Origin of the sequence: Virgisporangium ochraceum (genome assembly GCF_016863655.1) — a bacterium.
Taxonomy (GTDB): Bacteria; Actinomycetota; Actinomycetes; order Mycobacteriales; family Micromonosporaceae; genus Virgisporangium; species Virgisporangium ochraceum.
The window spans coordinates 1-54,957 of record NZ_BOPH01000005.1; the positions used below are offsets into that span (position 1 = coordinate 1).

Below are 54,957 nucleotides of genomic sequence, written 5' to 3' on the forward strand. Positions count from 1 at the left end.
AACGATCAACACACAGCCGAACCCCCGCCCGGTCACTGTGGGTCTTGGGAGAGGCAGTCGCTCGCGCCACGGCAGTCGAGGCTCGGGCGGTCTGCGATGTGCGGGCTCCCGGTCACGGCACCCTCACCCGGCGCCCTACTGGCCGTGTTCTTCCGCGGTCTCGACCTGCTCGACCCCGGTGTGGTCGCCGTGACGGGCTGGCGGCCCGACGGAAACGACACCAGTTCGGTGCCGGAGTACGCCGGGGTGGCGCGTAGGGCCTGAGTTACCGTCTTTACAGGTCGTCCGCAGCGAAGCCGGTCGTGAATCCGGCGCTGTCCCGCAACTGTGATGCCCCTGAACGAACCCGTTCGAAGGGGACGAGCCAGGTCGCCTGCGGCGGTCGCGAACCAGCGTCCTCGAGGAAGGGCGCCTCGCGGGCGGATCTCCGTCGGCGATGCATCCTCCTCAGCCGACAGGAGGTCCCGATGAGGCTCGTCGCCGCGGCGGCTCTGGCCGTCACCCTCGTACTCACCGGATGCGCGTCCACCGACGACGACAAGGCTGCCCCGGCGCCGGCGGAGACCTACTCGGCGGCCGGGATCACGCTCGACGAGCGGCCCGTGAAGATCGTGTCGTTGTCGCCGACGGGCACCGAGATGCTGTTCGCGATCGGCGCGGGCAAGCAGGTCACCGCTGTCGACGACCAGTCGACGTACCCGGCCGACGCGCCGAAGAGCGACCTGTCGGGCTTCCAGCCGAACGCCGAGGCGATCGCCGCCAAGCAGCCCGACCTGGTGATCATCTCCAACGACATCAACAAGATCAAGGACCAGCTGACCGCGCTGAAGATCCCGGTGTACCTGGGCGCCGCCGCGGCCACGCTCGACGACACGTACAAGCAGCTCGAGGAGCTGGGAGCGCTCACCGGCCACAGGAACGAGGCCGGCGACCTGGTCAAGCGCATGAAGGGCGACATCACCAAGCTGGTCGCCGACGCGCCCAAGCGCGCCGACAAGCCGACCTACTACTACGAGCTCGACCCGACCTTCTACACGGTGACCAGCAAGACCTACGCCGGGTCGCTGTTCGGGATGTTCGGGCTGGTCAACATCGCCGACGCGGCCGACGCCGACGGGGCGAAGGGCGGCTACCCGCAGCTCGCCGTCGAGGCGATCATCGCGGCGAACCCCGACTTCGTCTTCCTGGCCGACACGAAGTGCTGCCAGCAGTCGCTCGACACGGTCAAGGCGCGTCCGGGCTGGGCGAACGTCACCGCGGTGAAGGCCGGCACGGTGGTCGCGCTCGACGACGACATCGCGTCGCGGTGGGGGCCGCGGGTCGTCGACCTGGTGCGGGTCATCGCCGGCGCGGTGGCCAAAGCACCGGCGTGACGGCGGGCACGACCACGACGAAGCGCGCCTCCTTCCCGCTCAAGGCGGCGATCGGCGGGCTCGTCGCCGTGGCGGTGGCGCTGGTCGTGGGCGTGGCGTTCGGCGCGGCGACGCTGCCGCCCGGCTCGGTGGCGATCGAGCTGCTGAACCTGCTGCCCGGCGTGAACCTCGACAGCGGCCTCTCCGAACGGGAGGTCGCGATCATCACCGAGCTGCGGCTGCCCCGGGTGGTGCTGGCGATGCTGGTCGGCGGCATGCTCGGGATCGCCGGCGGCGCCTACCAGGGTGTGTTCCGCAACCCGCTGGCCGACCCGCACCTGCTCGGGGTCGCGGCCGGGGCGGGGCTCGCGGTCACGGCCCTGGTCGCGCTGCGCGACACCGGTACCGGGCTGAGCGGGTTGCCGGCGGGCACGCCGGTGGCCGCGTTCGTCGGCGCGGTCGGCGCGGTCGCGCTCACGTACCTGCTCGGCGGTGCCGGCGGCCGCGACCGGTCGCCGGCGACGCTGATCCTCGCCGGGGTCGCGGTGTCGGCGTTCCTCTCCGCCGCGCAGACGTACATCCTGCAACGCAACATCGACAACGTGCGGGAGGTGTACTCCTGGCTGCTCGGCCGGCTGGCCACCGCCGGCTGGCACGACGTGCTGATGCTGCTGCCGTACGCGGTCATCAGCGCCGCGGTGATCCTGCTGCACCGGCGCGAGCTCGACGTGCTCGCGGTCGGCGACGAGGAGGCCGCCGCCCTGGGTCTGCATCCGCAGCGGTCGCGGTACATCCTGCTGGGTGCTGCGTCGCTGGGTACGGCGGCGGCGGTGGCGGTGTCAGGGCTGATCGGGTTCGTCGGTGTGATCGTCCCGCACACCGTGCGGCTGCTCGTCGGCTACAGCTACCGGGCGATCCTGCCGCTGTCGATGCTGTACGGGGCGGCGTTCCTGGTGCTCACCGACCTGCTCGGCCGCACGCTCGGCAATCCGGCCGAGATCCCGATCGGGGTCATCACGGCGTTCTTCGGCGCGCCGTTCTTCGCGCTCGTGCTGCGCTCGACGAGCAGGATCTCAACATGATCCGCGTCGAGGGCCTCGGCGTCACGCTCGGCGGCAGCGAGATCCTCACCGGCGTCGACCTCACGGTCTCCGCCGGAGAGTGGGTCACGGTGATCGGTCCCAATGGCGCCGGCAAGTCCACCCTGTTGCGCGCCGTCGGCGGCCGCCTGGCCCATCGCGGCTCGATCTCTCTCAATGGGACGCACGTGAGCGCGCTCTCCCGCCGGGAGCTGGCCCGGACGGTCGCGGTCGTCGCGCAGACCCCGGTGGTGCCGCCGGGGATGACGGTGATCGACTACGTGCTGCTCGGGCGTACCCCGCACATCTCGCCGCTGGGCCGCGAGTCGGCGCGCGACCTGGCCGTCGTCGACGGCGTGCTCGACCGGCTCGACCTCGCGCCGTTCGTGGGGCGGCTGCTGGCCACCCTGTCGGGCGGCGAGCGGCAGCGGGTGTTCCTGGCCCGCGCGCTGGCCCAGGAGGCGCCGGTGCTGCTGCTCGACGAGCCGACCAGCGCCCTGGACATCGGTCACCAGCAGGACGTCCTCGACCTGGTCGACGACCTGCGCCGCGACCGCGACCTCACGGTGCTGGCGACGATGCACGACCTGTCGGTGGCCGGCGAGTACGCCGACCGCCTGGTGCTCGTGGCCGGCGGCCGGGTGGTCGCCACCGGTCCACCGGCCGAGGTGCTCACCGAGGAGCTGCTGACCACCCAGTACCGGGCGCGGGTGAAGGTGTTGAAGGGCGCGCACGGCCCGATCGTGGTGCCGGTCAGGTCATGACGTCCGGACGTCGTGCAGGTGGTGGATCGGGTCGTGGACGAAGTAGCGGGCGAACGTCTCGACCGTGAAGTGGGCGCCGTCGCTGCGGTTGCCGGTGCGCTGCCACGCGTCGTCGGGTACCGCCTCGAACGCGTCGGCCAGCGCCTCGCCGGCCGCGACCAGCTCCGCCGACACGGTTCCCGGCTCCTGCTCGCCGTACCGTTCGGCGACGGCGGTCTCGTCCTGGTCCCAGTTCGGGAACAGCGGGTCGTCCTCGGTGAGGATCAGGCCGAGGCGATAGGTGTAGATCCGGAACACGTCGCGCACGTGGCAGGCGTACTCCAGCGGCGACCAGGCGTCGGGGCGGCGCCGGTCGCGCACGGCCGGGTCGGCGAGCACGGCCGGCCACTCGGCCACGTTGAACCGGAGCAGCGCCGGCACGTCGCGCCCGGTGATGGTGCGGCTGTCGAATCCGCACTCCGGGCACGGCTGGTTGAGCACCCAGGTCCAGTCCTTGGTGTCTGGAGTGATCGTCATCCCGTCAGCGTATTCCGGCCAGCACCGCCGCCAGTGCCCCGAGGCCGAGCAGCGTGATCGACGTCGCGGCGAAGAACGGGAGCCGTCCACCCGGCGGCCGCTGCCGGTCGTCGTGCAGGGCGGCGTGCGCCTGCCGGTACCGGCGGCTCGTCAGCCGGAGGATCGTCACGCTCAGCGCGAGAGCCGGCGCGAGCGCCACCACCGTCGCGACGGGCCACTGCCGGAAGCCAAGCCGGGCGGCGACGAGGATCACACCGAAGAGGGCCAGCGCGGTGCGCTGCCAGGCCAACGCGGTCCGCTCGTTCTGCACACCGGCGTCCCATTGGTCGGTCACCCCAACGCTCCCCACAGCACCACGACGCACAGCACGATCCCGACGGCCGCGAGCGCGTAGGCGAGCGTGAGCGCGAGCCCGCTGCCCGGCAGCGGCTGGCGGTCGCGCAGGGCGCGTTCGTTGCGCGCCCAGCGCACGAACGCACCCACCGAGCACACGACGCCGAGCGCGAGCAGCAGCACGGCGACGGCCTTGCGCACCCATCCGGTGAGCGGGTCGAGGAACACCTCGACGCTCACGCCGGCCGCGATCAGCGCGAGCGCCGTGCGCAGCCAGGCCAGCGTGGTGCGCTCGTTGGCGAAGCTGAACCGGGGGTCGGGCTCGGCGCCCACCCCGTAGACCGAACGTGGCCAGCGCTGATCCTTATCCGGGTCCACCGTGCGAGCCTATGCTCACCGGGTGGACCTGAGGCGCGCCGCGGAGATCGATTTCGGACCGCTCGTCGACCGGGAGTTCCATCCCTCGCCGGCGGCGTGGGAGGACGAGGTCCTCTACTTCCTGATGCTCGACCGGTTCTCCGACGGTGACGAGGGGACACCACCGTTGCGGCGGGAGGACCACGGGAACGCCGTGACCACCGAGGAGGACGCGGCCCGCTGGCGGGAGGCCGGCGCCCGCTGGTGCGGCGGCACGCTGAAGGGGCTGCGCTCGAGGCTCGGGTACCTCCACCGGCTCGGCGTCACCGCCGTCTGGGTCAGCCCGGTCCTGAAGCAGACGCCGTTCGAGGAGACCTACCACGGCTACGCCACGCAGAACTTCCTCGACGTCGACCCGCACTTCGGCACGAAGGAGGACCTGCGCGACCTGGTCGCGGCGGCGCACGCCCTCGGGATCCGCGTGATCCTCGACGTGGTGCTCAACCACGCCGGTGACGTGTTCGCCTACCGCGACGACGTCACCGACGCCACCTGGTTCGGCCACCCGTACCCGGTGGCGGGATTCCGCGACGCGTCCGGTGAGCCGAGCCTGCCCTTCGGGCCGGTGTCCGATGTGGACGGTGCTGCTCTGGATGGGGCCGTCTGGCCGGCCGAGCTCCAGGAGCCCGGCGTGTTCACGTGCGGCGGCCGCATCGTCGACTGGGACCGGTACCCCGAGTACGTCGAAGGCGACTTCTACGGGCTGAAGGACCTCCACCTGGGAACCGGGGAAACCGACCGCTACACGCCGTCCCGCGCTCTGCAGACCCTCGCCCGGGTCTACCGCTACTGGATCGCCTACGCCGACCTCGACGGACTCCGCGTCGACACCGTGAAGCACATGGACCGCGGCGCCGCCCGCTACTTCGCCTCGGTGATCCACGAGTTCGCCCAGTCGATCGGCAAGGAGAACTTCTACCTGATCGCCGAGATCACCGGCGACCGCCGCTTCGCGTTCGAGACCCTCGAACAGGTCGGCATGGACGCCGCGCTGGGCCTCGCCGAGATCCAGGACGAGCTGGAGTGGCTGGTGAAGGGACGCCGCGACCCGCGCGGCTACTTCGACCTGTTCCGCGACTCGTTCGCCCTCGGCAAGGACTCGCACACCTGGCTGCGCAACCGGGTCGTCACCGGCTACGACGACCACGACCAGGTACGCAAGGGTGACTGGAAGGCGCGCTTCGCCGTCGACGACCTCGGCCACCGGATGGCGCTGGCCGCCATCGCGCTGAACGTGTGCACGCTCGGGATCCCCTGCCTGTACTACGGGTCGGAGCAGCGCCTCGACGGCTCCGGCGGCAACGACCGCTACATCCGCGAAGCGATGTTCGGCGGCGCGTTCGGCCCGTTCCGCAGCCGCGGCGGCCACGTCTTCGACGAGGCCGACCCGGTCTACCGGGAGGTGGCGCGCATCCTCGCCGTGCGCCGGGCCGTTCCGGCGCTGCGGCGCGGTCGCCAGTACCTGCGCCAGATCTCGGGTGACGGCGTGGGCTTCGGCTACCCGGGTACGCGGTCGATCGTCCCCTGGTCGCGGATCTTCGTGGACGACGAGGTGCTGGCCGCGATCAACACCGACCCGCTGCTGCCGCACACCGCGTGGGTGACCGTCGACGCGGCGTTGCACGAGGTCGGCGACAAGCTGGTGTGCCGGTACTCGACCGACCCGTCGCAGGGTGGCCGCGAGGTGACGGTCGAGGCCCGCAACGGCCGGGCGGTGCTGCTCACGGTGCCGGCGGCCGGGTTCGTCATCTACGTGCGTAGGTGAGCACGACGACGCCGCTCTCCAGCGGTGTCGCCGACACCAGCGCGAAGCGGGTGGGGTTGAAGTTGCTCCGTACCAACGGGATCCCCTCGCCGGCGATCACCGGGCTGAGCTTGATGACCAGCTCGTCGACCTCCGCGAGCAGCTGACCGGCGAGATCGCCGCCGCCGCAGAGCCAGATGTCGAGGCCGTCCTCCTGTTTCAGCTTCCGGACGAACTCGACCGGGTCGCCGCTCTGCGCGCCCTCCAGGGTGCGGCTGAACACGTACTCCCGCAGGTGGGCGTACGGGTTCCTGATGCCCAGGCTCAGCGCCGGGTCGAGCGTGCCCCGGCCCATCACCAGCGTGTCGAACGCGCGGTTCGGCGTGTCCGTGGGGATGCCGAGTGGTTCACGGACGTGGGTCGGCAGCGTCTCCGGGTACCGGGTGCGGATGAACTCCTGCAGGTCGGGCTCGAACGGGTAGAAGTCGATCGAGCCGTCGGGCCCGGCGATGAAGCCGTCGATCGTCGATGCCACGTAGTAGACGAGCTTTCGCATGCTCGCACCTCCCTAACCACTATGTCTGTCGTGGTTAAAGTACAACAGCTGTCGTGGTTGGTGCTAGTCTCCATTTCGTGGTCAGCAACCCCCAGCGCCGTGACCTGCTCGCCGACGCGGGCCTGCGGGTCCTCGCCCAGGCCGGCGCCCGCGGCCTCACCCACCGCGCGGTCGACCGGGAGGCGGGCGTGCCGGCCGGCACGGCGTCGAACTACTTCCGCTCCCGCGACGCGCTGCTGAGCGGACTGGCGGAGCGGATCTTCGCGCGCATCGCGCCCGACGATCCCCCGACGGACGCCAGCATGGCGGACTACCTGCACGACATCGTGCGCCGCACCACCGGCGAACCCGACCTGATGCGCGCGCTGTTCGAACTACGCCTCGAAGGCGCCCGCCGCCCGGAACTGGGTCGCCGGCTCGGGGCCACGCTGCACCGCGGCTACGAAGGCGACGTCGCCTTCCACGCCACCACCGGGCTGCCCGGCGGCGCGTTCGAGATCGCGCTGCTCCACTACGCCCTCGACGGGCTGCTGCTCGACCTGCTGAGCACGTCGATCGGCGCCGGCACCCGGACGGAGGACGTCGTGGAGGCTTTCGCGCAACGGTTGTGCCCCGAGGAGCTCAGCGCGCCACCCGCGCCGAACCACCCTTCATGAGTTTCTCGACCTCCGCCAGTGACGCCATCGACGTGTCACCCGGTGTCGTCATCGCCAGGGCTCCGTGCGCCGCGCCGTACTCCACCGCCGCCCGCAGGTCGCGGCCCGTCAGCAGGCCGTAGATCAGACCGGACGCGAAGGAGTCGCCGCCGCCCACGCGGTCGAGGATCTCCAGGCCCTCGCGGTGGGTGGCCTCGGCGAAGCCCTCGGCGCGCGACCACGCGACGGCGCCCCAGTCGTTCACCGTGGCGCTGCGCACCGTGCGCAGCGTCGTGGCGACCACCTGGAAGGTGTCGTACTCCTTGACGACCTCGGTGATCATGCGCCGGAAGTTGCCGGCGTCCAACGTGGACAGTGACTCGTCGGTGTCGGGAACCTCGAAGCCGAGCGCGGCGGTGAAGTCCTCCTCGTTGCCGATCATCACGTCGACGTGGCGGGCGAGCGCCCGGTTCACCTCGCGGGCACGCTCGGGGCCGCCGACCGCTTTCCACAGGCTCGGCCGGTAGTTCAGGTCGTACGACACGATCGTCCCGTGCCGGCGCGCCGCGGCCATCGCGGCCTCCGCCGTGCGCGCGCTGGTCTCGCTCAGCGCGGCGTAGATGCCACCGGTGTGGAGCCAGCGGACCCCGTGCGCGCCGAACAGCTCGTCCCAGTCGACATCGTCGGGACCGAGTTGGCTGGCGGCCGTGTGCCCCCGGTCGGACGTGCCGACCGCGCCCCGCACGCCGAACCCGCGTTCGGTGAAGTTGATGCCGTTGCGCACCGCGCGGCCGATGCCGTCGTACGGCACCCACGTCACGTAGGTGGTGTCGACACCGCCCTGCAGCACCAGGTCCTCGAGCAGCCTGCCGACCTCGTTGTCCGCGAACGCGGTCACCACGGCGGTCTTCAGGCCGAAGCACCGGCGCAGCCCGCGCGCGACGTTGTACTCGCCGCCGCCCTCCCAGGCGCGGAACGTGCGCGCGGTGCGCACGCGGCCCTCGCCCGGGTCGAGCCGCAGCATGATCTCGCCCAGCGACACCAGGTCGTAGCGGCAGTTCTCGCGCAGCTTCATCGGCCCGCCCTTTCCACGGCTGCTGTCGTGCGCCGGGTGACCTCGGCCCAGTCGCGGTTCTTCAACAGGTCGGCGGCGACCATCCAGGTGCCGCCGACCGCGAGCACGCTCGGCAGGGCGAGGTACCGATCGAGGTTGTCGGTGGTGACCCCGCCGGTCGGGATGAACGTCACCTGCCGGAACGGGGCGGCGAGCGCCTTCACCATTGCCGCACCGCCCAACTGCTCGGCCGGGAAGAACTTCACGGTGGTCAGGCCCGCGTCGAGGGCCATCTGGATCTCGGTGGCGGTGGCGGCGCCCGGGTACACCGGAACGCCGAGCTCCCGGCTCCGCGCGACGACGGCCGCGCTGAAGCCGGGGCTGACGATGAACTTCGCGCCGGCGTCGACGGCCCGGTCGACCTGCTCGGGGGTGAGCACGGTGCCGGCGCCCACCACGAGGTCGCCGCGGGCGGCCATCGCCGTGATGGCGTCGGCCGCGGCGGCGGTGCGGAACGTGATCTCCGCGCAGGGCAGGCCGCCGGCGACCAGGGCCTCGGCGAGCGGGTCGGCGGTGGCAGCGTCGTCGATGACGACGACCGGTAGGAGGCGGTTCTTGGCAATTGTCTGTTCAGTATCGTGAACGACGGTCACGTACGTGTACGCTACCGGACATGGACGACGGCTTCCAGCCCGTGAAGTCAGCGGATCGCACGCTCGACGTGCTGGAGGCGCTCGCCGGCACCCCCGGCGACCGGTCACTCGGGGAGCTGACGCGCGCGCTCGGCATCCCGAAGAGCAGCCTGCACGGCATCCTGCGCACGATGGTGCGGCGCGGATGGGTCGAGGCCGACGAGGCCGGCACCCGCTTCCGGCTCGGGCTGCGCGCCGTGCAGATCGGCGCGTCCTATGTGGACGGTGACGACGCGGTGGCCCGGTACGCCCGCCTGCTCGACGGTCTGGCGGCGGCGTTCGGAGAGACCGTCCACCTGGGACGGTTGTCGGGCCCCGACGTGACGTACCTGGCCAAGCGGGAGTCGGTCCACCCGTTGCGCCTCTACAGCGCGATCGGCCGCATGCTGCCGGCGCACGCCACGGCGCTCGGCAAGGCGCTGCTCGCCCAGCGCGGCGACGCGACCGTCGAGGACCTCCTCCACTGGCCACTGGCGTCGCTCACCCCGAACACGATCACCGACCGCGGGAAGCTGTTCGGCGAACTCGCCACCATCCGCGCGCTGCGCTGGGCGGCCGACCGGGAGGAGAACACGGTGGGGATCTCCTGCTTCGCGGTCGCCCTGGGGCCGCACGACGCGATCAGCGTGTCGATACCGACCGCCCGGCTCGACACGGGCATGGAGGCCCGGTTGATCTCCGCACTTCTGGACGTATCCGGCGCTGCTTGAACGGACCTCGGCCCGATCGCCGAACGTTGTACGGATCTTGGTGGCCGTGGCCGTACCCTGTGCGTGAATGGCTCCATGGAGCATGAAGAGGTGCGGATGGTCCGGGGGCCGCGCAGCGGCCTGCCGGTGATCGTCGCGGTGCACTCGACAACCCTCGGCCAGGCCGTCGGCGGGCTGCGCATGTGGCACTACCCCGACTGGCGCGACGCGCAGGCCGACGCCTTGCGGCTGGCCCGCGGCATGACGTACAAGACCGCGGCGGCGGGCGTCCCCAAGGGCGGCGGGAAGACGGTGGTGGCGCTTCCGTCCACCGTCGCGGCGTCTCGCCGGCGCGACGCTCTGCTCGACGCCGGCGACGTGATCGAGTCGTTCGGCGGCCGGTACGCCACCGGTCCCGACGTCGGCACGAGCGAAGCCGACATGGACGTAATCGCGTCGCGTACCCGGCACGTGTTCTGCCGGCCGCTGCCGTCGGGCGGCAGCGGCGACTCGTCGCCGGCCACGGCCGCCGGGGTGGTGGCCGCGCTGCGCGCGCTGGGTCCGCTGGCGGGGCGGCGGTTCGCGGTCGTGGGGCTCGGCCGGGTGGGCGGCGCGGTCGCGTCAACGCTGGCCGCTTCCGGCGCCACGCTGGTGGTGAGCGACGTCGACCCGGCCAGGCGGGGGCTGGCCGATTCCCTCGGCGCCGCGTGGGTTTCGCCGGAAGAGGCGTTGACCGCCGAGGTCGACGTGGTGGTGCCGGCCGCGCTGGGCGGGGTCCTCACGGCGGAGGTGGTGCCACGGCTGCGGTGCGGCGCGATCGCGGGTCCGGCCAACAACCAGCTCCAGGACGAGTCGGTGGCCGACCTGCTGCACGCCCGCGGCATCGTGTGGGTGCCGGACTACGTGGTGAGCATGGGTGGCGTCATCAACGCGATGGCCGTCGAGATCGACGGTGTCTCCGCGGCGGAGGCGGCGCGGCGGGTCGACGGCATCGGCACCACGGTCGGCGACCTGCTGGAGGTGGCCGACCGCGACGGCGTCACGCCGGCCCGCGCGGCGATGGACCGCGCCCGGACCCGGTTGGAGAACGGGTTGGTCCACAGTGGACGCGACTGACCGCGCGATCGTCGACCAGCTCCAACGCGACGCGCGCCAGTCCAACCGCGACCTGGCGGCGAAGCTGAACATCGCGCCGTCGACGTGTCTGGAGCGGGTGCGGGCCCTGCGCGCCCGCGGCGTCATCACCGGCTACCACGCGGCGGTGGACCTGCGTGCCCTGAACCGGAACCTGCAGGCGCTGATCGCGGTGCAGGTGCGGCCCCTGAGCCGCGACGTCATCACCGACTTCAAGCGGTACATGAGCGAGCAGCCGGAGGTGCTGTCGGTGTTCGTCCTCGCCGGCGGCGACGACTTCATCGTCCACGTGGCGGTCGCCGACATCCAACGCCTGCACGACTTCCTGATGGACCGCTTCACGATCCGCCGCGAGATCGTCGGCTTCCGCACCTCGATCGTCTACCAGCACGTCGACTCGACGGTGGTGACGCCGCTAGTCCCATGAGGCGGCGGGCACGCCACCGACGCAGCGGACCCGGACCCGGGACTCGCCGTTGCCCTTGCCGCTGCTGCTGCCCCGGTCGAACCGGACCTCGGCGTACTCTCCCGGCCCGACCCGGTACTCCTCGACGCTGTAGCCCTGCGCCGGCGACCAGGTGACCAGCACCGCACCACCGGGAAGGCAGCCGGCCCGCACGGTGCCGCCAGGTCCCCCGAACACCTGCACATTGACCGGCCCCCCGGCGGTCGGGGGTGGGGTGGACGGGTCGGACGCCGGCGTGGACGGGGATGGCACGGACGCCGGCGGCGCCGACGCGGTTGGCACCGGTTCCGCCGCCGCGAGCTCGCGGGCCGCCTGCTCGGCGGTGAGGATGTCGCCACCGGTACCGCCGGTGATGCCGTTGCCGATCACCTGCACGCCGGCGAGGCCGATGAGGGTCGCGGCCCCGGCGGCCGCGACCCATCCGGCGACGGCGAACAGAAGGCGCATGCCCCGATGATGCCCGCCCGGATGGTTAACGCGGGCACCGTCGGACCCTAACGAACCGTTAACCCACCTGTTCCGGCCCGCCGGGCGGCTACCGTGCGTCGTGTGGCGCGGCTGCTTCTCATCGAGGACGATCCGCAGATCCGGCTGCCCCTGATCAGGGCGCTCCGCGAGCGGGGACACGCCGTCGCGTTCTCGGCGACCGCGATGGCCGGGCTGCAGGCGGTGCTCGACGACCGTCCCGACCTGGTGATCCTCGACCTCGGCCTGCCCGACGTCGACGGTCTGGAGCTGCTCAAGATGATCCGGGCGGTCACGCCGACGCCGGTGATCGTCGCGACCGCGCGCGACAGCGAGGCCGAGATGGTGCGCGGGCTCGACGTCGGCGCCGACGACTACATCGTCAAGCCGTTCACGGCGAACCAGCTCGACGCCCGGGTACGGGCCGTGCTGCGCCGCGCGGCCGGCGGCCCCGTCAGCGCGGAGACCGTCGTGGGCGGGCTCCGGTTGGACGCCAGGGCCCGCGAGGCGACACTGGACGCCGTGCGCCTGGACCTCACACCGCGCGAGTTCGACCTGCTGCTGTACCTCGCCGGGAAGGCCGGCGAAGTGGTGTCGAAGCGGGAGCTGCTCACGGAAGTGTGGCAGGTGCCGTACGGCGGCGCCGACAAGACCGTCGACGTGCACCTGTCGTGGTTGCGGCGCAAGCTCGGCGAGACCGCGCAGGAGCCGCGGTACCTCCACACGGTCCGCGGGGTCGGCGTGCGGCTGAGCCCGCCCGGTGCGCCGCCGTGAGGCGCCGGCTGACGCTGCTGGTCACCGCCACGATGTGCCTGGTGCTGGTGGCGTTCCTGGTGCCGCTGGCGGTCCTGGTACGCACCGTCGCCGCCGACCGGGCGACGGCCTCGGCGGCCACCAACATCCAGGGGCTGGTCGCGGCCGCGGGCACGGCCCCGCCGAGCGCGCTGGGCCCGGCCGCGGAGCAGGTCGCCGCGACCTCGCGGCTGCCCGTGACCGTGTTCCTCGCCAGCGGCGAGGTGCTCGGGACGCCGGTCGGGCGCAGCACGGCGGTCGAGCTGGCCGCCCGCCGCAGCAGCAGCCTCACCGTGTCCACCGACGCCGGTCGGGAGATCGTCGTCGCCGTGCAGGGACGGGCCGAGGGGACGGCCGTGGTACGCACGTTCGTCCCGACGGCGGAGCTCACCCGCGGGGTGGCCCGGTCGTGGCTGGTGCTCGCCGGCCTCGGGGTGGCGTTGCTGCTGCTCGGTCTCCTGGTGGCCGACCGGCTGGCCCGCACGCTGGTCCGCCCGATCTCCGAGCTGTCGGCCGTGTCGCACCGGCTGGCCCGGGCCGAACTGACCGCGCGGGCGACGCCCGACGGTCCGCCCGAGCTGCGCGAGGTGGCCGGCGCCCTGAACCAGCTGGCCGGGCGCATCCAGGAGCTGTTGACGGAGGAGCGGGAGCACGTGGCCGACCTGTCGCACCGGCTCCGCACCCCCCTGACGTCGCTGCGGCTGGAGGCCGAGGCGCTCGCCGACCCGGCCGAGGCGGCCCGCATCGGTGCCGGTGTCGACAGCCTGGAACGCGCGGTGACCGGCCTGATCCTGCAGGCCCGCCGCCAGACCGAGGGCTCCGGACCGGGTGGGTGCGACGCGGCGCCGGTGGTCCGCGAGCGGGTCGAGTTCTGGACGGTGCTCGCCGAGGACACCGGCCGCACAGTGACCCTGGACCTCGCCGACGGTCCGCTGCCGGTGCGGGTGGCCGCCGACGACCTGGCCGCCGCGCTCGACGCCCTGCTGGGCAACGTGTTCGCGCACACCCCCGACGGCACCCCGTTCGCGGTGACGCTTGTACCCGGTCGACCGGGTGCGGTGCTCACGATCTCCGACAGGGGGCCGGGTCTCCCGGCGGAGCACGTCGAACGGGGCGCCAGCGGTGGCGGGTCCACCGGTCTGGGTCTCGACATCGCCCGCCGCGCCGCGCGAGCGAGCGGCGGCGACCTCACCCTGCGGCGCGGCGACACCGGCGGCACCGTCGTGACGCTGTACCTCGGTTAGGCGGCGCGCAGCGGCTGCAGCGCGGTGCTCCAGGCGATCACCTGGTCGAGCACGAGGCCGAGGTCGTCTTCGAGCTGCTGGTCGGGGCGGAACTCGGTCCAGTTCTCGAAGTACTGCTGGATCGGGATCGTCACCTGGGCGCGGACGTCGGCCACCATCAGCTCACCGAGGATCAGGCGCAGGTGTTCGGCGGCCCGGGCGCCGCCGGCGCGGCTGCCGTAGCTGACGATGCCGGCCGCCTTGTTGTTCCACTCCTGGAACAGGTAGTCGATGGCGTTCTTCAGGGCGCCGGACGTGGAGTGGTTGTACTCCGGCGTCACGAAGACGTAGCCGTCGTAGCCGGAGATCAGCGCCGACCACTCCTTGGTGTGCTGGTTGGCGTACTGGGCGAGCATCGGCGGCTGCGCCTCGTCGAGGTGGGGCAGGGGGTGGTCGGCCAGGTCGATCAGGTCGAACTCGGCACCGCCGCGCTTCTGGGCGAGCTCGTGGACCCACTCCGCCACCTGCTGGCCGCGCCGGCCGGGACGGGTGCTGCCCAGTACTACCGCGATCCGGGTCATCTCGGTTGCCTCTCAGCGAGTTGAATGTTCAACCCAAAGCTAGTGCCGATGAGTTGAGCGGTCAAGTCATCGGAGATTCGTCACAGGAGCGTTAAAATCTTGGCGTGACGGGCGAGAACGACTGCTGCGAACCCGCCTGGCTCGACGACCTGGAGATCGACGCCTGGCGGCGGCTCGCCGCCGTGCTCACCGTGCTGCCGAGCGAGCTCGACGCCCAGATGCAGCGGCGCGCCGACCTGAACCAGTTCGAGTACCACGTGCTGTCCTACCTGTCCGAGGCGCCCGCCCACACGCTGCGCATCAGCGACCTGGCGCTGCTCGTGCGCGGCTCGCTGTCGCGGATGTCGCACCTCATCAAGCGGCTCGAACAGCGCGGCTGGCTGCGGCGCGAGCCCGCACCCGACGACGGCCGCTACACCAACGCGATCCTCACCGAGGCCGGCTACCGCAAGGTGGTCGACACCGCGCCCATCCAGCTCGACGTGGTGCGGCAACTGGTGCTCGGCCAGCTCACCCGCACACAGCTCAAGCAGTTGCGCGACATCGGCGACCGGCTGCTGGGCGGCGTCGACTCGTTCAGGTGTTGAGGGTGGCCACGAAGTAGCCGACCCCGAACGGCGCAGCGCGGTAGAGCAGGTCCGTCGACGCGCGCGTCACGGCGGCGGCGAGCAGGCGCAGCGCCGGAAGGCCCGGCACCATCAGGTCTTCGGCGAGGGCCGGGTCGAGGTCGAGCAGCGGTGCCAGGTCACCGTCCACGATGGACTTCTCCACCAGGGCGTCGAACCGCTCCGCCCGTAGCGCCAGATCCGTCGACGTCTTCAGGTTACGGTGCGCGGAGCCCTCGGCCAGCACCAGCAGGGCGACGCCGTCGAGGGCGGGTGGCCGCATGCGGCCGACCGTCCACATGAGACGGTCGCCGGAAAAGCCCGCCGCGTCGAGCAACCGGGCACCGAGGCCGAGCCCCAGCGGCACCCGCGGCACACCGTCGGCCAGCCGCGGCCCCCCGTACGGCGCGAGGTCGGCGCGGCCCGTCACCGGCCATTCGCGCGTCTGCGGACCGGCGGTGACGACCGCGATCACCCCGACCCCCGACCGCGCCAGCCGGGCCGTCGCCTCCGCCGCGGCCGCGCGCACGGCGGCGGCCTCCGGGTCGTCGCCGGTGAGCTCCGCCGCCATCAGCGGCGCCGCCGGACACAGCGCCGCCGCGATCACGCGAGCGCCCGCACCGCGCGGCGCGGCGGCCGGTCGCCGGCGATCGCGGAGACCATGTCGAGCACCTGCCGGGTCTGCCGGGTCTGGTGGACGCGGTACACGCGCGCGCCCAGCCAGGCGCAGATCGACGTGGCGGCGAGCGTGCCGGCCACCCGGTCGTCGACCGGTGCCGCCAACGTCTCGCCGACGAAGTCCTTGTTGGACAACGACACCAGCACCGGCCAGCCGGTCGCGACCAGCTCGCCGAGGCGGCGGGTCACCTCCAGCGAGTGCCACGTGTTCTTCCCGAAGTCGTGTGCCGGGTCGATGACGACGCGGGCCGGGTCCACCCCCGCCGCCACCGCCCTCTCGGCCAGCCCGACCGTGTGCTTCAGGACGTCGAGAACCACGTCGTCGTAGGCGACCCGGTACGGCCGCGTCCGCGGCGCCATCGGACCGGCGTGCGCGCACACGATCCCGACGTCGAACTCGGCGGCGACCTCCGGAAGGCGCTCGTCGACGCCGCCCCACGGATCGTTGATGAGATCGGCGCCGGCGGCGCACACCGCGCGGGCCACCTCGTGCCGGTACGTGTCGACGCTGATCACGAGGTCCGGGTACGCCGACCGTACGGCGGCGACGAACGAGGCGGTGCGCTCGATCTCGGCGGCCACGTCGACCTCGGCGCCCGGGCCGGCCGGCACCCCGCCGATGTCGACGATGTCGGCGCCCTCGGCCACCACCTCGTGCACCCGGCGCATCGCGGACTCCTCGGCGAACGTCGCACCGCGGTCGTAGAACGAGTCGGGCGTGCGGTTGACGATCGCCATCACCACGCGGTCGGTCACACCGAAGGTCCGCGACCCCAGCCGAAGTGGTGAGCTCACGGGCGGTACCGCAGCCCGTCCATGATGAGGTCGAGCAGCCGGCCGGCCTGCGCCGGTTCGAGCGTGGCGAGCGACACCGCGCCGATCGCGCGGAGCACGTCCTCCGGGTCGGCGTCGGGGCGGACCGCCTCCGCGTCGACGGCCACGCGCACCAGCGTGGTCGTCGCGGCCAGCATGCGCTCCCAGCTCCGGGCGAACGGGTCGCCGCCGGCCGCGATCAGCGCCCGGAGCGCCTCGCCCATGCCGCGCTTGGTGGTCATGTACTCCACGAACCGGTCCATCCAGGCGCGCAGCGCCTTGTCGGGCGACAGCTCGGTCAGCAGCGCGGCGGCGGCGTCGCAGAGCCGGGCCAGCTCGTTCTGGTAGGCGGCGTCGACCAGCGCTTCCCGGGTGGGGAAGTGCCGGTACAGCGTCCCGATCCCGACGCCGGCCTCTTTCGCGATCGCGTCGAGCGTGACCGCGTCGCCGTCGCGGGTGAACGCCTGTGCGGCGGCGTCGAGGATCCGGTCGCGGTTGCGCTGGGCGTCGGCGCGCACGTGACCCCTCTCACTTGTAACCGGAGGCTCCTCCGGTTAGCGTCTGGGGCAGGAAACGGAGGACCCTCCGGATCATACCCTCACACGGGAGGAAGACATGATCGTCACCCCGTTCACCGCCGAGTCCACCGCTGAGCAGGTCGTCGAGGGCATCGACCTCACCGGGCGGCGGGCCGTCGTCACCGGCGGCGCGTCCGGCATCGGTGTCGAGACCGCCCGCGCGCTGGCCGCCGCCGGCGCCGACGTCACGCTCGCGGTCCGCGACCGCGCGGCGGGTGAGAGGACCGCCGAGGACATCGTCGCCACCACCGGGAACAAGCAGGTCTGGGTCGCCGTGCTCGAGCTGACCGACCGGGCGTCGGTCGCGGCGTTCACCGCGAGCTGGGACGGACCGCTGCACCTCCTGGTCAACAACGCCGGCGTGATGGCGGCGCCGCTCACCCGCACCCCCGAGGGCTGGGAGCTGCAGTTCGCCACCAACCACCTCGGCCACTTCGGGCTCACCGCCGGCCTGCACCGGGCGCTTGCGCAGGGTGCCGCCGAGACCGGCCGGGGCTCGCGCGTGGTGTCGGTCAGCTCGGCCGGGCACCTGCGCTCGCCCGTGGACTTCGACGACCCGCACTTCGAGCGGCGCGGGTACGAGCCGTGGACCGCCTACGGGCAGAGCAAGACCGCGAACATCCTGTTCGCCGTCGAGCTGACCCGGCGCTGGCAGGCCGACGGCGTCACCGCGAACGCGCTGCACCCCGGCGGCATCCGCACCAACCTGCAGCGGCACGTCTCCGAGGCCGACCTCGACGCGATCCGCCGTTCCGTGGGCGCGGCGAGCTTCTCGTGGAAGTCGGTGGAGCAGGGCGCGGCCACGTCGGTGCTGCTCGCCACGTCGCCGTTGCTGGAGGGGGTCGGCGGCCGGTACTTCGAGGACTGCAACGAGGCCGGCCCGAACCGGCCGGGCGAGCGGACCGGCGTCGCCGCGTACGCGCTCGACCCGGAGGCCGCGCGGCGGCTGTGGACGGTCAGCGAAGAGAGCCTCGCGAGCTGACCCGGCCGCGCGGCGCCCGCTACGGCCCCGCGGGCCTCGGCGGGCGGCGCGGCCATCCGCCGCAGCCGGCCTGTGACACAGTTGGTCCGTGCGGATCGGGATCCTCGGGCCGTTGCGGGTCACCGGTGACGACGGGGTGGACATCGAGGTCAGTGGCGCCCGGCTGCGGGCGCTGCTGACCCGGCTCGCGCTCGACCCCGGTCGCCAGGTCACCACCGGCGCCCTCACCGACGCCCTGTGGAACGGCGACGTCCAGCCGGGCGACCCGGCCAACGCCGTCCAGTCGCTGGTCTCGCGGCTGCGGCGGGCGGTGCCGGGGGTGCCGGTCACCTCGGGACCCGGCGGCTACCGGCTCGAGCTCCCTGCCGACGCGGTCGACGCGCACCTGTTCGAGGTGCTCGCCACCACCGGCCGCCAGGCGCTGGCCGGCAACGACCCGCAGGCGGCGGTCCGGCACCTGCGGGCCGCCCTCGACCTGTGGCGCGGGCCGGCGCTCGCCGACCTGGCCGACGCCCACCCGGCCGCCGCCGCCCGCCTCGACGAGCTGCGGATCGCCGCCGTCGAGGACCGCATCGACGCCGAGCTGCGCACCGGGACCCCCGACAGCGCGCTGGTCGCCGAGCTGGCCGAGCTGGCCGCCGCGCATCCGCTGCGGGAGCGGCTGGCCGCGCTGCACATCAGGGCACTGGCCGCCACGGGCCGGCCGGCCGCCGCGTTGACCGCGTACGAGGAGGTCCGCCACCGGCTCGCCGACGAGCTCGGGGCCGACCCGTCGCCCGAGCTGCGCGACGCGCACGTGTCGGTGCTCCGGGGCGACGAGAAGCCGCGTGACCGGGGCAACCTGCGGGCCGCGCTCACCAGCTTCGTCGGCCGCGACGAGGAGATCGAGCAGGTCATCAAGCGGCTCGGGGAGAACCGGCTGGTCACGCTCGTCGGGCCGGGCGGCGCGGGCAAGACCCGGCTCGCGAGCGTGTCGGCGGCCCAGTTCGCCGCGGCGTCGCCTCTCTCCGGTGGTGTGTGGCTGGTGGAGCTGGCGCCGGTCACCGATCCCGCCGACGTGCCGCGGGCGGTGCTCGACGCGGTCGGCCGCGACGCCCGGCCCGAGACGCACAAGCCGGGCCAGGCCCGCGACACGGTGGCCCGGCTGGTCGAGCTGATCGCGCCGGCCGACACGCTGCTCGTCCTCGACAACTGCGAGCACGTGATCGAGGCGGCCGCCCGGCTCGCCGACGACCTGCTGGCCGCCTGCCCGCGGCTGCGCGTGCTCGCCACGTCCCGTGAGCCGCTCGCGATCGTGGGTGAGGTGCTCACGCCGGTCCCACCGCTGCGCCTGCCCCCGGCGGACGCCGCGCCGCCGGAGGCGCTGGCGTTCGCGTCGGTGCAGCTGCTCGCCGACCGGGCGGCCGCCGTGCGCCCGGGCTTCGCGGTGACCGACGACAACGTGCGTGCCGTGGTCGAGATCTGCCGGCGGCTCGACGGGCTGCCGCTGGCGATCGAGCTGGCGGCGGCGCGCCTGCGTGCGTTGTCGCCGACCCAGGTCGCCGACCGGCTCGACGACCGGTTCCGGCTGCTCACGGGCGGCAGCCGTACCGCCCTGCCCCGGCACCGCACGCTGCGGGCGGTGGTGGCGTGGAGCTGGGACCTGCTCACTGACGACGAGCGGCGGCTGGCGGAACGGCTGGCCGTGTTCCCGTCGACGATCACCCCGGAGAGCGCGGGCGCCTCCGACGCGCTCGACGCCCTGGTCGACAAGTCGCTCCTGCAGGTGGTGGGCGACGGGCGGTTCCGGATGCTGGAGACGATCCGGGAGTACGCGCTGGAGCGGCTCGCCGAGGCGGGTGGCGTCGCCGAGGCGCAGCGCGCCCACACCGCGTACTTCCTGCGGCTGCTCGAAGAGGCCGACCCGCACCTGCGCACCGCCCGCCAGCTGCCCTGGCTGCACCTGCTCGACGCCGAGCGGGAGAACATCTACGGCGCGATGACATTCGCCTGCGACGCCGGCGACGCCGACACGGCCGTGCGGATGGGCGCGCTGCTGATGTTTCCGCTCGCGGTGCGTGACGACTTCCAGCAGACCGCGTCGCTGCTGGCCCGTGCGATGTCGCTGACCGGTCCGGCGCCGGCCGGCGCCCGCGCGGTGGTGCGGGCGATGACGATGATCAGCCAGGTGTTCACCGGCGGTGGCGCGCCCGAGCCGGCCGAGGTCGCGACGCTCGTCGAGGAGGTGCGCGGCGCCGATCCGACCGAGTATCCGTTCGCGTTGCTGATCGAGCCGATGGTCACCCTGTTCACCGACGACACCGCCGCCGGTCTCGCCGCCGTGCAGCGCGGCCTCGACGCCGCCTCCGACACGTGGATGCGCGCGATGCTGCACATGCTGCGCGGCCAGATCGAGGAGAACGACGGCGACGCCGACGGCATGCTGCGCGACCAGACCCTGGCCCGCGACCTGTTCCGCGAGACCGGCGACCGCTGGGGCCTGTCGATGTGCCTGGCCCAGCTCGCCGACCACCTCACCAAGCGCGGTGAGTACGACGCCGCCGACGAGGCGTTGAGCGAGTCGCTGGCGCTGGCCCGGCAGGTGAACGCGCAGGCCGACGCCTGGTACCAGCAGATGTGGCTGGCCGCGCTGCGGGCCCGCCGCGGCGACGTCGCCGGCGCCCGCGCCGACCTGACCCGCCTGATCGGCGAGGTCGACGACGAGCGCGACTCCCGGTCGGGCGCCTGGGCCCTGCTGATGCTCGGCGACCTGTCGCGGCAGTCCGGCGACCTCGACGAGGCGGAGGCGTACTACGCCGCGGCGTGGGTCCGCAACGAGGCGGCGCGGATGTCGCCGCCGCAGTTCCGCGCGCTCCTCAAGGCCGCGAACGGGTATCTGGCGCTGGCCCGTCACGATCTCGCGCGGGGCCGCGACCTGATCGTCGAGGCGTACGGATATGGCCTCGACGGCCGCGACATGCCGGTGGTCGCGCAGGTCGGTGTGGCGACGGCCGCGTACCGGGAGGCGGCCGGCGAGCCGGAGCGCGCGGCCGAGGTGCTCGGCGCCGCCGACAACGTGCGCGGCCACCCCGACCGCTCCAACCTCGACGCGGAACGCCTGGCCGCCGCGCTGCGTGCGGCCGTCGGCGACGAGACCTTCGAGGCCGCATACGCGAGGGGACGCGCGTCCAGCCGTGCCGAGGCGCTGACGCGCCTCGACCCGGCTGGCTGATTCTGGTACGGGCAGCTTCGCGGTGCTCCGCCGTTGCCCTGGTTCGTGCCGGGTGCCGCTCACGCGGTCCCGTCGCCCTTTCTGTGAGGCGCGGCCTGTTACGCGCGGCGGCGGTACGCGCGGACCGCGAGCGGCGCGAACACCGCGACGATCCCCGCCGACCACGCCAGCGACGTCAGCACCGGCGAGGCCACCGGCCCGCCGACCAGCAGGCCACGCACGGCCTCCATCACGTCGGTCACCGGGTTGATCTTCACCCAGGCCTGGAGCCAGCCGGGCAGGGTGTCGGTCGGCACGAGCATGTTGGTGCCGAACGTCAGCGGGAACAGCACCAGGAACGCGGTGCCCTGCACGGCACCCGGTTCCCGCATCAGCATGCCGACCAGCACGAAGATCCACGTCACCGCGAACGCGAACGCGATCGCCACCCCGAACGCGGCGAGCATCGCGAGCGGGTTGGTGCCGATCCGGAAGCCGAGCGCGTAGCCGAAGCCCATCAGCACCGTGATCGACACCACGAACCGGATCATGTCGCCGAGCACAGAGCCGACCAGTGGTGCCGAGCGGGCGATCGGCAGGCTGCGGAACCGGTCGAAGACGCCCTTCTTGATGTCGGTGTTGAGGCTGACGCCGGTGGCGATGCTGGCGAACAGCACCGTCTGCACCATGATCGCCGGCAGCAGGAACTGCAGGTACTCGTGCTGCGACCCGGCGACCGCGCCGCCGAGCAGGTACACGAACATCACGACGAAGATCACCGGTTGCAGGGTGACGTCGAGCAGCTGCTCCGGCGTGCGGAGCGTCTTGATGAGGCTGCGCCGGGCGAGGGCCAGGCTGTGCCGGACCAGCCGGAACGGGTTCCGGCCGGGGGGATCCGCTCGCGCCTCGGGCATCGTCGTGGGTGTGGTTCGGGGGGTCGTGATGGTGCTCATGCTGCGAGTACCTCCTCCTTGCGTCCGGTGAGCGTGAAGAACACCTCGTCGAGGCTGGGCAGCCGCAACGCCAGTTCGACGACGCCGATGCCGGCTTCGTCGAGTCGCCGCACGATGGCGGTGAACGCCGCGTCGTCGGTGACGGGCACGGTCAGCACGCCGGGCATCGGCGACTCCGGTTCGGCTCCCGCCACCGCCTGGAGGACGGTCATGGTGTCGCCGAGCCGCGCCGGGTCGGTGGGGCGTACGACCACGGTCTGCGCGCCGGCGAGCCGCTTCAGCTGTCCCGGCGTCCCGTGGGCGATGACCCGCCCGTGGTCGATGACCGAGATCTCATCGGCAAGCGCGTCGGCCTCCTCCAGGTACTGGGTCGTGAGCAGCACCGTCGACCCTTCGCCGACGAGCGAGCGCACGACACCCCACATGTCCTCCCGCTTGGCCGGGTCGAGGCCGGTGGTCGGCTCGTCGAGGAAGATCACGTCGGGACGCCCGACGAGGCTGGCGGCCAGGTCGAGCCGTCGCCGCATGCCTCCGGAGTACGTCTTTGCCGGCCGTGACGCGGCCTCGGTGAGGTCGAACCACGCGAGCAGTTCCATCGCCCGCTGCCGGGCATCGCGGCGGGACATGTCGAGCAGCTCGCCGATCAGTACCAGGTTCTGGATCCCGGTGAGGTCCTCGTCGACCGAGGCGTACTGCCCGGTCAACCCGATGACCCGGCGCACCTTGCCCGGGTCTTTCTGCACGTCGTAGCCGGCGACGGTCGCCGTGCCGGCGTCGGGGCGGAGCAGCGTCGCGAGGATGCGCACCGCGGTGGTCTTGCCGGCCCCGTTGGGCCCGAGTACGCCGAGCACCGTGCCCGGCTTGGCGGCGAGGTCGATCCCGGCGAGTGCGGTGGTGGACCCGAACCGCTTGACCAGGCCCTCAGCCGTGAAGGCGTGTTCCGTTGAACTCATGGATACGAGGTTGGCAAGCGGCGCTGGCATGCCGCGCACACGCCGCTGTTACGGGGATGTCAGCTCCCGAGTCCCGCTGCAGAGTCTGACTCCTCGATAACCTCGACTTTTGCGCCTTTTACCGCTGTATCCGATGTTTCATCCGTTTCGGCGCAGCGTTGGCGGGCCGAGCAACCGACGGCGTCCCAGTAGAGCGTGGCCGTGGGCGGCACCGACGACCGCAGCTCGGCGAATTTCTCGGCCGGCAGCTCACCGAGGTGCGCGAGCAGCGCATCGGTGACCGCCCGGTAGAACGTGTCGGCGACGTCGCGTCCGGCCGGGGTCAGGGCCACCCGCAACGCCCGCCGGTCTCCCGGGTCGGGGGTGCGGTGGACCAGCCCCCGCTTCTCGGCCCGGTCGACCAACCCGGTGAGCGTCGACTTCTCGATGTGCAGCCGATCGCTCAGCTCGGCCATGCCCACCGGCCGATCGAGCAGCGACGACATGAGCACCGACTGCTGTGGCGTCAACTCGTGCTGACGGCTGAGATCCTGCAGCACGTACTGGACGGCGAGCGAGAGCCGGATCAGCGCGCCGGCGAACTCCACGTCCTCGTTCATTGCACAAGTATGAACGTATGTTCGGCTAGGCCGTGTTTTCATCAGCGGGGTCGAGCCGAGGCGGAGTCCAGGCGGCGATCCGGCGGCGATCCGGCAAGGCGCGGATTTGTCCCGATACCGGTGTTGTATCGGGGCGAATCCGCAACGCCGCCGGTCGTCGTCTGGGCCCGCCGCACGCCGGCCGCCACTTATGAAGCACGGCCTAATAAGGTGCCCGCGTGCGCATCGAGCCGATCGACCCGCCGTCCCTTCCCGAGACCTCCGCCCAGTACACCCACGGCGTGTCGGTGACCGGCGCGGAGCGCCTCGTATTCGTCAGCGGCCAACCCCCATGGGGCGGCCCTCTCCCCACCGACTTCGACTCCCAGTGCCGCATCGCGTGGGGCAATGTCCTGACCGTCCTCGGCGAAGCCGGTCTGGGCGTCGAGAACCTCGTGAAGGTGACCGTGTTCCTGGGCAGCCGCGACCACCGCGCCGCCAACAGCCGCATCCGTGCCGAGATCCTGGGCGACCACCGGCCGGCCCTGACGGTCATCATCTGCGACATTTACGCGGAGGAGTGGCTCCTCGAGATCGAAGCGGTGGCTGCCGCCTGAGGCGAGGCGGGTCTTCTCGCTCTTCTCCTTTTTCCGCTTCTCCCCGCGCCTCTTTCCTTCTCCTTCTATCTCCTTCTGTCTCCTTCTGTCTCCTTCTGTCTCCTTCTGTCTCCTTCTGTGGCCCTGGCGCCGGGCTCGACGCCGGGCTCACAGCAGCCCAGCGAGCTTGTACAACACCAGGGATCCGGCCACCGCCACGTTCAATGAATGCCCGGACCCGATCATCGGAATCTCCACCACGGTGTCGAGCAGCTCCAACGCATCGGCAGGAATGCCCTCGCTCTCGTTGCCGAGCACCATCACCGTCCGCTTACGCGCGGCGGGCAGGTCACCGAGCCGAACCGCCTCGTCGGCCAACTCGACCCCGACCACCGCCGACCCACCGGCCCGCTGCGCGCCCAACCAGTCGATCGGCCGACTCGTCCAGTGCACGCAGGACCGGTGCCGCAACGTGTTGCCCCGAGCGAGCGCCTCGCCGATCCACGGCCGGCGGGGTACGGCGAGGCAGGCCCCCACCGCGTCACAGGTACGCAGCAGAGTGCCGAGGTTGACGTCGTACTTGGGCCACAACGGTGCGGCCAACAGATGATTCCAACACCCATGCGGACGACGCCGACGCTGCGCCCGCAACTCTCCCGGTGTCCGAACCCACGCGCCGCTCACGCGACCACGGGGCGGCGGACCCCCTTCCCGGAAACATTCCTCATCCGATCAGCGTACCGATCAGGGTCGATTCGCGGCTCGGCCACTGCGCCCGTCCTGTTGTCCTCCGATGGGGCCGGCCGCCTTTGCCTTTCTCGTCCAACGTTTCCAGCCAGCCCCTCTTGCACGGCCGCCCGGCCGCGGGCAGACCCTTCACGATGGCCGGCCGTCTCATGCGTGACCGACCATCACCACGGCTGCCACAGTCGGCCAAGCGACGTTGGCCGACCGGGCAACCAGCATCAGCCGTGCTCCAGCATCAGCCGTGCTCCAGCGCCACCTGCGGAAGGCGGCGACCGAGCCAGCCAGGCAACCACCACGCCGACCGGCCGAGCAGGTGCATCACGCCCGGCAGAATCAGACACCTGATCACCAGCGCGTCCACGAGGACCGCCACGGCCAGCCCGAGCCCGAACTGCTGGAGCATCCGCTCCGGGCTGAACAGGAACGCCCCGAAGACCACGATCATGATGGCAGCGGCCGCCGTGACCACCTTGCCCGTCGTCGCCAGGCCCTCCCGCACGGCCGCGGACGCGTCGCCGCGCCTCATCCACTCCTCGTGCATGCGGGCGAGCAGGAACACCTCGTAGTCCATCGACAGGCCGAACACGATCGCAAAGATCATCACTGGTACGTACGCCTCGATGGGACCGGGTGCGACGCCGAACATTCCCTCCTGGAAGACCAGCGTCATCACGCCCATCGCCGCCGCGACACTGAGCAGGTTCAGCACAGCGGCCTTGATCGGGACAAGCACCGACCGGAACACCAGCAGGAGCAGCAGCATCGACAGCCCGACGACCACAAGGACGAACAGGGGCAACCGGCTGGCTACGGCATCGGAGTAGTCGACCACCGCCGCGGTGCTACCGCCCACGAGCAGCGTGGCGCCTGTCTGTGCCTCGACGGGCGGAAGCACGTCGGCACGCAGGCGGTTCACCAGGTCGCCCGTCGCCTCGTCCTGCGGCTTCGAGTCCGGTAGGACGATCAGCGTGGTCGGACCGGAGCCCGCGCCGTCCTGCGGCACGACCGCCGCCACCCCCTTAGCGTCGCCGAGTGCTTCCTGCGCCGCTCGCGCCGCCGTGGCGTCGCCACCCTCCACCACGACGATCAGCGGGCCGTTGTATCCCGGTCCGAAGCCGTCGGCGAGCAGGTCGTACGCCTGTCGACTCGTGGATCCGGGCGCGTCGTTCCCTGCGTCGGCGAACCCCAACTGGAGGTTCACCGCCGGCGCGGCGAGCGCCAGCATGGCCACCGTCGGAACCACGACCGCCAGCCACCGCCAGCGCTCGACCGCGTTGGACAGGCGTCGCCACCCCTCGCCGTCCGGACGCCGTCCGCGGGCCTCCCGCTTCTCCGCCCTCCGGCGGACCGACCGCTCGATACGGCCGCCGAACAGCGCGAGCAGCGCCGGCAGGAGCGTGAGCGCGGCGAGCATCGTCATCAGCACGGTGAGCGCCATCGCGACGGCCACCCCCTGCAGGGATCCCAGTCCGAGCAGCACCAGCCCGAGCAGGGCCACGATCACCGTGCATCCGGCGAAGAACACGGTGCGACCGGCCGTGTCGAGCGCCCTGGTCACGGCCTCGTCGCGTGGCGTGCCGTCGACCAGTTCCGACCGGTAGCGCGAGAAGACCAGCAGCGCATAGTCGATACCGACGCCGAGCCCGACGAGCAGCATCAGCGGCGCGGTGAAGTCCGCGACCGTCGCCACGTGTGACGCCAGCACGGTGAGCCCGAGCGCGGTACCGACCGCGAACACCGCGATCACGATGGGCAGGCTCGCGGCAAGCAGCGAGCCGAACAGCAGCACCAGGATGACCAGTGCCGCCAGGAGGCCGATTCCCTCGGCCGCGCCGCCTTCGCTCTCCTCGGCGTTGCGTACCGGGTCGCCGCTCAGCTCGATGCGTAACCCGTCGCCCTCCGCCGCCTGGGCGGTGCTGATCAGATCGCGAACCGCCGGTGCGGGCACCTGTTCGGCGACTCCGTCGAGGGTAACGGTGGCGTAGCCGACGGTGCCGTCGGGCGAGACCGCGACATACGGACCCGCGACCCCCGTGACGTGCGGCAACCCGCGTACGTCGGCGAGCATCCGCTCGACGCGGGCCCGGGTTCCCTCCTGGGCCAGACCGCCGTCGCTCTCCATCACGATCTGCACGGTTGCTCCGGCCTGCGCGGGCGACTCGCGCTTCAGTACGTCGAGCGCGCGCTGGGACTCGGTTCCCGGGAGCGAGAAGTCGTTGCGGTAGTCGTCTCCGAGCACCTGTGATCCGGCCGTGACGCCGGCCAGCGCCACCACCCACAGCGCCAGTGCCAACCAGCGCCGCCGGTAGGCCCACCCGGCCAGACGTTGGAAGACGCTGAGCCGTGCGGTCGCCCGTTCGTCGAGTGTTGCGGTCATGCGGCGACGCTAGAAATCGGTGACGCTCGGCCACAACGCCCCGTGGAGGGGTCTGTCCGTACCCCCGTGGGGGGACGACGGATGCCTCCGCGGGGCGATCCGGCCCACCGGTCCGGACGCCTACCCTGGACCGCATGAGATGGCGTGGCCCGATGGTCGACGCGACGGCAGCCACCGTCGCGACCGTCGTCACGCTTGCGATCCTGTCCGAGGGCGGCCTCGGGAGTCCCGACCCCACGAGCCGCGTCCTCGACGAGGCCGGCCTTCTCATGGCCCTCGCCACCGGGCTGCCGCTCGCCTTCTCCCGCAGGTCACCGGTCCTGGTGTTCGCGGTGTCGGCGCTGGCATCGATCTTCCTCATGTACTTCGGCTACCCGCTCGACGTGCCCCTGGGTCCGGTCTACGCCGGGTACGTGCTCGTGCTCGCGTGGGGTGGCGCCGGGTCGGTACGCCGGGGGGTGGCAGCGGCGTGCGTGGTCGGATACGTACCCGTCGTCGCCGTCACGTTGGGACTGGCCGGCGTGGACGTCTGGGCGGTCACCACGGAACTGAGCACGTGGGGCATGGCGATGGTCGGGGTGTGGTTGGCGGCCGAGCGCACCCGTTTGCGGCAGGGCGAGCTCGCCGCGGCCGAGGAACGCGCCCGCCGCACCGAACGCGAGGCCGAGCGGGAGACCCGCCTGGCCGCGGCCGAGGAGCGCACCCGCATCGCGCGGGAGCTTCACGACTCGGCCGGCCACGCGATCAACGTGATCCTGGTACAGGCTGGTGCGGCGCGCCTGCTCCACGAGCGCGATCCGTCCGCGTCCCTGCGTGCGATCAGCACCGTCGAAGACGTCGCCCGGGCCACGATCGTCGACATCGACCGGATGGTGCACGCGCTGCGGTCGGCACACGGTGAGCCGGTGCCCGCGGATCCCGCCGCGCTCGAAGAGTTGCTCGATCACCACCGGCGTTCCGGGCTGCGGCTGGCAACGAGGTTCGACGGGGAGCGGCGCCCGCTGCCGAGGAGCGTCGCCTGGGCCGCGTACCGGATCCTTCAGGAGGCGCTCACCAATGCGGCCCGCCATGGTGCTGGGAGCGCTGACGTGGTGGTCGGTTACGGGACGCACGCGATGGAGATCGGGGTGGCGAACCGCATCGCGGGAGCCATTACGTCCGTGGCGGCAACGGCTGCCTCCACCGCCACGCCCAACAGCACGGCCAGCGACACGGCAGCCAGCGCCGCGGTCGGCGCCGCGGCCGGCCACGCGGTCAGCGCCGCGGCCGGTACATCAGTCAACGGCGCAGTCGGTACGCCCGTAGACGCCTCGGACCGTATGGCCTCCACGATCGCGGCTCAACCGGTCCGCGCCAACGGCAGGAGCGCCCCGGTTGCCGCCGATGCGGGCAACGGCAACGGCAGCAGCGTCGCGGATGGGAGTGCCGCCGGCCAGGGTCCGGATGTCATCCCCGCCGTCGGCGGTCATCCCGCCGCGGGCGGATACCGTGCGGGCGCTGGTGGAGTCTCGGTGATCCGACCCAACGGAGGCCACGGACTCATCGGGATGCGGGAGCGCGCCATCCTCCTCGGTGGGACCTTCAGCGCCGGTGCCGAGGCAGACGTGTTCCACGTCCGCGTGCACCTGCCGTACGACGCCGAGCACCATAAGGCCGAGCGGCACAACGTCGAACGCCACAACATCGAGCGGCACAGCGCCGGGCCGCACCACGTCGGGCAGCACAACACCGAACGCCACGACGACGAGCGGGTGGCGTGATGACGCCGCTGCCCGTGCTGATCGTCGACGACGACGATCTGATGCGTGCCGGGCTGCGGGCGGTGCTGTCCAGTGACGATCGGCTGCGGGTGGTGGGTGAAGCGGCCGACGGGCGGGAGGCGATCGCGACGGCCCGCCGGTTGGCGCCGCGGGTGGTGTTGATGGACGTGCGGATGCCCGACATGGACGGAATCGCCGCTACGCGGGAGATCGCCGGGGTGGCGCCGGAGGCTCGGGTGCTGATGCTCACCACGTTCTCCGACGACGACTATGTGCTCGGGGCGATCAGGGCGGGAGCGTCCGGGTTTCTGCTCAAGCGCGCGCAGCCGGAGGAACTGATTGCCGCGATCCATACCATTGCGGCCGGGGAGTCGCTGCTGTCGCCGTCGGTGACCAACACGGTGATCCACCGGTTGGCTCGGGAACCGGAGCCCGATCCGACGGCCGGTCGGCGGCTGCGGCAGTTGACGCCGCGGGAGCGCGATGTCCTTCTGCTCATCGCGCGTGGGCTCACGAACTCGGAGATCGCCGCCTCGCTCCAGGTGGAGGAGTCGACGGTCAAGACGCACGTCAAGCGGATCCTGTCGAAGCTGAACCTGCGCGATCGGGTGCAGGCGGTCATTTTCGTGTACGAGTCCGGCATGGTGCGGGCCGGAGAGGTCAAGCCGCAGACGCGGTAGTGGCGGGAGAGGTTACCGGTCAGCCGGCGGCGGCTATCTTCACCGCGGCGGCCAGGAGCGATTGGGCGCGGGCGCCGATGACGGCGAGCAGGGCCTGCGCATGGGGTGCGGCCGACCGGGCGACGGTCTTCAGCGTGACCAGGTCGGCGGCGATGCGATCGAGGAGTTGGGAGACGTCGGCGGGGTCGCGGCTCAAGGCGTGACCGATCTCGTCGAGGCTGACGCCGTGGCTTTCCAGTTGACGGATCTCGCCGATGACCGTCACCGCCGTGGGGTGGTAGAGCCGGTAGCCCGCGTCGGTGCGGGTGGCTGGCTCCAGCAGTCCCAGGCCCGTGTAGTAGTCGACGGTTCGCGTGCTCACACCCGCAGCGCGGGCCAGCTCGCCGATCCGGAGCAGTCCGTCCATGTACCACCTCCGACTACAAGTTCCGGGCACCATCGTTCCCAGCAAACTCACAGGAGCCAAACATGCAGGTCACAACGCTTAGCACCATCAACCGTACAGCCGTACGTGTTAGTGTGCGATGGTGTCCGAAGGTTGTAGTACCGGGCCGCTGAAGCGGCGGCCACACACACGCACATGTTGATCCTCGTCGGTCTCGTCCTGATCATCGTCCTGACGGCCGCCACCGGTTACTTCGTCGCGCAGGAGTTCGCGTACGTCGCTGTCGACCGGGGCAAGCTGCGAGCCGCGGCCGAGAAGGGCGACAAGGCCTCAGAACGGGCGCTCACCGTCACCGGCAGGTTGTCGTTCATGCTGTCCGGTGCGCAGCTCGGTATCACAGTCACCGCGCTGATCGTCGGCTACGCGGCGGAGCCCTACCTGGGGCGCGGCCTCGCCGATCTGGTCGGGCTCACAGGCCTGAACGAAGCGACCTCCGTGTCCCTGTCCGTCGTCATCGCGCTGCTGTTCGCCACCACCGTGCAAATGGTGCTCGGCGAACTGGCTCCGAAGAACCTCGCGATCGCCCGGCCGGAAGGGCTCGCCCGGGCGCTGTCCCGGTCGACGCTGATCTACCTGGCCATGGCGGGTCCGCTGATCCGGCTGTTCGACGCGACGTCGAACCGGCTCCTGCGCCGGGTGGGCATCGAGCCGGTCGAGGAGCTTCCGCAGGGTGCCACCCCGGAAGACCTCGACCGCATCATCGCCACCTCGCACGCCGAGGGTCTCCTCGACCCCGACACGTCCCGGCTGCTCGACCACGGGCTCGACTTCCGCACCCGCACCGCCGGGGAGGTGATGGTGCCGCGGGTCGACGTGATCACGGTCCGGTCGACCGAGCCGGCTGTGAAGGTTGTGGAGCTGCTCGACACCGGTCACACCCGGTTCCCGGTCACCGGTGAGGCGGTCGACGACGTGCTCGGCATCGTCGGGGTGGCCGACGTGGTCGAGCTGGAACCCGCCCGACGCCGGTCGGTCGCCGTCGCGGAGCTGGCCGCACCCGCGGTACTGGTCCCCGAGACGTTGCCCCTGCCCGCGGTGCTGGAGGCGCTCCGCGCGGAGCACCGCCAGCTCGCCTGCGTCATCGACGAGTTCGGTGGCTTCGCCGGCGTGATCAGCCTCGAGGACATCGCCGAGGAGCTGGTCGGCGAGATCCGCGACGAGGACGACCCGGCCGAGCCGACCGCCGAACGGATCGCCGACGGCGAATGGCTGCTGCCGGCACGCTGGCGGCTCGACGAGGTCGAGGACGCGACCGGGGTGACCCTGCCCGACAGCCACCTGTACGAGACGCTGTCCGGCCTGGTGCTGCAGCGCCTCGGGCGCACGGCCGAACCGGGTGACGAGCTCAGCGTCGACCTGCCGGACGAGCTCGACGACGATGGCGATCAGGTGCCCGGGGGTTCGGTGACACTGCGGGTCGAGTCGGTCCGCCGGCACGTCCCGGACAAGGTGCGGCTCACCGAACCAGGGCTGACCAAGCAAGGGCCCACCGAACAAGGGCTCGCAAAACAGAACCCCACCGAACAGAAGCGACAGGAAGCACGGGAAGCAGAGGACAGGCGATGAGCACCGGCTGGTCGTTGACCGTCTCGCTGATCCTGTTGATTCTCAACGCGTTCTTCGTCGCTGCCGAGTTTGCGCTCGTCGCGTCGAAACGGCACCGGCTGGAGCAGGCCGCCGCCGGTGGTAGCCGGGCGGCGCGGTCGGCGCTGGCCGGGGTGCGTGAGCTGTCGATGATGCTCGCCGGCGCGCAGTTGGGCATCACGCTGTGCACGCTCGGACTGGGCGCGCTGGCGAAGCCGACCGTGGCGCATCTCCTGGAGCCGGCCTTCGAGGCGACGGGCCTCCCGGAGAGTGCCGCGTACGTCGTGTCGTTCATTCTCGCGGTCGCGGTGGTGGGCTTCCTGCACGTGGTGCTCGGCGAGATGGCGCCGAAGTCGTGGGCGATCAGCCATCCGGAGACGTCGGCGCTGCTGCTCGCCGTGCCGTTCCGGGCCTTCACCTGGCTCACCCGCCCGGCGCTGGTCGCGCTGAACGGGTTGGCGAACGCCTGTCTGCGGCTGGTGAAGGTCGAGCCGCAGGACGAGTTGGCGCAGGCACACGGTCCCGAGGAGCTGCGGATGCTCATCGAGGCGTCGCAGGAGCACGGCACGCTCGGCAGGATGGAGCACGACCTGCTGACCGCGATGCTCGGACTGCAGAACACCACCGTGCGCCAGGTGATGACGCCGGCCGCCGACATCGTCACCGTCGCTGCCGACGCCGCGGCCCGCGATGTCGAACAGGTCAGTCACCGGGCCGGGCGCTCGCGCATCGCCGTGGTCGATCCGGTCGGCGAGGGCAGGGTCGTCGGGATCGTGCACATCCGGGACGCGGTACGCGCCACCACGTTCGACCGCGCCGAGACGGCCGCCGACCTGATGGCGGCGCCGCTGCGGATCTCGGCCGACCTGCCGGTCGCGAGGGCGGTACGCGCGATGCGGGAGCACCGGGTGCAGATCGCGGTCGCCATCGGTGCCGATGACGACGACGTCGTCGGAATCGTCGCGCTGGAAGACCTCCTGGAGGAGATCATCGGCGAGTTCGACGACGAGACCGATCCGGTGCCCGCCGCGGCATCGGCCCGGGGCGGCGCGTGACGTAGCAGCGTCGGTAAGGGCCAGCGGAAGCTGCGGCGTCCGTACACGAAGGCCCGCGGAAACAGCGGCGCCCGTACAAAGAGGCCAGCGAACAGCGGCGTCCGTACAAGAGAGGCCATCGGAAAGAGCAGGGTTACGGGCGGCGGGGTGGCACGGGGACCCGCATGAGGTCCTCGGCCACCACCACCGTCCCGTCGAAGGTGGCAGCGGCCTCCTCGTGAAAGAGCGACATGTCGGTGTAGCGCTGCGAAAAGTGGGTCAGCACAAGGGTTCGCACCCCCGACTCCGCCGCTACCCGGGCGGCCTGCTTCGCGGTCAGGTGGCCGTAGGCCGTGGCCAGTTCGGCGTCCGCGTCCAGGAAGGTGGACTCGATCACCAGCATGTCGACGCCCTCGGCCAGGGCGTAGACCGCGTCGCACAGCCGGGTGTCCATGACGAACGCGAACCGCTGGCCCCGGCGGACCTCGCTCACGTCGGACAATAGGACCCCGCCGAGGGCGCCGTCGCGTTGGAGGCGGCCGATGTCCGGACCGGCGATGCCGTGCTCGGCCAGCAGTTCCGGACGCATGCGCCGCCCGTCCGGTTCGACCAGGCGGTAGCCGTACGCCTCGGTCAGGTGGTCCAGCCGCATGGCCGACAGCGTGCCGAAGGCGCCCGCGGCGACGACCCCGTCGGCGACGACGGGGTGCTCGTCGAGGCTGAGGACCTCGTGGAAGACCGTCGCGTAGCGCATCCGCTCGAAGTACTGCGCGCCGGTGGTGGACTCGCCGGTCAACGCGGGATAGTACGCGGTGACGGTGTGCGGCACCTGCTCGCCGTTCATGCGCAACAGCACCCCCGGCACACCCAGACAGTGGTCGCCGTGAAAGTGGGTGAGACAGATACGGGTGATGTCCTTCGCGGAGGAGCCGGCGTACGTCATCTGCCGCTGGGTGCCCTCGCCCGGATCGAAGAGGAAACCCTCGTCGTCCCAGCGGAGCAGGTAGCCGTTGTGGTTGCGCAACCGCGTCGGAGACTGGCTCGCGGTGCCGAAGACGACAAGTTCCCGAGGAGACACGCAGGTGACCATAGGGGACGGCGAAGCGACCAATGTGAGGACGCAGCCGCCCGACGCGGATCAGTAGCATGCACGGCATGCCGTCCCCAGGTCAGCGCGCAGATGACGAGGCGCAGCAAGCCAATCACGGTGCGTCGCCAGCGCAGTCCGATGCCCTGGTCATCGACGACCCCGCACGCACCGCCGAGATTCCGCGCCAGCGCGACAACCGCGCCGAGCCCGACCCGGCCACCACAGACGGCGAACAACCAGACGAGACCGGAGCCGAGAAAGGAGAAGGACAGGCACCACCGCGCAGGCGCAAGCGGCGCGGGCGACGGATCCTCCTCATCTCGCTTCTCGTCCTCGTGCTCCTCGTCGGCGGTGGCGTCACCGCCGGCGCCCTCTACCTGCGCTCGGTCGAGAACGACGTCGAGCGGGTCGACGCGTTCGAGCAGGTGCCCGACGAGTCGCGCCCGGCCAAGGAGGAGGTCGCCAAGGAGGCGATGAACTTCCTCATTCTCGGCAGCGACACCCGCGATCCGGCGAACACGGGCGGGTCCCGCACCGACACCATCATCGTGGCGCATCTCACGCACGACCGGTCCAGCGCGCAGCTCATCTCGATTCCGCGCGACACCTGGGTGCACGTCCCCAAGTCGTCCGACGGGCGCAACGGCAACGCCCACGCGAAGATCAACGCGGCGTTCGCCTGGGGCGGCATCCCGTTGATGGTGCAGACCGTCGAGTCCTACACCGGCGTGCGCATCGACCACGTGGTCGTCATCGACTTCGCCGGGTTCAAGGAGATCATCGACGCGTTGGGCGGCGTCGAGATCAACGTCGAGGAGGGGTTCACCTCGACGCACTCGGTCAGCACCCCCGACGGCCGCCGGCAGTTCAACCAGGGCGTCCAGACGATGGACGGCGCGACCGCGCTCGACTACGCCCGCGAACGGTACGCGTTCTCCGACGGCGACTTCACCCGCATCAAGCACCAGCAGCAGGTCATCAAGGCGGTCCTCGACAAGGCCTCCTCGGGCGGGCTGCTCGCGAGCCCCGGCCGGCTGAACTCGTTCCTACGCGCCACGGCCGACGCGGTCGCCATCGACCAGACGCTGAGCATCGTCAACATGGCCACCGAACTGAGGCACCTGCGCAGCGGCAACCTCGCGTTCGGCACCAGCCCGTCGAAGGGCACCGACATGATCGGCGACGAGAGCGTCGTGGTGCCCGACACGGTCAAGGCCAAGGCGCTGTTCGACGCCGTCCGGCGCGACGCGGTTCCGGAGATCGTGGCGTCGATCTAGCCACCCCTTTCGAGTGGATAGACACAAGGCGTGATCCTGTCATCACGAAGCGTGCACAGACTGGCCTGGTGACACGGGGGAAGAAACTATTCGAGGGCGTCGGTCAGCATCTCGAGGACGGCGAGACGATCCAGCACGTCGTCGACGGGACCTACGACGTGGACACCATGGGACGCGACGCCGCGCGGCACGGCCTGGTCGTCGCCACCGACCGGCGGCTGCTGCTGTTCGCGCTGACGGCGTACGGCAAACACGAGGTCGAGTCGTTCCGCTACCCGTCGATCACGTCGTTCGAGGAGTCGCGCGGCATGATGGGCGGCTCGGTGTCGTTCGCCACGGCCGACGCCCGGGCGACCATCCGGTTGATCCCGCCCGGGTCGGCGTTCGTGCGGTTCTGCCGGTGGATGCGGAGCCAGGTCGAACCGGCGGCGAGCGGGGTGCGGTAAGTCGCTGGACCGTGGCCCCGGGGCGTTCGGTACCCTGCTCGTACGGCCTCGTAGCTCAGGGGATAGAGCACCGCTCTCCTAAAGCGGGTGTCGGGCGTTCGAATCGCCCCGGGGCCACACAAGAGAGGCGCAGAAGAAAGGCGCCAGAAGAGAAGCGCAGAAGAGAGGCGCAGAAGAGGGGGCCGGGCCGCCGACAGCGGATCAGGCCGCCTCGACCAGCAGCCGGGCGAGCTCGTCCGGCTTCGTCAGCATCGGCCAGTGTCCGGAGTCGATGTCGACGTACTCGACGTGCTTCGCCTTCGCCAGTTCCGGCACGTCGCCGGCGGCGATCCAGGCCTGCGCGTCGGCCGGGCCGAACTCGGGGCACACGAGCACCACCGGCACCTCGTACCGCCGCTCGTCGGTCAGGTGCACCACGCCCCTCGCCACCCCTTCGGGTACGGGGATCGCGCCGGCCGCAAGGGCCCGCCTGGCCTCCTCGTCGAGGTCGGCGGAGTCGGCCCCCTCGAAGGCTTCCCAGCCGGGAAAGGGCATGCTCCCCCCGGTCACCTCGAAGAAGTCCGCGTAGAGCGAGCCGTCGGCGGTCGGGAAACCACCGATGACCGCGACCTTGGCGACCTTCGACGGACGCCGGTCGGCCGCGATCCACGCGAGCGTGGACGCGGCCGAATGCCCGACCACGAGAGGGTTCCCGTCGGCCGCGTCGACGGCCGCGAGCACGGCCGCCACCTGGTCTTCGAGCGTCGTGGAGCGGTCGGCCGGCACCGTGACCGGCACCGCACGGTGCCCGGCCGCCTCGATGCCCGGCACCACGTCGCGCCAGACTGACCCGTCGAGCCACAGGCCACCGATGAGCAGAATGTCCATGATCAGTTCTCCTTCTCGGGAAGAGACAGGTCGCGCTCGGCGAACAGCCGGTGCTCCCAGTGCTCGTTCACACGATCCGCAGGCACTCCGCCAGCGGAACCTTCTCGGCCTGCGGAAAGCCGTACCCGGTGCGGGTCACCTCGGAGCCGAGTTGGTCGTCGGTCAGTGCGGCGAGGACGCGCCGCAGCCCCTCCCACCCGGGCGCCGGTGAAGTCGATCCGGTAGAACGGGGCGTCCTTGAACGAGGTGCGTTCGCGGTGACGGGCCATGGCATCACGCTAGGCCCGGTTCCGGACGGTCTGCTTCCGGAACCCGACTAGAATCGCTCACGTGTCCAGCCCTACCGCCCGGGCGCTGCGCGCCATGGAGATCCTCCAGAACCGCCCCGGCGCGACGGCCGACGAACTGGCCGCCGCACTCGGCGTCACCGAACGGGCGGCTCGCCGCTACATCGGGATCCTGCGCGAGGCGGGGATCCCGGTCGACTCGGCCCGCGGCCCGTACGGCGGGTACCGGCTCGGCCGCGGAACGCGGTTGCCGCCGGTCGTGTTCACCGAGCCGGAGGCGCTCGGCCTCGTGATGGCGGTGCTCGACGGGCAGCCGACCGCCGCCAACCTCCTCGGTGCCGCGCTCGACAAGGTGATCCGGGCGCTACCCGAGAGCGTCGGCCGCCAGGCCGCGGCGCTGCGCGACCACGCGTCGGCCGCGCCCGACCGGCGCACCACGCGCCCAGACCCGCTCACCACCAGCGCGCTCGTGGCCGCGATCGCGGCCCGGCGGCGGGTGCGGGCGACGTACCGGAGCGAGTCGGGCAAGGAGTGGGACGCCGAGGTGGACCCGTGGGCGGTCGTCGTCCGGTACGGACGCTGGTACCTGCTCTGCCACTCGCACCGCGCCGACGCGATCCGCACGTACCGGATCGACCGGATGCACGACATCCAGCAGACCACCGACACGTTCGAGCCACCCGACGGCCTCGACCCGGTGTCCACAGTGGAGCAGAACCTGGGTACGGGATGGGAGTTCCCGACCCGGGTGGTGTTCGACGCTCCACTGGAGACGGTCGCGCCGTGGATCCGCCCGCCGATGGGTCGGCTGGAGCCGCTCGGAACGGGCTGCGTACTCATCGGAAGCACCAGCAACCCCACGATGTACGCCGAGGAGTGGCTTCCGACGATCCCGTTGCCGTTCCGCGTGGAGGCGGGTCCGGAGCTACGGGCAAAGGTGGCAGCGCTCGCGGAACGGCTCACTGACGCCGTTCGAGAGTGAACACCTCGTGCGGACCGTTCCTGCACGTGTCCTGCATGATCTGGACGCCGCTCTGCTGCTTGCCTTCCAGCACCCCGATGCAGAACCGGCTGCCCGCGACCGACCGCAGCCGGTACCCCGCCACCGGGGCGGTCACCGGCTCGAACGTGAACCGCTGGTCGGTCTTGTCGTTGCACGCCTGTGGCGCCAGCAACAGGCCCTCGGTGGTTCCGGCGTAGTCGACGTCGGCGCAGCCGGTGCCGTCGGAGTCGGTCACCTTGATGCGGTAGGTGTTGGTGGCAACCGGTTCCAGCGTCAGCTGCGGCAGGTTCGACCCGCACGGGTGCTGCCCGAGCACGGTGCGTCCGGTGTTCTTGAACAGCTCCGGCCCGAGGCCCAGGCACATTCCGGTGTGGCCGGCGTGAATGAGGTACCGGCCACTGCCGAGGGTCTGCGGCGCCGTCGTGGTCGAGGTCGCGCGCGTCGGCGTCCGGCTGCCGCCGTTCGCCGGGGGAAGTGCCGAATTGGACCCGCTGAGCGCGGCCGACGGGGTCGGCGACCCATCCGCGGACGGCGTGACGGACGGCGTGACCGGCGCGGCCTGCGGCGCCGACTCCACCCGGCCGTCGCGCCCGGGAATCACCCACACCCCGACGACGGTGGCCACGAGGGCGAACAGCGCCATGCCCGCCACGGCGGCGGTCACCGGAAACCGGCGGCGCCGCTCGACCGGCGGCGGTCCGTCCAATATGGACTGTCCCGACGGAGCGGGACCGACGGGCGGCAGCGGCAACGGCGGCGGCGCGTCGATCTCGCCGGGCACGTCCTCGCCGAGGTACCGCCGCGCGGCCAGCACGTGGTGGTGGTCGGCGCCGAGCACCTCCGGCCCCCACCTGTCGAGCAGCCGGAAGTTCCGGCCCGCCTCGTACGCGTTGCCCAGTTCGTGCGCGATCACGGCCAGGTCGTAGGAGACCAGCAGCAGCCGCGGATGCGCGACCCCGTGGGTGCGGTGCCCCACCTCCAGCACCGACTCGAGCACGCGCCGGGCCTCGTTCAGCGCTCCGAGGTCGCGGTGCACCCCGGCCAGGCGGGCCCGCGCGTCCAGCACGTCGAGGTGGTCGGGCCCGAGCTCCGCCGTTGCCGCCTCGACCGCGTCGACGAGCAGCTCACGGGCACCGGACAGGTCGCCGCTGGCGGCCTGCGCGTCGGCCGCCCGCACGGCGGTGGTTAGCTCAGGCACGTCGATATGCTGCCGGGTTCGCGGCCAGGATGCCAGTCCGCATCAGGGACCGAGGACCTCGGAGAGTGTTACCGGCACCAGGCCCCTCTCCTTCAGCCCGGCCAGGATCAGCGGCAGGGCCTCGTCGGTGTACTGGGCGTTCGCCTCCGTGACGTGCATGATGACGACCGATCCCGCCCGCACCGTCGACAGCACCGCCTTCACGATCGGCTGGTACGCGGTGGCGAACGGGTCGCCGCTCACCACGTCGCCGTCGACGACCGTGAGGCCCAGCGGAGCCAGCGCGCTCAACGCGGCGCCGTCGTGGCACAGGCCGGGGAACCGGAAGAAGCGGGTCTGCCGACCGCGGTGCTTCTCGACGATGCGGAACGTCTTCGCCACGTCCTCGGTCATCAGGTTGCTCGGCACCCGACCGAGCGAGTAGCAGTTCGGGGTGAAGCCCTGGTGGCCGTACGAGTGGTTGGCCAGCTCGAAGTTCGGGTTCCCGGCCAGCCGCGCGGTCAGCTCCGGGTACTGCTCGACCCACATGCCGGTGAGGAAGAACGTCGCCGGGATCCGCTGACGTTCGAGCAGCTCGATGATGGGCAGGTTGGCGTAGGAGCGCACCGCGCCGGAGGCCAGTTGGGCCTTCATGTTCGTGGTCATGTCGGCGTCGAACGTCAACGCCACCTTGTTGCCGGCCCGCGGACCGTGGTCGACGACGCGCGGCAGCGTGCCCGGCCGCGACGCGCCCGGCGGCGGACCGGAGCTTGACGGCACCGACGGCTCGCCCGACGCGGTCGCCGTACCCGAGTGGATGGACTTGGTGTAACCGAGGCGCCGCGGTTCGTCAGTGCTGCCCTGGCAACCACCGGTGAACAGCGCGAGAGCGCACAGCGCCGCCAGGAACCCCCGTTTTCCCACGATCGCGGATCCTCACAGCGTGGCGCGCGGATCGGTATCCGTCGAACGGCTACGGCCGGATCCCGAAGAGGAACCGCGTGACGCGCGTGCGCCGGACCAGCAGGTCGTAGACGGCGAACATCACGACGAACGAGACCACCACGATGACCAGGTACTTCACCACCATCGGCGCCGACCGGCCCACGACGAGGTAGGCGGCCGCCACGACGATCGGCTGGTGCAGGATGTAGAGCGGCAGTGCGGCGGTCCCGAGATAGGCGTACACCGACCGGCCGCGGCCCGGCGCCTCTTCTTTCCGTTTCCGTGGCCGGTCGAGCAGGCCGAGGATCGCGACCAGCCAGCACCACCCCGCGAGCCCGAACGCGATGCGACCGAGCACCGCCGGTGTCTCCATGTCGACGAAGGCGTCACCCTCCGCCGCGCTGAGCCCGGCACCCGCGGCGAGGAACAGCACCACGCCCAGCACCGCGGCGGGCAGCGCGTCGCGACGCATCGCCACGCGGAACCGGTCGTCGCCCGCGAGCACGACGCCGTAGACGAACAACAGCAGGTACGCCCAGCGGCTCCATCCCGCGAACGACTCCTCCATGCCCAGGACCGCCCCGATCACGGCGAGCGGGATCGCGGGCAGCAGCACCACCCCGCGCCGCCGCGTCGCCGACGCCAGCGCGTCGGACGCGCGGCGGGCCCGGTCGAGCGGCGCCCACGCCGCCACCGCGGCCAGCATCAGGGAGAACGCGAGCAGCAGCACCACGAACCACAGGTGTCCGGTCTCGAAGTGCTCGCCGTCCAGCAGGAACGGGAAGTCGGTGAGGCTGATCCGCACGTCGTAGAAGTCGAGCAGGAACCGCCAGTACGGGTCGTGGTATCCGGGGTCGGCGGCCCGCCAGCGCAGCCATTGCGGCACCGGCAGGATCGTGAGAATCGCGAAGAGCAGCGGGACGCCCAACCGCAGCAACCGTTCGACGGCCAGTCCCCGCGCACCGCGCCGGCGCAGCGAGTGGTACCAGCCGATCCCGGCGATGAGGAACAGCGCGGGCATCGCCCACACCACACACAGCCCCGCGATGAACGTCGTGACGTCGGTGGTCTCGGCGTTCTTCACGTAGTAGTCGTCGCGCGAGTCGAAGACCAGCGAGGCGTGGAAGAACACCAGCCCGAGCACGACGACGAGCCGGATCACGTCCAGCTCGGTCCGCCGTTCCTGCATGCCGAACATCCTGGCACCCCTACTGTCGTACCCGGTGGGCATACTGCGCGGATGTTCATCGACGTGGCGAGTAGGCGCCGTCAGGCAGGGACCATCACGGCGGCGTTCCCCGGGAGGGTCGTTCTCGACGTGACGTCGAGGGGGCCCGAGCCGTGGGTGCGGCTGAGCCCGTTCTACCCGCACGGCGGCATCCCCGTGCCGCTGAGTCCCGGGGTCGTCGGCGCGTCGGTCGAGGGCATCTGGCAGGCGTTGAAGGTGTTCGAGAACGCCGACGTCGACGCCGGGAAGCTCGGCGTCACCACCATGAGCGGGCTCAAGCGCACCGTGCGCCGGTTCGGGCCGGTGCGCGGTCACCGCGCCGGTCTGCACGGGCGGCACCTGCTGGCCTACGAGGCGGCACGGCGCGAGATCTACCTGCCCGCCTACCGGTGGGTGCTCGAGCACCGGGCCGCCGATCTGGTCGCCGAGCTGCGTGCGCTGGCGGCCGGTCCCGGCGTGGTCCTGCTCGACTACACCACCAACGGCGACGTCGCCGACCTGGCCACTCCCCTGTCCCACGCCGCCCTGGTGGCCCGCTTCGTCACCGACCGGTGGCCGGTCGAGGCGGTAAAGTCAGGCCCGTGAGTGGGGACGTCGTTCCGTCGCAGCGGAACCTGCGGATGTCCGACGCCGACCGGGAGGGTGTTGTCGCACGCCTCAACGCCGCGGTCGCCGATGGCCGGTTGACGCTCGTCGAGTTCGAGGAGCGGGTCGACGGGGTCCTGAAGGCGCGCACGTTCGGTGAGGTGGAGCCGTTCCTGGAAGACCTGCCGGCCGCACCCGCCACCGACGACGTGGTGGAGCTGCGCAGCCACGCCGGCGAGATCAAGCGCAAGGGCCGGTGGCTGGTGCCGCGGCGGCTCGTCGTGCAGAGCAAGGCCGGCATGGTGAAGCTCGACCTGCGGCACGCCGTGATCAACCACCGCGTCGTCGACATCGAACTGGCCACCCAGGCCGGCTCCACGGTGATCGTGCTGCCGCCCGGTGCCAGCGCCAACATCGACGGGGTCACCACCAGCGCCGGCACCGCGAAGAACAAGGTGTCCTCGGTTCCGGAGGGCGCGCCGCACGTCGTGGTCACCGGCAGCACGGCGGCGGGCAGCCTGGTCGTCCGCTACGAGCGGCGCTTCTGGCGCTGGCGCTGGTAGCTCAGCGGTCGCGGGTCCACTCGGCGAGCCGCTCGGCGGTCGCCGCCGTGTCGGCGTGGTCCGGGCCCAGGGTCGCCGTCCGCACCTGGAGAACCTGCTCCAGGAGCGCGACGGCGTCGTCGCCGCGGCCGTCGGCAAGGTAGGCGACCGCGAGGCGCTCGGTGGCGTCCAGGGTCTGTGGGTGGCCGGGTCCGTCCAGCTCGGCCAGTCCCGCGACGACCCGCTCGTGCGTCGCGACCGCCGCGGTGGTGTCGCCGGCGTCACCCTGGCTGGCGGCGAGCCGTCCGACCGCGATCAGGGTGGCCCGGTGCCGCGGGCCGTGCAGCCGCTCGCCGGTGTCGACGAGGTGCTGCCAGTACTCGATCGCGGCCGCGGACAGCCCGGCCCGTTCGAGGGCGATGCCGGCCCGCCACAACAACTCGTGCGGTTCGGGCCGCCACAGCGGATCACCGTCGAGCCGGGCGAGGAAGACGGCGTTGGCCCGTAGCACCTGCACGTGAACCGCGTACCGGGGGTAGGCGTCGTCGTCGGGCCACGTGTCGAGCACGGCGTCCGCCGCGGCCCGGGCCGCGTCGTCACGGACGTCCGCGGGCAGGTTCTTCCGGACCGCGTGAGCGGTGTCCGGGTGCATCCGCACCGCCCAGGCACCCAGCCGCCGGTCATGGTCGACGAGGCCGTACCGGTGCAGCACGGTCGCGGCCCGGATGCCGGTGGCCGCGTTTCCCGGCTCGCCGCCGGTCAGGAAGCCCACGAGGGCGGCGTTCGCCCAGACCGCCACGGGCTGCCCGGCGGGGTCGAGCACCGCGGCCATCCGGAGGGCGGGCAGCGTCCGCCCGGTCGGTCGGTACCGGTGCGCGGCATCGACCGCGAGCAGCACGGCGGCCTCCGCGGGGTCGACCACGGTCTTGCGCCGGTCGATCCACCGCTGCAGGTAGTCGCCGCAGGCGACCCGCTCGGCGCGGAGGTAGCTGACGGCCCGGTGCAGGGCCAGCGGGAGGTGTCCGAGCTCGGCCACGAGGTCGGCCGCGTCGTCGTCGACGAGCTTGCAGTCGGTCAGGTACTCGTGTGCCTCCGCCGCCGTGAACGGGCCGACCTCCACGCGGGTCCACCGCTCCGGTTGCGCGCCGGTGACCGGCGCGGTGGTGGTGGCCACGACCCAGCCGCTCTCCGTGCGGTTGCCCGGCCGCCACCCGTCGAGCGACGCGAGGTCGGTGACGCCGTCGAAGACGACGAGCCACCGGCGGTCGGTCTCCTCCAGCCACGCGACGAGCGCCCGGGCGTCGACGGACACGTCGGTTCCGGTGACGCCGGGCGCGTCGACCTGGTACGCGGCCAGCGCGAACGCGGTGACCACCGAGGCCGGCGCGGCGGCGTCGACCCAGACCACGAGGTCGGCACCGGACCCGGTCGCCTCATGGGCGACGGCGGCCGCCAGCTGGGTGGTTCCGGTGCCGCCGGTGCCGTGGAGCACGACGTCGTTCCCGGCCTCCCGCGCCTTGGTCATCTCCGCCTGGACGCCGGTGCGCGGCTGGAACGCCGGCGCCAGGGCCGGTACGCGTCCCACGGTGACCTCCGCCGCGTGGCCGGCGCGACCCGGCACGAGCACGAGGGCACCCACCGCGAGCGACACCCCGCCGACGATCACCGCCCACGGCGGCCAGTCCGTGAACTGCGTCAGGAGGCCCACAGCGACGACCGCCAGCAGGAGCACCTGCAGGCCCCGGTTTCGACGCATCGGCGAACCCCCTGCGGTCGGGTACCGGGATTCTATGCATCGAAGTCCGTCACGTCAGGTGTCCGGACCGTCGTGCAGGAACGTCAGGACGGCGCGCACGCGGCGGTGGTCGTCGGTGTTGTCGGCGGGCAGGTCCAGCTTGGTGAAGATCGAGTTGATGTGCTTGCCGACGACCTTCTCGCTGATCATCAGCAGGCGCGTGATCGCCGTGTTGAAGCGGCCCTCGGCCATCAGCCCCAGCACCTCGCGCTCGCGCGGGGTGAGGCGCGCCAGCGGGCTGCGCCGCCGGGTGAGCAGGTGGCGGACCACCTCGGGGTCGATCACGCAGCCGCCGCCGGCGACCCGCTCCATCGCCTCGACGAAGTCGCCCACCTGGAGGACCCGGTCCTTGAGCAGGTAGCCGACGCCGCCGTGCCCATTCCGCCGGTGCCGGTCGCGTCGAACAGGGCCGCGGCGTAGGCCGTGGCGACGTACTGGCACCAGCAGGCCGGGGCGTGGCGGCGCCGGCCCTGTGACCACCGTGCTCGCGTCGTTGTACCTGACGCCGCTGGTGGCGCGGTGCTGGCCGGCTATGCGGCCGTGGCGCTGGCCTGTGGAGCTGTCCGGCTGACGCGCGACCTCAGATGGTGACGACGACCTTGCCCGCGGCGTGGCCCTCGGCCAGGTACCGGATCGCGTCGGGCGCCTCGGCGAGCGGGTAGGCGCGGGTGACGGTCGGGGTGACCACGCCGCCGGTGATGAGCCGGCCGAGTTCGTCGAAGACGTCGACGCGCTCGCGGGAGCCGGCGTTGATGAACGTCCGGCCGCCCCGCATCGACGCGAACGGCGCCTGCAGCAGTTGGCGGCTGAACCCGCCGAGCAGGCCACCGCTGTCGTGGCCGCCACCCACCAGCGCGATCCTGGCTTTCGGCGCGGCCGCCCTCCGGAGCAGCGCGAGCGACCGGCAGCCGGCGATGTCGATGATGACGTCGTACCGCGGGCCGCCGCTGTCGATCTCGGCGCCGGTGTAGTCGATCACCTCGTCGGCGCCGAGCGTACGGGCCAGGTCGGCCTTGGTCGGGCCGCACACGGCGGTGACGGTCGCGCCGTACGACTTCGCCAGTTGCACGGCGAACGAGCCGACGCCGCCGGTGGCGCCGGTGATCAGCACCTGCTGGCCCTTCTCCACGCGGGCGTGGTCGCGCACCGCCTGCAGCGCGGTGCCGCCCGAGATCGGGGTCGCGGCGGCCTGCTCGAACGTCATGCCCGCGGGCTTGCTCGCCAGCCGGTTCTCCGGTGCCGCCGCGAACTCGGCGTACGAGCCGCTGCGGCAGGTGCCGAAGACCTCGTCGCCGGGCCTGAAGCGGGTCACGTTGGCGCCGACCTCCGCGACCACGCCGGCCACGTCGCGGCCGCGGACCGGGACCCGCGGGCGGCGCAACCCGCTGGCGGCCCGCACCGCGTAGGGCCGGCCGGTCATGAAGATCCAGACTCCGGGGTCGACGCCGGCGGCCCGCACCTCCACGAGCACGTCGTCGGGCCCGATCCGCGGCGTGGGGACGTCGCGGAGCCGCAGCACGTCGGCGGGGCCGTACCGGTCCTGGGCGATGGCTTTCATGTCTCGTCCTCCTCGGAGGGGTACTCGAACACGTCGTCGAGGGCGGCGCCGAACACGCGCGCGATCCGGAACGCCATCTCCAGCGAGGGCGAGTAGCGGCCCTGTTCGATGGCGATGAGCGTCTGCCGGGTGACGCCGATGCGGTCGGCGAGGTCGGCCTGCGTCATCTCGTCGTGGGCGAAGCGCAGGGCCCGGATGCGGTTGGTGACGCGGGTCGGTTTCACCACTGCGGGAGGCTCCCGCGGTAGGCGGCGATCTTCGCGATGGAGCCGAGCAGCATCGACAGCGCGAAGCAGAGGTAGATCACGTTGGCGATCCAGAACCGGTGCCAGTCGGCCATCGCCATGAGCATCGCGGCGACCGCGCCGATCACCACGAACGCGTAGCCGACCTGGTCGCCGAGGCGGCCGATCGCCCGGTCACGCTCGTCGGTGACGAGCGACCCGCGCCGCACCGTGTTCACCACGATCTCGATGACGATCGAGGCCACGATCGCGGCGACGATCGACCACAGCAGCGGCGCCTCGTACGGCACCCCGGTGAGCGGGCGCCCGTCGGCCCGGGTCAGAACGACCACCACGTACGCGATGTAGGCCGCGACGCCCGCCAGCATCCGGATCCACGCGCGCTTCTCTTCGAGCGACATGCCCGCCGCACCCTTCGTGATGTACAGAATTTTTGACATCACGAAGGTAGCGAATATTTGACCTCGTGTCTAGAAAGTTTTACATCACTCCGGGACGGCGGCGGGCCCGGATGCGGCGGTGGCTGATCCGCCAGCCGTCGGCGCGCCGCGCCAGCCGGTCTTCGTAGGTGACGCTGCCGCAGGTGCCGTCGGCGTTGACGCCGATCCCTTTGGACTGCGCGAGCACCTCGCCCCCGGGCAGCTCGGACAGCACGGTGTTGGTGACGTGATGGCCCACCGGGTTGGCGTCGCCCAGTTGCCGCGCCAGCTCGTACAGGGCCTCCAGTCCGTGGACCTCGCCGGCTCCGAAGTCGGTCAGGTCGAAGACCGCGTCGGCGTCGAACAGCTCGTCGCTGCGGTGCAGGCCGCCGTTGTCGACCAGGTGACCGTGACGCGCGATCAGCTCCACGATCGCCAGCCGGTCTTCGATCGCGATCGTCATGACGCCCTCCAGCAGCAAGTGGGGAGTTCCCCGTTTCATCTGCCGGTAGACTAACGGGGACATCCCCACTTTTCCAGGAGCACCGTGCGGGCCGACGCGGCACGAAACCTCGACCTGCTGGTGGCGGCCGCCCGCGAACTGTTCTCCGAGCGCGGGCCCGACATCCCGCTCGACGAGGTCGCCCGCCGGGCCGGGGTGGGCAACGCCACGCTCTACCGGCACTTCCCCACGCGGGGCGACCTGATCGTGGCCGTCTACGCCGACGAGGTGGAGGCGCTGTGCCGCCACGGCGTCGACCTGGCGGCGGCACCGGACCCGGGGGCGGCGCTGTTCGAGTGGCTGGACGCTTTCGTGGTCCACATCGCGGCGAAACGTCCCCTCGCGCTGGCGGTGACCGACAACGCCGACCAGCGACGGACCCGGCTCTTCGAGGAGTGGCACCGCGCGATCACCGACGTGGCCGCGCGGCTGTTCGGCCGGGCGGCCGCGGCCGGCGCGGTGCGCGACGGCCTGACGGTGCCGGACCTGCTCGCCCTGACCAGCGCCGCCGCGATCGCGAGCAGTGGCCCCGACCACGCCCGGAGCCTGCTCGCCCTGCTGCGGACCGGTCTGGAGCCCTGAGGACTACTCCCCGCGGGCGCCCTGCGGGGTGGGCCGGCGGTCGAGGACACCGGGCTGGCGCTGCGGCAGCGGAACCGCCGCGTGCTCCCGTGACTCGCGCAACGCGTTGCCCTGCTCGCGCAGGGCCTCGGCCCGCTCACGCACGGCCTGCTCGCGCCAGTCGAGCGCCTGCTCACGCTGCCCCTGATCGCGGTGCGCCTGCTCGCGCTGACTCTCGTCGCGGTGGCCCTCGTCGCGGTGGCCCTCGTCGTGGTGGCCCTGCTCGCGCTGGCTCTCGTCGCGGTGGCCCTGATCGCGGAGGCCCTGGTCGCGGTGCGCGGCCTCGCGCTGCGCCGGCTCCCGGTGGGCGGGCTCGTGCTGCGCGGGCTCGTGGTTCGCCGCCCCGGCCGACGCACCCGCGTCGGACCGCTCGCGCTGCGCCAGCTCCTGCGCCCCGCCCTGCGCTTCTGACGACCCGCGCTGCACCTCGGACGGTCCGCGCTGCGCCGGCAGGCTCGCGCCGTTCCCGCGCAGCACGTGGTCGGTGACGCCGTTGTCGCGCAGGATGTGGTCGGTGCCGCCGTTCTCGCGCGCCGTGCGGTCGCCCGCGCCGTTCTCGCGCGGATCGACGTCGGCGTTCTCACGCGGGGTGACCTGCGGGTACTCGCCCGTGTCGCCGCCCGCCGCCGCGGCCAGAACCGCCGCCGCTGCCAGCTCCGCGACCCGCTTCGCCTCGCTCTTGACCCGGGCGCGCACGTCCTTGGCGTGCCGGTCGGCGTTGTCGGCGGCGCGGCGCGTCTCGTCGAGGCGCTTCATCTCGCTGGCCAGGTCCTGCCGGAGCGCGGCGAGCCGCTCGCGGAGCCGGTTGACCTCCGCCTCGGTGGTCTCCCGCTCCTGGTGGGACTCGGCGAGCCGCTGCTGCGCGGAGTCGAGTTCGGCCTGCATCGCCACGCGGGTGCGCCGGCGGGCCTCGATCTCCTGCTCGACCGCGGCCAGCTCCTGTGCCCGGATCGTGGCCTGCTCGTCGGCGCGCTGACGCACGTCGTCGGAGTACTGCTGCGCCTCGGTGTGCATCGCGACGATCTTCTGGCTGGCGGCGTTGCGCCGGTCTTCGATCTCGCGCTCGAACTCGCCCCGGAACTGGGCTATCTCCTCCTGCGTCCGGGCGTGCGCGGCCTGGGACTCGCGCTCGGCCTGCGCCTGCGCGGCCTCGATCATGGCCTTCGACCGGGCCCGCGCGTGCTCCAGCTCGCGGTTGCTCTGTTCGCTGAGCCGGGCCGCCTCCTGCTCGGCGCGGTCGCGGGTCGCCTCGGCCTCCGACCGGAGCCGCTCGGCCAGGCTGGTCATGTCGTCGATCTCGGCCTGCGCGGCGGCCCGGCGCAGCTCCGCGGTCTGCTGGAGCTCGGCGCGCCGGTTGGCGACCTCGGTCTCGTACTCCTGCACGATCCGGGTGGCCCGCTCGTGGGCCTCGGCCAGCACCCGCTCGGCGTCGGCGCGATGGTTGGCGACCCGCTCGGACGCGGTCGACGTGATCTGGGCGGCCTGCTTCTCCGCGTTTTGGAGGATCTGCTCGACCATCGGGCCGAGGTCCTTGAACGTGGCCTTGTCGATCTGCGGCGGCCGCTGCCGTAGCTCGGCCAGCTCGCTCTGCAGCTGCTGGATCTGCTGCGCCATCGCGTGGAACTGCTCACGGGCGCGCTCCCGCTCGGACACGAGCATCGAGATCTCGCTGTCGGCCCGGGACACGAACTGATCGACCTGGCGCTTGTCGTAGCCGCGCATCGCCTGATCGAACCTCTGCCCGGAAGCGTCCTCTCGAGCCCCGTTACCGCCAGGAGACATCCGCCATCCTCCAACCCACTAGGCGGAGAGAACGCTACCGGGAGACCCCCGCCGACCGTCACCCCCGGGACGGTCCCAGTTCCATGCCGCGACGGACTCAATGAGGCCAGCTTCTGGCCGCTTGTGTGGATAGCGTGATTTCCGTGGACATCTCGACCAGGCAGCTCAACCGGACCTTCCTCCAGCGCCAGTTCCTGCTCGAGCCGTCGCGCGGGTCGGTGGCCGACGTGGTCGCGCACCTCGTGGCCCTGCAGGCACAGGAGACCGACGCCCCGTACATCGGGTTGTGGACCCGCATGGCCACGTTCGGTCACGCCGACCTCACCACGGCGCTCGTCGAGCGCGAGGTCGTGCGGGGCAGCCTGCTGCGCGTCACCCAGCACATCACCAGCGGTGACGACTACCGCTGGCTCCGTCCGCTGCTCGCCCAGCGCCTCGGGAAGGCGGGGCTGTCGGCGTTCGCGCGCGACCTCGACGGCCTCGACCTCGCCGAGGTGGCCGCGGCCGGCCGCGACATCCTCGCCGGGCAGACGCTCACCCGGCCGGCGCTGGCGCGGCAGCTCGGCGAGCGGTATCCCGGCCGCTCGAACATGCCGCTGGCCTGGGCCGTGCAGCGTCACCTGCCGCTGGTCCACCCGCCGCCCACCGGGGTGTGGCGCCGGCGCGGGCACGTGGCGTGCGCGCTGGCCGAGGACTGGGTCGGTCCGCTGGAGGAGCGGCCGTCGCTGCGCACGCTGGTGTGGCGGTATCTCGCGTCGTGCGGGCCGGCGTCGGTCGCGGACCTGCAGGTCTGGTCGGGCCTGCGCCGGCTCAAGGCCGAGGTCGAGGCGCTGCGTCCGGAGCTCACGGTCTACCGGGACGCACGTGGGCGCGAACTTTTCGACATTCCGGGCCTACCGGTCGCCGGCGGGGACGAGCCGGCCCCGGTGCGGTTCCTGCCCGAGTTCGACAACGCGGTGCTCAGCCACGACGACCGCAGCCGCATCGTGGCCGACGAGGACCGGCCACGCGTGTTCCCCGGCTACTCGATGGTGCACGCCACGTTTCTGGTCGACGGGTTCGTCGCCGGCATCTGGGAGCTGGCGGGAGGCGAGTTGCGCGTCACCCCGTTCCGTCCCCTCGCATCCGACGACGCCGACGCCGTCCGCGCGGAGGCCGACCGGCTCCTGCCGTTCCTCGATCTGGGCGACGGAGCCCGGGTGGTGTTCGCCTAGTACGCCATTCCGACGGCCCGGAGGTCCACGTTGGGGAGCATGCGGGACTGTTCGCCGTCGCCGACCTCGACCAGCGGGCTGGTGCCCAGCACGGCGTGCATCTGCAGCTCGCCCTGCGGCGGCTGCTCCCACACCGACTCCTCGATGGCGCGCAGCGCCGGCACCGCGAACCCGACGTAGCCCTTGCTCGACTCGACCAGCAGCACCCGCGCGCCTTCCCGCTCGGGCGGCTCGCCGCGGCCGAGCAGGGTCGGCAGGCACACCAGCGGGATCGCGGTGCCGCGGTGGATGAACACGCCCTGCACCGCGCCACCCGCGGTGATCGGGATGAGGTCCTCCGGGTACGACAGGATCTCGGTGATGTAGGCGAGCGGCGTGGCGACGTCGGTGCCGGCGTTGTAGGTGAGGTACTTGCGCACCACCTTGAGCACCGTGCCGTCGCCGGTCTCCTCTTCCTCCTCGGGCTTCTCCTGGGGCTGGAAGAGCTTCGTCGACTCGCTGCCGCCGACCGGCAGGCCGAGCGCGGCCAGCGTGTCGAGCTCCTCGCTGGCGCGGATCGCGGCGCCGTCGAGCAGCAGGTACGGGTCGGTGCCCGAGTCCGACAGGATCCCTTCGAGGTATCCCGAGGCCGGCAGGCCCGACTCGGGCAGGGGGAGGACGTCCTCGGGCGGTGCCGGCACGATCCGGACGACGTCCGACACCGACAGCACGATCAGGCCGCGCTCGAAGTTCAACGCGACGCCGCGCTCCGCACCGCCGACCGGGAGCGAGCCCAGGCCGAGGAACGCCAGCGGGTCGATGACCGGCACCTCGTGGTCGCCGAGCCGCACCACTCCCCGCACGCTGGGACCGTCGAGCGGTGACGACTTGACCAGCAGCTCGGGGATCACCGAGTGCACGTAGGTCACGTCGATGCACAGGCCGAACGGCTCGCACCGCAGGAGCATCACGGTGCGGTCCGGTGCCTCGATCGCGCCGGACCGGCCCGGGCCGTTGTGACCGCTGCCGGTGTCCTTGACCACGGGCATACCGGGCAGCGCCTGCACGGCCGCGCTGTCGAGAACGCAGACGACGGTGTCGGCCCGCTCGAAGCTGAGCGAGAACAGGGGCAGGCTGCTGCCGCCGACCGCGTGCTCGAACAGTTCGTCGGGCTCGACGCGCACGACCCCGTGCACGTCGGTGGCGAGCAGCCCGAACGCGTGCCCCTCGTGCGCGACGATGACGATGACGTCCATCAACGACGCGTTGTCCATCCCGAGCACCAGCCGCAGGTCGACCACGGGAATGACCTGGTGCCGCAGGTTGACGGCGCCCGCGAGGCCGGGCGCGCTGGCCAGCAGCGGCTCGAACGACGGCGGGCAGGGGATCACTTCGCGCAGCTCCGACAGCGGAAGCGCAACCTGCACGTCGTTGACCGTGAAGACGCCGTACAGGCCGGCCGCCGACTCGGTGCTGACCGCCGCCGCCGTCACGGCGCTCACCTCTTCTGGGTGCTGACGATGCCGCGGGGCTGGCCGGCCCCTTCGTCGGTCAGCTCGGAGATGAGCGTCTTCACCGACTGCGACTCGGACTGCTGGTCGTGGGTGCGGGCGGCGATACGACCGATGGACTCGCCGGTCTGGCCGACGCTCTTCAGGATGTCGCCGAACGCCTCCTGCGCGCGCCGGGACACCGTGGAGCCCTGGCTCACCCGCGAGCTCGACTCGTTGATCAGCTTGCCGATCTCGCGGGCCGCGTCGGACGAGCGCTCGGCCAGTTTCCGGACCTCGCCGGCGACCACCGAGAAGCCGACGCCGTGCTCACCCGCCCGGGCCGCCTCGATCGAGGCGTTGAACGCCAGCAGGTTGGTCTGGCTGGCGATCTCGCCGATCACCTGCACGATCGAGGCGATCTGGTCGGAGGACCGCTCGATCAGGTCGATGGCCTCGATGGACTTGCGCAGCTCCTCGAAGCCCCGCTCGGCGTTCGCCTGCGTCTGGCCGGCGAGGTCGCTGGCCTGTTGGGCGTTGTCGACGATGTCGTCGATCGAGGTGGCGAGGCGGCCGATCGAGTCGTTCATCTCGCTGGACTTGCTGGCGAGCCGCTGCTGCAACGAGACCTGGTCGGTGATGTCCATCGCATACTTGACGATCTTGATGGGACGGCCGCGTAGGTCGAAGATGGGGTTGTAGGTCGCCTTCAGGTGGACGTCGCGACCGTACTTGCCGAGGCGGTGGAACTGGCCGGTGATGAACTCGCCGGCGGCCAACCGGAGCCAGAAGTCCCGGTACTCCTCCGACGTGATGTAGTCGGGCGAGCAGAACATGCTGTGGTGCTGGCCGAGGATTTCGCGCAGCGAGTACCCCATGGTCCGCAGGAAGTTGTCGTTCGCCGACCGGATGTTGCCGTCGAGGTCGAACTCGATCACCGCCTGTGCCCGGTCGATCGCGTTGACCTTGCTCTCGAACTCGGCGTTGCGCTGCTTAGCGTCGGTGACGTCCATCGCGTACTTGACGACCTTGAACGGCCGACCGTCGAGGTCGAAGATCGGGTTGTAGCTGGCCTGGATCCAGATCTCTTGACCGCCTTTGCCGACCCGCTTGTACTCGCGGCTGTCGAACTCGCCACGCCGCAGTCGGTCCCAGAACGCCTTGTAGGCGTCGCTGTCCGCGGTCTCCCCGTCGACGAACATCCGGTGGTGCTTGCCGCGGACCTCCTCGAGCGAGTAGCCCATCAGGTCGAGGAAGATCCGGTTGGCGTCGAGCACCACGCCGTTGAGGTCGAACTCGACCGTCGCTTGCGAGCGGCTGATCGCGGCAACCTTGCCCTCGAACTCGGAGTTCTTCAGGCGGTCCGCGGTGATGTCGGTGGCAATCTTGACCACCTTGAATGGCTTGCCGTCGATGTCGAGAATCGGGTTGTATGTGGCGCGCAGCCACACTTCCTTGCCGCCCCGGCCCAGACGCTTGTATACCCCCGCCTCGAACTCACCGCGGCCCAGGCGCTCCCAGAATCCTTTGTACTCGTCGCTTGCAGCGTAGTTCTGCTCGACGAACATCCGATGGTGCTTTCCCCGGAGTTCCTCGACGTTCGGGTAACCCATGGTCTCGCAGAAGTTACGGTTCGCTTCGAGGATGGTGCCGTCGAGGTCGAACTCGATCACCGCCTGCGCGCGGTCGATCGCGCTGACCTTGCCCTCGTCCTCCACGTTCTTCATCTTCTGTGCGGTGATGTCGGTGGCGTACTCGACCACTTTGATCGGCCGCCCGTTCAAGTCGAAAATCGGGCTGTAGGTGGCTCGCAGCCAACTCTCCTTGCCGCCCTTACCGATCCGCTTGAATACGCCCGTAATGAACTCGCCGGCCGCCAGGCGCTGCCAGAAACCGCGGTAGCTGTTGCCGCGCGCCTCCTCCTCGTCGACCAGCATGCGATGGTGCTTGCCGACCAATTGGTCGAGCGAGTACCCGAGCGTCTTGAGGAGATTGTCGTTGGCGTCCTGGATGATGCCGTCCAGATCGAACTCCATCACCACGCTCGACCGGCTGATCGCGGCGACCTTGCCTTCGTAGTCGGCCGTCTTCTGCTTGGAGGCCGTCACGTCGAGGGCGTACTTGATTACCTTGAAGGGACGGCCCTCAAGATCGAGAATCGGGTTGTACGTGGCGCGCAACCAGACCTCTTTGCCACCACGACCCAGCCGCTTGTACTCGCCGCTCTGGTATTGCCCCTCGGCGAGCCGCTGCCAGAACTGGGCATACTCGGGAGACTCGGCATACGTCTCGTCGACAAACATCCGGTGATGCTGGTCGACGACATCAGCCAGGGAATAGCCCATGAGATGGAGAAAGTTCTCGTTGGCGGTGATGATTGTGCCGTCGAGGCCGAACTCGATCACCGCCTGCGCCCGGTCGATGGCGGCGGATTTACCTCGCAGCTCGGCGACCTGACGCCGGTCCTCCGTGATGTCATACGCGGTGAGCAGGAATTCCGTCGGCTCCTTGCCTGCCCCGGGCACTGGTCCGCAGTTGAAGCGCAGCCAACGCTGCCGTCCGCCGCTGTCGACGATCGCGTTGACCTGCTCCACGAACCGGCCGGCACGCGCCTCGTCGAGCATGCCGTCGACGATCTGTGAGGGCAGGTGCCATAGCTGTTCCAGCCGCTTACCTATGATCTCGTTCATCGGCTTGTCGGTCGTGTCCAGGAATCGGTCGTTGATCTTGGTAACGACCCCATTCTTGGCGTTCAGCACGGCCATCAACCGCTCGCGGACCAGCAGATTCAGACACGCCTGACGAATCGTGTCGGCCGCGCCCGAGTCGATCAAGTGCGACATTTCGGTCACAACGCCTC

56 protein-coding genes, 1 tRNA gene and 1 pseudogene are annotated in these 54,957 nt (G+C 71.5%); 27 read left to right on the plus strand and 31 right to left on the minus strand.

Annotation, left to right across the window (positions count from 1 at the left end):
• Positions 1 to 96 precede the first annotated feature (96 nt).
• From Voc01_RS52735 to Voc01_RS01910, 4 genes are all read left to right on the plus strand, one after another.
• On the plus strand, positions 97 to 264 hold the full coding sequence (locus tag Voc01_RS52735; protein ID WP_239159870.1) for an SAM-dependent methyltransferase: 168 nt from the start codon (positions 97 to 99) through the stop codon (positions 262 to 264).
• Positions 265 to 467: 203 nt separating this feature from the next.
• Entirely contained in the window at positions 468 to 1,373 is a 906-nt protein-coding gene (locus Voc01_RS01900) for an ABC transporter substrate-binding protein (RefSeq protein WP_203925469.1), read from the plus strand.
• Positions 1,370 to 2,434 (plus strand): FecCD family ABC transporter permease, encoded by a 1,065-nt coding sequence (locus Voc01_RS01905; RefSeq protein ID WP_203925470.1) that lies wholly within the window; start codon positions 1,370 to 1,372, stop codon positions 2,432 to 2,434. The genes Voc01_RS01900 and Voc01_RS01905 overlap by 4 nt, the downstream gene beginning before the upstream one ends.
• Positions 2,431 to 3,195, plus strand: coding sequence for an ABC transporter ATP-binding protein (locus tag Voc01_RS01910; protein ID WP_203925471.1), 765 nt, complete (start codon positions 2,431 to 2,433; stop codon positions 3,193 to 3,195). Before Voc01_RS01905 ends, Voc01_RS01910 begins: the two co-directional genes overlap by 4 nt.
• Here the strand turns inward: Voc01_RS01910 and Voc01_RS01915 are convergent.
• Genes Voc01_RS01915 through Voc01_RS01925 form a run of 3 tightly spaced genes read right to left on the minus strand, consistent with a single transcriptional unit; the run spans position 3,190 to position 4,422 of the window.
• Positions 3,190 to 3,711 carry a DinB family protein gene (locus Voc01_RS01915; RefSeq protein ID WP_203925472.1) on the minus strand — a complete coding sequence of 174 codons (522 nt, stop codon included), beginning with the start codon at positions 3,709 to 3,711 and terminating at the stop codon, positions 3,190 to 3,192. The two genes, Voc01_RS01910 and Voc01_RS01915, sit on opposite strands and share 6 nt — an antisense overlap.
• Before the next feature lie 4 nt (positions 3,712 to 3,715).
• Positions 3,716 to 4,045 (minus strand): DUF202 domain-containing protein, encoded by a 330-nt coding sequence (locus Voc01_RS01920; RefSeq protein ID WP_203925473.1) that lies wholly within the window; start codon positions 4,043 to 4,045, stop codon positions 3,716 to 3,718.
• Complete coding sequence (locus Voc01_RS01925; protein ID WP_203925474.1) at positions 4,042 to 4,422, minus strand: YidH family protein; 381 nt, start codon at positions 4,420 to 4,422, stop codon at positions 4,042 to 4,044. The genes Voc01_RS01920 and Voc01_RS01925 overlap by 4 nt, the downstream gene beginning before the upstream one ends.
• Positions 4,423 to 4,444: 22 nt before the next feature.
• Between Voc01_RS01925 and Voc01_RS01930 the strand changes: the two genes are divergently transcribed.
• Complete coding sequence (locus tag Voc01_RS01930; protein ID WP_203925475.1) at positions 4,445 to 6,226, plus strand: alpha-amylase family glycosyl hydrolase; 1,782 nt, start codon at positions 4,445 to 4,447, stop codon at positions 6,224 to 6,226.
• Here Voc01_RS01930 and Voc01_RS01935 read toward each other — a convergent pair.
• Entirely contained in the window at positions 6,207 to 6,761 is a 555-nt protein-coding gene (locus Voc01_RS01935; RefSeq protein ID WP_203925476.1) for a dihydrofolate reductase family protein, read from the minus strand. The two genes, Voc01_RS01930 and Voc01_RS01935, sit on opposite strands and share 20 nt — an antisense overlap.
• Before the next feature lie 77 nt (positions 6,762 to 6,838).
• Between Voc01_RS01935 and Voc01_RS01940 the strand changes: the two genes are divergently transcribed.
• A complete protein-coding gene (locus Voc01_RS01940; RefSeq protein WP_203925477.1) occupies positions 6,839 to 7,417 on the plus strand; it encodes a TetR/AcrR family transcriptional regulator in 579 nt (192 codons plus the stop codon).
• Here Voc01_RS01940 and Voc01_RS01945 read toward each other — a convergent pair.
• Complete coding sequence (locus tag Voc01_RS01945) at positions 7,383 to 8,471, minus strand: sugar kinase (protein ID WP_203925478.1); 1,089 nt, start codon at positions 8,469 to 8,471, stop codon at positions 7,383 to 7,385. The two genes, Voc01_RS01940 and Voc01_RS01945, sit on opposite strands and share 35 nt — an antisense overlap.
• Entirely contained in the window at positions 8,468 to 9,103 is a 636-nt protein-coding gene (gene eda, locus Voc01_RS01950; protein ID WP_203925479.1) for a bifunctional 4-hydroxy-2-oxoglutarate aldolase/2-dehydro-3-deoxy-phosphogluconate aldolase, read from the minus strand. The genes Voc01_RS01945 and eda overlap by 4 nt, the downstream gene beginning before the upstream one ends.
• Before the next feature lie 20 nt (positions 9,104 to 9,123).
• Between eda and Voc01_RS01955 the strand changes: the two genes are divergently transcribed.
• The 3 genes from Voc01_RS01955 to Voc01_RS01965 all read left to right on the plus strand — a co-directional run bounded on the left by Voc01_RS01955 (position 9,124) and on the right by Voc01_RS01965 (position 11,392).
• Positions 9,124 to 9,852: an IclR family transcriptional regulator gene (locus Voc01_RS01955; protein WP_203925480.1), complete on the plus strand. Its 729-nt coding sequence runs from the start codon at positions 9,124 to 9,126 to the stop codon at positions 9,850 to 9,852.
• Positions 9,853 to 9,927: 75 nt separating this feature from the next.
• Positions 9,928 to 10,947 (plus strand): Glu/Leu/Phe/Val dehydrogenase dimerization domain-containing protein, encoded by a 1,020-nt coding sequence (locus Voc01_RS01960; protein ID WP_203925481.1) that lies wholly within the window; start codon positions 9,928 to 9,930, stop codon positions 10,945 to 10,947.
• A complete protein-coding gene (locus Voc01_RS01965; protein ID WP_203925482.1) occupies positions 10,934 to 11,392 on the plus strand; it encodes an Lrp/AsnC family transcriptional regulator in 459 nt (152 codons plus the stop codon). Before Voc01_RS01960 ends, Voc01_RS01965 begins: the two co-directional genes overlap by 14 nt.
• On the opposite strand, the gene Voc01_RS01970 is transcribed toward Voc01_RS01965, so the two are convergent.
• Entirely contained in the window at positions 11,381 to 11,878 is a 498-nt protein-coding gene (locus Voc01_RS01970) for a septum formation initiator (RefSeq protein ID WP_203925483.1), read from the minus strand. The two genes, Voc01_RS01965 and Voc01_RS01970, sit on opposite strands and share 12 nt — an antisense overlap.
• Positions 11,879 to 11,980: 102 nt before the next feature.
• Between Voc01_RS01970 and Voc01_RS01975 the strand changes: the two genes are divergently transcribed.
• Positions 11,981 to 12,670, plus strand: coding sequence for a response regulator transcription factor (locus Voc01_RS01975; protein ID WP_203925484.1), 690 nt, complete (start codon positions 11,981 to 11,983; stop codon positions 12,668 to 12,670).
• Entirely contained in the window at positions 12,667 to 13,932 is a 1,266-nt protein-coding gene (locus Voc01_RS01980; RefSeq protein WP_203925485.1) for a sensor histidine kinase, read from the plus strand. Before Voc01_RS01975 ends, Voc01_RS01980 begins: the two co-directional genes overlap by 4 nt.
• Here Voc01_RS01980 and Voc01_RS01985 read toward each other — a convergent pair.
• Complete coding sequence (locus tag Voc01_RS01985) at positions 13,929 to 14,492, minus strand: NADPH-dependent FMN reductase (protein WP_203925486.1); 564 nt, start codon at positions 14,490 to 14,492, stop codon at positions 13,929 to 13,931. The genes Voc01_RS01980 and Voc01_RS01985 overlap by 4 nt on opposite strands.
• Positions 14,493 to 14,596: 104 nt before the next feature.
• On the opposite strand from Voc01_RS01985, the gene Voc01_RS01990 reads away from it, so the two are divergent.
• Positions 14,597 to 15,079: a MarR family winged helix-turn-helix transcriptional regulator gene (locus Voc01_RS01990; RefSeq protein WP_239159871.1), complete on the plus strand. Its 483-nt coding sequence runs from the start codon at positions 14,597 to 14,599 to the stop codon at positions 15,077 to 15,079.
• Here the strand turns inward: Voc01_RS01990 and Voc01_RS01995 are convergent.
• Genes Voc01_RS01995 through Voc01_RS02005 form a run of 3 tightly spaced genes read right to left on the minus strand, consistent with a single transcriptional unit; the run spans position 15,069 to position 17,106 of the window.
• Entirely contained in the window at positions 15,069 to 15,704 is a 636-nt protein-coding gene (locus tag Voc01_RS01995) for a class III extradiol ring-cleavage dioxygenase family protein (protein WP_203925487.1), read from the minus strand. The genes Voc01_RS01990 and Voc01_RS01995 overlap by 11 nt on opposite strands.
• Positions 15,701 to 16,570: a dihydropteroate synthase gene (gene folP, locus Voc01_RS02000; RefSeq protein ID WP_203925488.1), complete on the minus strand. Its 870-nt coding sequence runs from the start codon at positions 16,568 to 16,570 to the stop codon at positions 15,701 to 15,703. Before folP ends, Voc01_RS01995 begins: the two co-directional genes overlap by 4 nt.
• Complete coding sequence (locus Voc01_RS02005) at positions 16,567 to 17,106, minus strand: TetR/AcrR family transcriptional regulator (RefSeq protein ID WP_239159872.1); 540 nt, start codon at positions 17,104 to 17,106, stop codon at positions 16,567 to 16,569. Before Voc01_RS02005 ends, folP begins: the two co-directional genes overlap by 4 nt.
• Before the next feature lie 97 nt (positions 17,107 to 17,203).
• Between Voc01_RS02005 and Voc01_RS02010 the strand changes: the two genes are divergently transcribed.
• Both Voc01_RS02010 and Voc01_RS02015 read left to right on the plus strand, forming a co-directional pair.
• Entirely contained in the window at positions 17,204 to 18,148 is a 945-nt protein-coding gene (locus Voc01_RS02010; protein WP_203925489.1) for an SDR family NAD(P)-dependent oxidoreductase, read from the plus strand.
• A gap of 88 nt (positions 18,149 to 18,236) precedes the next feature.
• Positions 18,237 to 21,359 carry an ATP-binding protein gene (locus Voc01_RS02015; protein WP_203925490.1) on the plus strand — a complete coding sequence of 1,041 codons (3,123 nt, stop codon included), beginning with the start codon at positions 18,237 to 18,239 and terminating at the stop codon, positions 21,357 to 21,359.
• Between the two features lie 98 nt (positions 21,360 to 21,457).
• Here the strand turns inward: Voc01_RS02015 and Voc01_RS02020 are convergent, their stop codons facing one another.
• From Voc01_RS02020 to Voc01_RS02030, 3 genes are read right to left on the minus strand one after another with little or no spacing between them, the layout of a single operon-like run.
• On the minus strand, positions 21,458 to 22,291 hold the full coding sequence (locus tag Voc01_RS02020) for an ABC transporter permease (protein WP_203925491.1): 834 nt from the start codon (positions 22,289 to 22,291) through the stop codon (positions 21,458 to 21,460).
• Positions 22,288 to 23,244 (minus strand): ATP-binding cassette domain-containing protein, encoded by a 957-nt coding sequence (locus tag Voc01_RS02025; protein WP_203925492.1) that lies wholly within the window; start codon positions 23,242 to 23,244, stop codon positions 22,288 to 22,290. Before Voc01_RS02025 ends, Voc01_RS02020 begins: the two co-directional genes overlap by 4 nt.
• Positions 23,245 to 23,303: 59 nt before the next feature.
• On the minus strand, positions 23,304 to 23,843 hold the full coding sequence (locus Voc01_RS02030; protein WP_203925493.1) for a MarR family winged helix-turn-helix transcriptional regulator: 540 nt from the start codon (positions 23,841 to 23,843) through the stop codon (positions 23,304 to 23,306).
• Between the two features lie 218 nt (positions 23,844 to 24,061).
• Here Voc01_RS02030 and Voc01_RS02035 point away from each other — a divergent pair, with 218 nt between their 5' ends.
• Complete coding sequence (locus Voc01_RS02035; protein WP_239159873.1) at positions 24,062 to 24,439, plus strand: RidA family protein; 378 nt, start codon at positions 24,062 to 24,064, stop codon at positions 24,437 to 24,439.
• 147 nt (positions 24,440 to 24,586) lie between these two features.
• Here Voc01_RS02035 and Voc01_RS02040 read toward each other — a convergent pair whose 3' ends face one another.
• Positions 24,587 to 25,021, minus strand: a complete 435-nt coding sequence (locus Voc01_RS02040) for a TrmH family RNA methyltransferase (protein WP_239159874.1) — start codon at positions 25,019 to 25,021, stop codon at positions 24,587 to 24,589.
• A 379-nt stretch (positions 25,022 to 25,400) separates the two neighbouring features.
• Positions 25,401 to 27,542, minus strand: coding sequence for an MMPL family transporter (locus Voc01_RS02045; RefSeq protein ID WP_203925494.1), 2,142 nt, complete (start codon positions 27,540 to 27,542; stop codon positions 25,401 to 25,403).
• 134 nt (positions 27,543 to 27,676) lie between these two features.
• Here Voc01_RS02045 and Voc01_RS02050 point away from each other — a divergent pair, with 134 nt between their 5' ends.
• Together Voc01_RS02050 and Voc01_RS02055 are read left to right on the plus strand one after the other, a co-directional pair.
• Positions 27,677 to 29,302, plus strand: coding sequence for a histidine kinase (locus Voc01_RS02050; protein WP_203925495.1), 1,626 nt, complete (start codon positions 27,677 to 27,679; stop codon positions 29,300 to 29,302).
• A complete protein-coding gene (locus tag Voc01_RS02055) occupies positions 29,302 to 29,982 on the plus strand; it encodes a response regulator (RefSeq protein ID WP_203925496.1) in 681 nt (226 codons plus the stop codon). The genes Voc01_RS02050 and Voc01_RS02055 overlap by 1 nt, the downstream gene beginning before the upstream one ends.
• Positions 29,983 to 30,001: 19 nt before the next feature.
• On the opposite strand, the gene Voc01_RS02060 is transcribed toward Voc01_RS02055, so the two are convergent.
• The gene (locus Voc01_RS02060) at positions 30,002 to 30,388 is read right to left on the minus strand and encodes a helix-turn-helix domain-containing protein (protein ID WP_203925497.1); all 387 of its coding nucleotides are present in this window, start codon (positions 30,386 to 30,388) and stop codon (positions 30,002 to 30,004) included.
• Between the two features lie 174 nt (positions 30,389 to 30,562).
• On the opposite strand from Voc01_RS02060, the gene Voc01_RS02065 reads away from it, so the two are divergent.
• The gene (locus tag Voc01_RS02065; RefSeq protein ID WP_203925498.1) at positions 30,563 to 31,993 is read left to right on the plus strand and encodes a hemolysin family protein; all 1,431 of its coding nucleotides are present in this window, start codon (positions 30,563 to 30,565) and stop codon (positions 31,991 to 31,993) included.
• On the plus strand, positions 31,990 to 33,066 hold the full coding sequence (locus Voc01_RS02070; protein WP_203925499.1) for a hemolysin family protein: 1,077 nt from the start codon (positions 31,990 to 31,992) through the stop codon (positions 33,064 to 33,066). The genes Voc01_RS02065 and Voc01_RS02070 overlap by 4 nt, the downstream gene beginning before the upstream one ends.
• Before the next feature lie 133 nt (positions 33,067 to 33,199).
• On the opposite strand, the gene Voc01_RS02075 is transcribed toward Voc01_RS02070, so the two are convergent.
• The gene (locus tag Voc01_RS02075; RefSeq protein WP_203925500.1) at positions 33,200 to 34,123 is read right to left on the minus strand and encodes a ribonuclease Z; all 924 of its coding nucleotides are present in this window, start codon (positions 34,121 to 34,123) and stop codon (positions 33,200 to 33,202) included.
• A 77-nt stretch (positions 34,124 to 34,200) separates the two neighbouring features.
• Here Voc01_RS02075 and Voc01_RS02080 point away from each other — a divergent pair, with 77 nt between their 5' ends.
• The 3 genes from Voc01_RS02080 to Voc01_RS02090 all read left to right on the plus strand — a co-directional run bounded on the left by Voc01_RS02080 (position 34,201) and on the right by Voc01_RS02090 (position 35,975).
• Positions 34,201 to 35,412 carry an LCP family protein gene (locus tag Voc01_RS02080; RefSeq protein ID WP_203925501.1) on the plus strand — a complete coding sequence of 404 codons (1,212 nt, stop codon included), beginning with the start codon at positions 34,201 to 34,203 and terminating at the stop codon, positions 35,410 to 35,412.
• Positions 35,413 to 35,480: 68 nt separating this feature from the next.
• Positions 35,481 to 35,858, plus strand: coding sequence for a PH domain-containing protein (locus Voc01_RS02085; RefSeq protein ID WP_203925502.1), 378 nt, complete (start codon positions 35,481 to 35,483; stop codon positions 35,856 to 35,858).
• A gap of 44 nt (positions 35,859 to 35,902) precedes the next feature.
• Positions 35,903 to 35,975: transfer RNA gene (locus Voc01_RS02090), tRNA-Arg, on the plus strand.
• Between the two features lie 84 nt (positions 35,976 to 36,059).
• Here Voc01_RS02090 and Voc01_RS02095 read toward each other — a convergent pair.
• Positions 36,060 to 36,725 carry an alpha/beta fold hydrolase gene (locus tag Voc01_RS02095; protein WP_203925503.1) on the minus strand — a complete coding sequence of 222 codons (666 nt, stop codon included), beginning with the start codon at positions 36,723 to 36,725 and terminating at the stop codon, positions 36,060 to 36,062.
• Between the two features lie 330 nt (positions 36,726 to 37,055).
• Between Voc01_RS02095 and Voc01_RS02100 the strand changes: the two genes are divergently transcribed.
• Complete coding sequence (locus tag Voc01_RS02100; RefSeq protein ID WP_275423673.1) at positions 37,056 to 37,994, plus strand: helix-turn-helix transcriptional regulator; 939 nt, start codon at positions 37,056 to 37,058, stop codon at positions 37,992 to 37,994.
• Here the strand turns inward: Voc01_RS02100 and Voc01_RS02105 are convergent.
• The 3 genes from Voc01_RS02105 to Voc01_RS02115 are packed head-to-tail and all read right to left on the minus strand — an operon-like array spanning position 37,972 to position 41,326.
• Positions 37,972 to 39,213 (minus strand): RICIN domain-containing protein, encoded by a 1,242-nt coding sequence (locus tag Voc01_RS02105; protein ID WP_203925504.1) that lies wholly within the window; start codon positions 39,211 to 39,213, stop codon positions 37,972 to 37,974. The genes Voc01_RS02100 and Voc01_RS02105 overlap by 23 nt on opposite strands.
• Positions 39,214 to 39,255: 42 nt before the next feature.
• Complete coding sequence (locus Voc01_RS02110; protein WP_239159875.1) at positions 39,256 to 40,116, minus strand: polysaccharide deacetylase family protein; 861 nt, start codon at positions 40,114 to 40,116, stop codon at positions 39,256 to 39,258.
• A 49-nt stretch (positions 40,117 to 40,165) separates the two neighbouring features.
• Complete coding sequence (locus tag Voc01_RS02115) at positions 40,166 to 41,326, minus strand: acyltransferase family protein (protein ID WP_203925505.1); 1,161 nt, start codon at positions 41,324 to 41,326, stop codon at positions 40,166 to 40,168.
• Positions 41,327 to 41,377: 51 nt separating this feature from the next.
• Between Voc01_RS02115 and Voc01_RS02120 the strand changes: the two genes are divergently transcribed.
• Positions 41,378 to 41,950: a DUF6939 family protein gene (locus Voc01_RS02120; protein WP_203925506.1), complete on the plus strand. Its 573-nt coding sequence runs from the start codon at positions 41,378 to 41,380 to the stop codon at positions 41,948 to 41,950.
• Positions 41,947 to 42,513, plus strand: coding sequence for a DUF1707 SHOCT-like domain-containing protein (locus tag Voc01_RS02125; RefSeq protein WP_203925507.1), 567 nt, complete (start codon positions 41,947 to 41,949; stop codon positions 42,511 to 42,513). Before Voc01_RS02120 ends, Voc01_RS02125 begins: the two co-directional genes overlap by 4 nt.
• 1 nt (position 42,514) lies before the next feature.
• On the opposite strand, the gene Voc01_RS02130 is transcribed toward Voc01_RS02125, so the two are convergent.
• From Voc01_RS02130 to Voc01_RS02155, 6 genes and pseudogenes are all read right to left on the minus strand, one after another.
• Positions 42,515 to 44,248 (minus strand): tetratricopeptide repeat protein, encoded by a 1,734-nt coding sequence (locus Voc01_RS02130; protein WP_203925508.1) that lies wholly within the window; start codon positions 44,246 to 44,248, stop codon positions 42,515 to 42,517.
• A gap of 54 nt (positions 44,249 to 44,302) precedes the next feature.
• A pseudogene (locus Voc01_RS02135) lies at positions 44,303 to 44,659 on the minus strand (response regulator transcription factor); the annotation flags it as partial.
• A 208-nt stretch (positions 44,660 to 44,867) separates the two neighbouring features.
• Positions 44,868 to 45,845, minus strand: a complete 978-nt coding sequence (locus Voc01_RS02140) for an NAD(P)-dependent alcohol dehydrogenase (protein WP_203925509.1) — start codon at positions 45,843 to 45,845, stop codon at positions 44,868 to 44,870.
• On the minus strand, positions 45,842 to 46,072 hold the full coding sequence (locus Voc01_RS02145) for a helix-turn-helix transcriptional regulator (protein WP_203925510.1): 231 nt from the start codon (positions 46,070 to 46,072) through the stop codon (positions 45,842 to 45,844). The genes Voc01_RS02140 and Voc01_RS02145 overlap by 4 nt, the downstream gene beginning before the upstream one ends.
• Positions 46,066 to 46,530: a hypothetical protein gene (locus tag Voc01_RS02150; RefSeq protein ID WP_239159876.1), complete on the minus strand. Its 465-nt coding sequence runs from the start codon at positions 46,528 to 46,530 to the stop codon at positions 46,066 to 46,068. The genes Voc01_RS02145 and Voc01_RS02150 overlap by 7 nt, the downstream gene beginning before the upstream one ends.
• A gap of 40 nt (positions 46,531 to 46,570) precedes the next feature.
• The gene (locus Voc01_RS02155) at positions 46,571 to 46,972 is read right to left on the minus strand and encodes a nuclear transport factor 2 family protein (RefSeq protein WP_203925511.1); all 402 of its coding nucleotides are present in this window, start codon (positions 46,970 to 46,972) and stop codon (positions 46,571 to 46,573) included.
• Between the two features lie 84 nt (positions 46,973 to 47,056).
• Here Voc01_RS02155 and Voc01_RS02160 point away from each other — a divergent pair, with 84 nt between their 5' ends.
• On the plus strand, positions 47,057 to 47,593 hold the full coding sequence (locus tag Voc01_RS02160) for a TetR/AcrR family transcriptional regulator (RefSeq protein ID WP_203925512.1): 537 nt from the start codon (positions 47,057 to 47,059) through the stop codon (positions 47,591 to 47,593).
• 3 nt (positions 47,594 to 47,596) lie between these two features.
• On the opposite strand, the gene Voc01_RS02165 is transcribed toward Voc01_RS02160, so the two are convergent.
• Positions 47,597 to 49,414: a DivIVA domain-containing protein gene (locus tag Voc01_RS02165; RefSeq protein WP_275423674.1), complete on the minus strand. Its 1,818-nt coding sequence runs from the start codon at positions 49,412 to 49,414 to the stop codon at positions 47,597 to 47,599.
• A 143-nt stretch (positions 49,415 to 49,557) separates the two neighbouring features.
• Here Voc01_RS02165 and Voc01_RS02170 point away from each other — a divergent pair, with 143 nt between their 5' ends.
• Positions 49,558 to 50,628 carry a winged helix DNA-binding domain-containing protein gene (locus Voc01_RS02170; RefSeq protein WP_203925514.1) on the plus strand — a complete coding sequence of 357 codons (1,071 nt, stop codon included), beginning with the start codon at positions 49,558 to 49,560 and terminating at the stop codon, positions 50,626 to 50,628.
• Here the strand turns inward: Voc01_RS02170 and Voc01_RS02175 are convergent.
• Complete coding sequence (locus Voc01_RS02175; protein ID WP_203925515.1) at positions 50,625 to 52,109, minus strand: chemotaxis protein CheW; 1,485 nt, start codon at positions 52,107 to 52,109, stop codon at positions 50,625 to 50,627. The two genes, Voc01_RS02170 and Voc01_RS02175, sit on opposite strands and share 4 nt — an antisense overlap.
• Positions 52,106 to 54,940 carry a methyl-accepting chemotaxis protein gene (locus Voc01_RS02180; protein ID WP_239159879.1) on the minus strand — a complete coding sequence of 945 codons (2,835 nt, stop codon included), beginning with the start codon at positions 54,938 to 54,940 and terminating at the stop codon, positions 52,106 to 52,108. The genes Voc01_RS02175 and Voc01_RS02180 overlap by 4 nt, the downstream gene beginning before the upstream one ends.
• Positions 54,941 to 54,957 lie beyond the last annotated feature (17 nt).

Excerpts from the sequence above, each read along its gene's own strand:
- Voc01_RS52735 (WP_239159870.1), top strand. The coding sequence starts at position 97 with ATGTGCGGGCTCCCGGTCACGGCACCCTCACCCGGCGCCCTACTGGCC.
- Voc01_RS01900 (WP_203925469.1), top strand. The coding sequence starts at position 468 with ATGAGGCTCGTCGCCGCGGCGGCTCTGGCCGTCACCCTCGTACTCACC.
- Voc01_RS01910 (WP_203925471.1), top strand. The coding sequence starts at position 2,431 with ATGATCCGCGTCGAGGGCCTCGGCGTCACGCTCGGCGGCAGCGAGATC.
- Voc01_RS01915 (WP_203925472.1), bottom strand. The coding sequence starts at position 3,711 with ATGACGATCACTCCAGACACCAAGGACTGGACCTGGGTGCTCAACCAG.
- Voc01_RS01935 (WP_203925476.1), bottom strand. The coding sequence starts at position 6,761 with ATGCGAAAGCTCGTCTACTACGTGGCATCGACGATCGACGGCTTCATC.
- Voc01_RS01945 (WP_203925478.1), bottom strand. The coding sequence starts at position 8,471 with ATGAAGCTGCGCGAGAACTGCCGCTACGACCTGGTGTCGCTGGGCGAG.
- Voc01_RS01955 (WP_203925480.1), top strand. The coding sequence starts at position 9,124 with ATGGACGACGGCTTCCAGCCCGTGAAGTCAGCGGATCGCACGCTCGAC.
- Voc01_RS01960 (WP_203925481.1), top strand. The coding sequence starts at position 9,928 with ATGGAGCATGAAGAGGTGCGGATGGTCCGGGGGCCGCGCAGCGGCCTG.
- Voc01_RS01970 (WP_203925483.1), bottom strand. The coding sequence starts at position 11,878 with ATGCGCCTTCTGTTCGCCGTCGCCGGATGGGTCGCGGCCGCCGGGGCC.
- Voc01_RS01985 (WP_203925486.1), bottom strand. The coding sequence starts at position 14,492 with ATGACCCGGATCGCGGTAGTACTGGGCAGCACCCGTCCCGGCCGGCGC.
- Voc01_RS02010 (WP_203925489.1), top strand. The coding sequence starts at position 17,204 with ATGATCGTCACCCCGTTCACCGCCGAGTCCACCGCTGAGCAGGTCGTC.
- Voc01_RS02020 (WP_203925491.1), bottom strand. The coding sequence starts at position 22,291 with ATGAGCACCATCACGACCCCCCGAACCACACCCACGACGATGCCCGAG.
- Voc01_RS02025 (WP_203925492.1), bottom strand. The coding sequence starts at position 23,244 with ATGAGTTCAACGGAACACGCCTTCACGGCTGAGGGCCTGGTCAAGCGG.
- Voc01_RS02030 (WP_203925493.1), bottom strand. The coding sequence starts at position 23,843 with ATGAACGAGGACGTGGAGTTCGCCGGCGCGCTGATCCGGCTCTCGCTC.
- Voc01_RS02045 (WP_203925494.1), bottom strand. The coding sequence starts at position 27,542 with ATGACCGCAACACTCGACGAACGGGCGACCGCACGGCTCAGCGTCTTC.
- Voc01_RS02050 (WP_203925495.1), top strand. The coding sequence starts at position 27,677 with ATGAGATGGCGTGGCCCGATGGTCGACGCGACGGCAGCCACCGTCGCG.
- Voc01_RS02055 (WP_203925496.1), top strand. The coding sequence starts at position 29,302 with ATGACGCCGCTGCCCGTGCTGATCGTCGACGACGACGATCTGATGCGT.
- Voc01_RS02060 (WP_203925497.1), bottom strand. The coding sequence starts at position 30,388 with ATGGACGGACTGCTCCGGATCGGCGAGCTGGCCCGCGCTGCGGGTGTG.
- Voc01_RS02065 (WP_203925498.1), top strand. The coding sequence starts at position 30,563 with ATGTTGATCCTCGTCGGTCTCGTCCTGATCATCGTCCTGACGGCCGCC.
- Voc01_RS02070 (WP_203925499.1), top strand. The coding sequence starts at position 31,990 with ATGAGCACCGGCTGGTCGTTGACCGTCTCGCTGATCCTGTTGATTCTC.
- Voc01_RS02080 (WP_203925501.1), top strand. The coding sequence starts at position 34,201 with ATGCCGTCCCCAGGTCAGCGCGCAGATGACGAGGCGCAGCAAGCCAAT.
- Voc01_RS02095 (WP_203925503.1), bottom strand. The coding sequence starts at position 36,725 with ATGGACATTCTGCTCATCGGTGGCCTGTGGCTCGACGGGTCAGTCTGG.
- Voc01_RS02115 (WP_203925505.1), bottom strand. The coding sequence starts at position 41,326 with ATGCAGGAACGGCGGACCGAGCTGGACGTGATCCGGCTCGTCGTCGTG.
- Voc01_RS02120 (WP_203925506.1), top strand. The coding sequence starts at position 41,378 with ATGTTCATCGACGTGGCGAGTAGGCGCCGTCAGGCAGGGACCATCACG.
- Voc01_RS02130 (WP_203925508.1), bottom strand. The coding sequence starts at position 44,248 with ATGCGTCGAAACCGGGGCCTGCAGGTGCTCCTGCTGGCGGTCGTCGCT.
- Voc01_RS02140 (WP_203925509.1), bottom strand. The coding sequence starts at position 45,845 with ATGAAAGCCATCGCCCAGGACCGGTACGGCCCCGCCGACGTGCTGCGG.
- Voc01_RS02150 (WP_239159876.1), bottom strand. The coding sequence starts at position 46,530 with ATGTCAAAAATTCTGTACATCACGAAGGGTGCGGCGGGCATGTCGCTC.
- Voc01_RS02155 (WP_203925511.1), bottom strand. The coding sequence starts at position 46,972 with ATGACGATCGCGATCGAAGACCGGCTGGCGATCGTGGAGCTGATCGCG.
- Voc01_RS02165 (WP_275423674.1), bottom strand. The coding sequence starts at position 49,414 with ATGTCTCCTGGCGGTAACGGGGCTCGAGAGGACGCTTCCGGGCAGAGG.
- Voc01_RS02180 (WP_239159879.1), bottom strand. The coding sequence starts at position 54,940 with ATGTCGCACTTGATCGACTCGGGCGCGGCCGACACGATTCGTCAGGCG.